45 protein-coding genes and 1 rRNA gene (1 of these 46 running past the window's edge) are annotated in these 57,671 nt (G+C 51.8%); 33 read left to right on the forward strand and 13 right to left on the reverse strand.

Translation table 11 applies throughout. The features are described from left to right. A 16S ribosomal RNA gene (locus FCL42_RS10190) occupies positions 1–115 on the reverse strand; the annotation flags it as partial. A gap of 376 nt (positions 116–491) precedes the next feature. Continuing rightward, on the reverse strand, positions 492–1,271 hold the full coding sequence (murI, locus tag FCL42_RS10195; RefSeq protein ID WP_136863315.1) for a glutamate racemase: 780 nt from the start codon (positions 1,269–1,271) through the stop codon (positions 492–494). Between the two features lie 137 nt (positions 1,272–1,408). Between murI and trmA the strand changes: the two genes are divergently transcribed. Further along, the gene (gene trmA / locus FCL42_RS10200; RefSeq protein ID WP_136863316.1) at positions 1,409–2,509 is read left to right on the forward strand and encodes a tRNA (uridine(54)-C5)-methyltransferase TrmA; all 1,101 of its coding nucleotides are present in this window, start codon (positions 1,409–1,411) and stop codon (positions 2,507–2,509) included. 210 nt (positions 2,510–2,719) lie between these two features. After that, the gene (locus FCL42_RS10205; protein ID WP_205729255.1) at positions 2,720–4,372 is read left to right on the forward strand and encodes a phosphoethanolamine transferase; all 1,653 of its coding nucleotides are present in this window, start codon (positions 2,720–2,722) and stop codon (positions 4,370–4,372) included. An 82-nt stretch (positions 4,373–4,454) separates the two neighbouring features. Here FCL42_RS10205 and fabR read toward each other — a convergent pair whose 3' ends face one another. Next, positions 4,455–5,066, reverse strand: a complete 612-nt coding sequence (fabR, locus tag FCL42_RS10210; protein ID WP_136863318.1) for an HTH-type transcriptional repressor FabR — start codon at positions 5,064–5,066, stop codon at positions 4,455–4,457. A 145-nt stretch (positions 5,067–5,211) separates the two neighbouring features. Between fabR and FCL42_RS10215 the strand changes: the two genes are divergently transcribed. The 8 genes from FCL42_RS10215 (at position 5,212) to FCL42_RS10250 (ending at position 14,580) form a co-directional block, all read left to right on the forward strand. After that, positions 5,212–6,318, forward strand: coding sequence for a fatty acid desaturase (locus tag FCL42_RS10215; RefSeq protein ID WP_136863319.1), 1,107 nt, complete (start codon positions 5,212–5,214; stop codon positions 6,316–6,318). A 262-nt stretch (positions 6,319–6,580) separates the two neighbouring features. Further along, on the forward strand, positions 6,581–7,249 hold the full coding sequence (locus tag FCL42_RS10220) for a GntR family transcriptional regulator (RefSeq protein WP_136863320.1): 669 nt from the start codon (positions 6,581–6,583) through the stop codon (positions 7,247–7,249). Beyond that, the gene (prpB, locus tag FCL42_RS10225) at positions 7,246–8,127 is read left to right on the forward strand and encodes a methylisocitrate lyase (RefSeq protein ID WP_136863321.1); all 882 of its coding nucleotides are present in this window, start codon (positions 7,246–7,248) and stop codon (positions 8,125–8,127) included. Before FCL42_RS10220 ends, prpB begins: the two co-directional genes overlap by 4 nt. Positions 8,128–8,256: 129 nt before the next feature. Then, positions 8,257–9,381, forward strand: coding sequence for a bifunctional 2-methylcitrate synthase/citrate synthase (gene prpC / locus FCL42_RS10230; RefSeq protein ID WP_136863322.1), 1,125 nt, complete (start codon positions 8,257–8,259; stop codon positions 9,379–9,381). Between the two features lie 95 nt (positions 9,382–9,476). Then, positions 9,477–12,083: a Fe/S-dependent 2-methylisocitrate dehydratase AcnD gene (acnD, locus tag FCL42_RS10235; RefSeq protein ID WP_136863323.1), complete on the forward strand. Its 2,607-nt coding sequence runs from the start codon at positions 9,477–9,479 to the stop codon at positions 12,081–12,083. Between the two features lie 11 nt (positions 12,084–12,094). Then, on the forward strand, positions 12,095–13,294 hold the full coding sequence (gene prpF, locus FCL42_RS10240) for a 2-methylaconitate cis-trans isomerase PrpF (RefSeq protein ID WP_136863324.1): 1,200 nt from the start codon (positions 12,095–12,097) through the stop codon (positions 13,292–13,294). A gap of 42 nt (positions 13,295–13,336) precedes the next feature. After that, complete coding sequence (locus tag FCL42_RS10245) at positions 13,337–14,023, forward strand: hypothetical protein (protein ID WP_136863325.1); 687 nt, start codon at positions 13,337–13,339, stop codon at positions 14,021–14,023. Between the two features lie 125 nt (positions 14,024–14,148). Further along, positions 14,149–14,580: a hypothetical protein gene (locus FCL42_RS10250; RefSeq protein ID WP_136863326.1), complete on the forward strand. Its 432-nt coding sequence runs from the start codon at positions 14,149–14,151 to the stop codon at positions 14,578–14,580. 52 nt (positions 14,581–14,632) lie between these two features. On the opposite strand, the gene FCL42_RS10255 is transcribed toward FCL42_RS10250, so the two are convergent. Continuing rightward, positions 14,633–14,827, reverse strand: a complete 195-nt coding sequence (locus FCL42_RS10255; protein WP_136863327.1) for a hypothetical protein — start codon at positions 14,825–14,827, stop codon at positions 14,633–14,635. A gap of 270 nt (positions 14,828–15,097) precedes the next feature. Here FCL42_RS10255 and FCL42_RS21995 point away from each other — a divergent pair, with 270 nt between their 5' ends. After that, positions 15,098–15,619 carry a prepilin-type N-terminal cleavage/methylation domain-containing protein gene (locus FCL42_RS21995; RefSeq protein ID WP_136863328.1) on the forward strand — a complete coding sequence of 174 codons (522 nt, stop codon included), beginning with the start codon at positions 15,098–15,100 and terminating at the stop codon, positions 15,617–15,619. A 21-nt stretch (positions 15,620–15,640) separates the two neighbouring features. Here FCL42_RS21995 and FCL42_RS10265 read toward each other — a convergent pair whose 3' ends face one another. Beyond that, the gene (locus FCL42_RS10265) at positions 15,641–16,864 is read right to left on the reverse strand and encodes a tetratricopeptide repeat protein (RefSeq protein WP_169308357.1); all 1,224 of its coding nucleotides are present in this window, start codon (positions 16,862–16,864) and stop codon (positions 15,641–15,643) included. 202 nt (positions 16,865–17,066) lie between these two features. Between FCL42_RS10265 and FCL42_RS10270 the strand changes: the two genes are divergently transcribed. Beyond that, positions 17,067–17,630: a hypothetical protein gene (locus tag FCL42_RS10270; protein WP_136863330.1), complete on the forward strand. Its 564-nt coding sequence runs from the start codon at positions 17,067–17,069 to the stop codon at positions 17,628–17,630. 119 nt (positions 17,631–17,749) lie between these two features. Here the strand turns inward: FCL42_RS10270 and FCL42_RS10275 are convergent, their stop codons facing one another. Beyond that, positions 17,750–18,082, reverse strand: coding sequence for a hypothetical protein (locus FCL42_RS10275; protein WP_136863331.1), 333 nt, complete (start codon positions 18,080–18,082; stop codon positions 17,750–17,752). 400 nt (positions 18,083–18,482) lie between these two features. Between FCL42_RS10275 and FCL42_RS10280 the strand changes: the two genes are divergently transcribed. Then, entirely contained in the window at positions 18,483–20,399 is a 1,917-nt protein-coding gene (locus FCL42_RS10280; RefSeq protein WP_136863332.1) for a methyl-accepting chemotaxis protein, read from the forward strand. A gap of 55 nt (positions 20,400–20,454) precedes the next feature. Here the strand turns inward: FCL42_RS10280 and FCL42_RS10285 are convergent, their stop codons facing one another. Further along, positions 20,455–21,753, reverse strand: a complete 1,299-nt coding sequence (locus FCL42_RS10285) for a 4Fe-4S binding protein (RefSeq protein WP_169308358.1) — start codon at positions 21,751–21,753, stop codon at positions 20,455–20,457. 197 nt (positions 21,754–21,950) lie between these two features. Here FCL42_RS10285 and FCL42_RS10290 point away from each other — a divergent pair, with 197 nt between their 5' ends. From FCL42_RS10290 to FCL42_RS10325, 8 genes are all read left to right on the forward strand, one after another. Continuing rightward, complete coding sequence (locus tag FCL42_RS10290; RefSeq protein ID WP_136863334.1) at positions 21,951–22,517, forward strand: TetR/AcrR family transcriptional regulator; 567 nt, start codon at positions 21,951–21,953, stop codon at positions 22,515–22,517. A gap of 277 nt (positions 22,518–22,794) precedes the next feature. Next, complete coding sequence (locus FCL42_RS10295) at positions 22,795–23,484, forward strand: pseudouridine synthase (RefSeq protein WP_136863335.1); 690 nt, start codon at positions 22,795–22,797, stop codon at positions 23,482–23,484. An 86-nt stretch (positions 23,485–23,570) separates the two neighbouring features. Then, positions 23,571–24,602, forward strand: a complete 1,032-nt coding sequence (locus FCL42_RS10300) for an MBL fold metallo-hydrolase (protein ID WP_136863336.1) — start codon at positions 23,571–23,573, stop codon at positions 24,600–24,602. Positions 24,603–24,868: 266 nt separating this feature from the next. Next, complete coding sequence (locus tag FCL42_RS10305; RefSeq protein WP_136863337.1) at positions 24,869–25,480, forward strand: DUF4402 domain-containing protein; 612 nt, start codon at positions 24,869–24,871, stop codon at positions 25,478–25,480. Between the two features lie 108 nt (positions 25,481–25,588). Next, entirely contained in the window at positions 25,589–25,981 is a 393-nt protein-coding gene (locus FCL42_RS10310) for a DUF4402 domain-containing protein (RefSeq protein ID WP_169308359.1), read from the forward strand. Between the two features lie 9 nt (positions 25,982–25,990). Further along, complete coding sequence (locus FCL42_RS10315; protein WP_136863339.1) at positions 25,991–26,797, forward strand: fimbrial biogenesis chaperone; 807 nt, start codon at positions 25,991–25,993, stop codon at positions 26,795–26,797. 67 nt (positions 26,798–26,864) lie between these two features. Then, positions 26,865–29,753, forward strand: a complete 2,889-nt coding sequence (locus FCL42_RS10320; RefSeq protein ID WP_136863340.1) for a carboxypeptidase-like regulatory domain-containing protein — start codon at positions 26,865–26,867, stop codon at positions 29,751–29,753. A 14-nt stretch (positions 29,754–29,767) separates the two neighbouring features. Further along, positions 29,768–30,367: an SPOR domain-containing protein gene (locus FCL42_RS10325; protein WP_136863341.1), complete on the forward strand. Its 600-nt coding sequence runs from the start codon at positions 29,768–29,770 to the stop codon at positions 30,365–30,367. Here the strand turns inward: FCL42_RS10325 and FCL42_RS10330 are convergent. After that, a complete protein-coding gene (locus FCL42_RS10330) occupies positions 30,364–30,975 on the reverse strand; it encodes a TetR/AcrR family transcriptional regulator (protein ID WP_136863342.1) in 612 nt (203 codons plus the stop codon). The two genes, FCL42_RS10325 and FCL42_RS10330, sit on opposite strands and share 4 nt — an antisense overlap. 215 nt (positions 30,976–31,190) lie before the next feature. Here FCL42_RS10330 and FCL42_RS10335 point away from each other — a divergent pair, with 215 nt between their 5' ends. The 3 genes from FCL42_RS10335 to FCL42_RS22045 all read left to right on the forward strand — a co-directional run bounded on the left by FCL42_RS10335 (position 31,191) and on the right by FCL42_RS22045 (position 37,226). Then, positions 31,191–32,165 carry an MBL fold metallo-hydrolase gene (locus FCL42_RS10335; protein ID WP_229359831.1) on the forward strand — a complete coding sequence of 325 codons (975 nt, stop codon included), beginning with the start codon at positions 31,191–31,193 and terminating at the stop codon, positions 32,163–32,165. Next, positions 32,162–33,034 (forward strand): SDR family NAD(P)-dependent oxidoreductase, encoded by an 873-nt coding sequence (locus FCL42_RS10340; RefSeq protein WP_169308360.1) that lies wholly within the window; start codon positions 32,162–32,164, stop codon positions 33,032–33,034. Before FCL42_RS10335 ends, FCL42_RS10340 begins: the two co-directional genes overlap by 4 nt. A gap of 367 nt (positions 33,035–33,401) precedes the next feature. Then, positions 33,402–37,226, forward strand: a complete 3,825-nt coding sequence (locus tag FCL42_RS22045; RefSeq protein WP_169308361.1) for a S8 family serine peptidase — start codon at positions 33,402–33,404, stop codon at positions 37,224–37,226. Between the two features lie 161 nt (positions 37,227–37,387). Here the strand turns inward: FCL42_RS22045 and FCL42_RS10350 are convergent, their stop codons facing one another. Next, positions 37,388–38,137, reverse strand: coding sequence for a TetR/AcrR family transcriptional regulator (locus tag FCL42_RS10350; protein WP_229359832.1), 750 nt, complete (start codon positions 38,135–38,137; stop codon positions 37,388–37,390). Positions 38,138–38,379: 242 nt separating this feature from the next. On the opposite strand from FCL42_RS10350, the gene FCL42_RS10355 reads away from it, so the two are divergent. The 5 genes from FCL42_RS10355 to FCL42_RS10375 are packed head-to-tail and all read left to right on the forward strand — an operon-like array spanning position 38,380 to position 42,674. Next, entirely contained in the window at positions 38,380–39,882 is a 1,503-nt protein-coding gene (locus FCL42_RS10355; protein ID WP_136863347.1) for a flavocytochrome c, read from the forward strand. Positions 39,883–39,887: 5 nt separating this feature from the next. Next, positions 39,888–40,244, forward strand: coding sequence for a cytochrome c3 family protein (locus tag FCL42_RS10360; RefSeq protein ID WP_136863348.1), 357 nt, complete (start codon positions 39,888–39,890; stop codon positions 40,242–40,244). A 39-nt stretch (positions 40,245–40,283) separates the two neighbouring features. Then, positions 40,284–41,021 (forward strand): cupin domain-containing protein, encoded by a 738-nt coding sequence (locus FCL42_RS10365; RefSeq protein ID WP_136863349.1) that lies wholly within the window; start codon positions 40,284–40,286, stop codon positions 41,019–41,021. 51 nt (positions 41,022–41,072) lie between these two features. Further along, positions 41,073–41,552 (forward strand): DUF3299 domain-containing protein, encoded by a 480-nt coding sequence (locus FCL42_RS10370; RefSeq protein WP_136863350.1) that lies wholly within the window; start codon positions 41,073–41,075, stop codon positions 41,550–41,552. A 27-nt stretch (positions 41,553–41,579) separates the two neighbouring features. Continuing rightward, positions 41,580–42,674 carry a hypothetical protein gene (locus FCL42_RS10375; protein WP_136863351.1) on the forward strand — a complete coding sequence of 365 codons (1,095 nt, stop codon included), beginning with the start codon at positions 41,580–41,582 and terminating at the stop codon, positions 42,672–42,674. Positions 42,675–42,831: 157 nt separating this feature from the next. On the opposite strand, the gene FCL42_RS10380 is transcribed toward FCL42_RS10375, so the two are convergent. From FCL42_RS10380 to FCL42_RS10390, 3 genes are all read right to left on the reverse strand, one after another. After that, the gene (locus tag FCL42_RS10380) at positions 42,832–43,443 is read right to left on the reverse strand and encodes a glutathione S-transferase family protein (protein WP_136863352.1); all 612 of its coding nucleotides are present in this window, start codon (positions 43,441–43,443) and stop codon (positions 42,832–42,834) included. A 99-nt stretch (positions 43,444–43,542) separates the two neighbouring features. After that, a complete protein-coding gene (locus FCL42_RS10385) occupies positions 43,543–44,730 on the reverse strand; it encodes a YbfB/YjiJ family MFS transporter (RefSeq protein WP_136863353.1) in 1,188 nt (395 codons plus the stop codon). Continuing rightward, on the reverse strand, positions 44,727–46,547 hold the full coding sequence (locus FCL42_RS10390; RefSeq protein ID WP_136863354.1) for an FAD/NAD(P)-binding protein: 1,821 nt from the start codon (positions 46,545–46,547) through the stop codon (positions 44,727–44,729). The genes FCL42_RS10385 and FCL42_RS10390 overlap by 4 nt, the downstream gene beginning before the upstream one ends. A gap of 669 nt (positions 46,548–47,216) precedes the next feature. Here FCL42_RS10390 and FCL42_RS10395 point away from each other — a divergent pair. Beyond that, positions 47,217–49,550: an alkaline phosphatase D family protein gene (locus tag FCL42_RS10395; RefSeq protein WP_136863355.1), complete on the forward strand. Its 2,334-nt coding sequence runs from the start codon at positions 47,217–47,219 to the stop codon at positions 49,548–49,550. A gap of 102 nt (positions 49,551–49,652) precedes the next feature. On the opposite strand, the gene FCL42_RS10400 is transcribed toward FCL42_RS10395, so the two are convergent. Then, positions 49,653–51,212 (reverse strand): sensor domain-containing diguanylate cyclase, encoded by a 1,560-nt coding sequence (locus FCL42_RS10400; protein WP_169308363.1) that lies wholly within the window; start codon positions 51,210–51,212, stop codon positions 49,653–49,655. Between the two features lie 552 nt (positions 51,213–51,764). On the opposite strand from FCL42_RS10400, the gene FCL42_RS10405 reads away from it, so the two are divergent. The 3 genes from FCL42_RS10405 to FCL42_RS10415 form a co-directional block, all read left to right on the forward strand. Next, positions 51,765–53,672: a methyl-accepting chemotaxis protein gene (locus FCL42_RS10405; protein ID WP_169308364.1), complete on the forward strand. Its 1,908-nt coding sequence runs from the start codon at positions 51,765–51,767 to the stop codon at positions 53,670–53,672. 648 nt (positions 53,673–54,320) lie between these two features. Further along, positions 54,321–57,344: a formate dehydrogenase-N subunit alpha gene (gene fdnG, locus FCL42_RS10410; RefSeq protein ID WP_136863357.1), complete on the forward strand. Its 3,024-nt coding sequence runs from the start codon at positions 54,321–54,323 to the stop codon at positions 57,342–57,344. 2 nt (positions 57,345–57,346) lie between these two features. After that, positions 57,347–57,671: the beginning of a 4Fe-4S dicluster domain-containing protein gene (locus FCL42_RS10415; protein WP_136863358.1), read on the forward strand. It continues 569 nt past the right edge of the window; the window shows 325 of its 894 coding nt (coding positions 1–325); the start codon lies at positions 57,347–57,349; its stop codon lies beyond the right edge, outside the window.

The raw sequence follows: 57,671 nt of genomic DNA on the forward strand, positions 1-57,671 counted from the left end.
CCGCTCGACGCCCAGTAAATCCACCGAAGCTTCAATACTGTCGTTTCCGCTCGACTTGCATGTGTTAGGCCTGCCGCCAGCGTTCAATCTGAGCCATGATCAAACTCTTCAATTAAAAAGTTTTTTGGAATCCGAAAATTCCGACTCAATGAATTACTGAATTAACTTGTTATAGTCACTCAGTGCAACATTGATATATGAGATATCAATCCTGCGCGAGTGCCCACACAGATTGTCTGATAAATTTTTAAAGAGCGTTGCAACTTAAACCGTGGTTCCCGTTGCTGAGGCTGCGCATTCTACGCTTTCCTCGTTTCCCGTCAACCCTTATTTTTAAAGGATTTTCCGAGTGTCGATGTTTTGCTCAACGTCCGTTTTGGTAACCGCTGTGCCCCGTCGACAGGAAGCGCATTATAGGGAGGGATTCAGATTGCACAAGGGCTTTTTCAAGAAAAACGATCGATCGATTCAGTTTTAATCAATCAGGTAATTTAAACGGCGAAAACTGCTATTTTTAAGAACCCGAGACCATTTAACCACTGAACCAGTTCTTTTGATGGCTCACTGCCCGTGTAATAAAAGCAGTGTTGTGGCGGTTTTTCAGTCACTACTCGGCCGTCTATTAATGTGCATACTCGCCGGGCAATGGCACTGCCAGAATCAACCAAGGTGACTCCAGCTCCCATAATCTGGGCGATCTCATCCGCCAATAAAGGAAAGTGAGTACAGCCAAGCACCACTACATCCACCTTAGCCGCTACCAAGGGAGCAAGTATTGTCGCTACCTGGCTTAACTCAATCCCCTGACCTGACAGCTTTGACTCCGCCAGCTTCACCAATTCACTGCTGCCGACGCGAACCACTCGAGTCTGCTGCGCAAATTCATCGATCAATGCTTGAGTGTAGGAACGGCAGATGGTGCCCGGAGTTGCCAATAAGCCGATGACACCTCGGTGACTGAGTAATGCAGCAGGCTTAATTGCTGGCACCACACCAACAACAGGAATATCCAACACCTGACGCAGTGCGGGCAAGGCCAAGGTGCTGGCGGAGTTACAGGCCACCACAACCACACTTGGCTGAATTCGCGCAACCGCCTTAGTGATTAAGCTAACGCATCCTTGTATGAGGGTCTCTGACTCTAACTCCCCATAGGGGAATCGGGCGCTATCCGCCAAGTAGTGGATAGGCCAATTAGGGAGTGCCTGCTGAATGTGCTGACACACAGAGAGCCCACCTACGCCAGAATCAAAAACTAAGATCGAACTCATACACTTATATAGAGGAGATAAACTTAACTGGAGGCCGATGATTTTCACACAGCTGGGCACATTTACCAAGGAAGCTGGACTTAGCCAGCGTCTTGGTTAGAATTCCCACTCTTTTTATTGCGCTACCGGAGATTACCATGGATCCGAAACTTCTCGATCCGACCCAATACGACGCCCAGTTGGCTGAAAAGTGCCAACGCATGACGTCGATGTTTGCCCCATTTGATGCTCCGGAGCTGGAGGTGTTCGCATCCGAACCGGCACACTATCGTATGCGCGCCGAATTTCGCGTTTGGCACGATGGTGACGACCTCTACTACATCATGTTTGATCAACAAACTCGCTCTAAAGTGAAGACTGAGCAGTTCCTGCCGGCCAGTGCGCTGATCAATCAATTTATGCCGAAACTGATCGAGGCAGTAAAGCCAAACCCGAGCTTGCGGTTTAAGTTGTTTCAGGTGGACTTTTTGTCATCACTGAGCGGTGAGCTCGTGATCTCCCTGCTCTATCACCGCCAGCTGGATGAAGCTTGGGAACGCGACATCGAAGCGCTGCGCCAACAATGGTTAGCCGAAGGCGTCACCGTTAACTTCATTGGTCGTGCTAAAAAGCAAAAGCTCTGCATCGAGCGAGATTACGTTGATGAAGTGCTAAATGTACACGGCACTCCCATGCACTACCGTCAGATCGAAAATAGCTTCACTCAACCAAACGGCAAGGTAGCCGAGAAAATGCTTGAGTGGGCGGTAGACTGCACCCGCAACAGCAGCGGCGATCTACTGGAGCTTTACTGCGGCAACGGCAACTTCTCTCTGGCGTTGGCACAGAACTTCGAAAAGGTGCTCGCCACTGAGCTGGCGAAGCCATCGGTGGAGTCTGCTCAGCACAACATTGCTAAGAACAACATCGACAACGTCACCATCATTCGTATGTCGGCGGAGGACTTCACCGACGCCATGAATGGGGTACGGGAATTTAACCGCTTGAGAGGCATCGACCTCAAAGCCTTCAACTGCAACACCATCTTCGTTGACCCACCGCGCGCCGGCTTAGATAAAGAGACTGAGAAGATGGTGCAGGGCTATGAGCGTATCCTGTACATCTCCTGTAACCCTGAGACACTGCTGGATAACCTCGGCACCTTGGGCGAAACCCATAAGATCACCCGCTTAGCGCTGTTCGATCAGTTCCCATACACCCACCATATGGAAGCGGGTGTGCTGCTGGAGCGTAAGTAACCGCACTGCATCACACCCACTTTGACGCTCTTCAACATAGAACCCGCCAATCGGCGGGTTTTTCGTATCCGCGATCACAGCCAGCCACTATCCCTCACTCTATAAGATAAGCTCGCTTACCTAATGACATTCGCTTACAGAGTGCTTACGCCCTTGTGCCTCTGGCCTTGGGACAATTCCTCTCCTAATACCCGCCATAGGAGAGCGTTCTTGAAGATCCCAACCATTTCAAAATTCAAACATCTGCATCCGTGGCAGCTTCCGATGCTTGTCGCCCTCTACATCGGCCTGTTGCTTAACTTCCCCTTCTACCGAAAGCTGGCAGAGATCTTCGATCGCCTAGGCCAAGTCGACTTAGGCTTTATGCTGTCGATTCCATTGTTTATCTGTGCCGTGCTGACGCTGCTGTTCACCCTAATCTGCTGGGGCCCCTTGAGAAAACCGCTGTTGTGTACCTTGGTCGTTCTTTCCTCACTTGCCTGTTATGCCTCGCTTACCTATGGCGTCGTCATTGATTACGGCATGATCGAAAACTTCGCCGAGACCAACAGTCATGAAGCGCTGTCTTATCTCACGCCAGGCGCCGCTCTCTGGTTCGTCGTCACCGCACTGCTGCCATCACTACTCATCTGGAAAGCGCCACTCACCCCAGCACTTAAATACCATAAAGCCGTCATCTCCTCTTGTTTGGTGATTGTGGCTTGTGTCGCAACCGTACTCTGTATTGCCACTGGGTATTATCAGAACTACACCTCCGTGGGTCGCAACAACAGTTACCTAAAGGCGATGATCATCCCAACCCATGCCATCTATAGCGGCGCCAAATATGTTTCCAATACCTATCTGGCTAAGCCTGAACCTTTCAAACACCTTGGGCTAGACGCCCAGCAAGCCAAAAGCGATCCTCAGGGCAAGCCCAATCTCTTGGTCTTGGTGGTGGGAGAAACAGCCCGAGCGAAAAACTCATCTCACTATGGCTACCAGCGCGATACCAATCCCTTTACCCGAGAGCGTGGCGTGATTCCCTTTATGGAGGTTAGCTCATGCGGCACGGCCACCGCAGTATCGGTGCCTTGTATGTTCTCTGCGTTTAACCGTGATAACTTCGACGGCAAACAAGCACGTAATCAGTCCAACCTAATGGATATGCTTAGCCATGCCGGCTTGGAAACGTTATGGCTTGAAAATGACGGCGGCAGTAAAGGGGTGGCCGACCGCATCCCGTTCCATACGATGGATCCTAAGGCCAATCCCAGTCTCTGCAAGGGCGGCGTCTGTTTTGATGAAGTGCTATTGGCGCCGCTCAAACAGCAGATTGAACAACAAACCCATGATGGCGTCATCGTACTGCACCTGATTGGCAGTCATGGTCCAACCTACTTCAAGCGCTACCCAAAATCGAAGGGGCCCTTCACCCCAGCGTGCGAAACCGCAAGCATTGAAAATTGCAGCAGCGAGGAGTTGGTCAACGTCTACGACAATACCCTCTACTACACCGACTACGTATTGGGGCAGGTGATCGATATCCTCAACAACAACGCTGGCCAGCACAATACCGCCATGCTCTATCTATCGGATCACGGTGAGTCTTTAGGAGAAAACGGCCTCTACCTTCACGGTTTTCCCTACTCCCTCGCTCCAGAGGAACAAACTCAGGTTCCCATGCTGTTTTGGAGCTCTGAGCAGTTCGCTCAGCAAGCGCAACTTAATACCGATTGCCTAACGCAAAAGGCACAGCTTGGGGGGTTCTCCCACGACAATCTGTTCCACTCGGTTCTGGGTCTAATGTCCGTTAGCACGTCGTTGTATCATCGAGATCTGGATCTGTTCGCCAGCTGCACCAATACTCCATCAAACACCTAATTCAGCCAGCGGAACCGCAATTACCCCATAAACAACAAACCCGCACCAATGGGTGCGGGTTTGAACATGAAAAAAGCACTGATTACTCGTAACCACTGCGCTGCAAACTGTCCGAGCCTTTGGCAATCATCCGCAACTGGATGATCAATCGCTCCGCCAGCGCCTTACGCTCTTTTTTATTCAGATCCAGTGCTTCGGCGCCACTGGAAAACACTAACACCACCAGCGCTTCCGCTTGGGCATAAGCCAGATCTGGGCGGCGGTTGGCTTTGGCCTGCAGATAATGATCGAGCTCATCAATAAAGTGGCGAACCTCACGGTTTACCGCGCCACGAAAAGCCGCAGAGGTTCCCGAACGCTCACGAAGAAGCAACCGGAACACATTGGGGTTGCTGTCGATAAATTCCATAAAGGTTTCAATGGAGGCTCGAATCACGCTGCCCCCCTCTTCCGCCCGCTGACGACCTTTGCGCATTAATTGGCGCAAAGTCAGGCCACCCTCGTCGACCATGGTCAGGCCCAGCTCTTCCATATCTTTAAAGTGACGGTAGAAAGAGGTTGGCGCAATACCCGCTTCGCGAGCCACTTCCCGCAAACTCAAATTAGAAATACTGCGCTCCGCACTCAATTGGTTAAAGGCGGCATCCAATAATGCTCGCCGAGTGCGCTCTTTTTGCTGTGCTCGAATCCCCATGAATTCACTATCCTTTATCAATAACGGCGCCATTCTATCGTCATTAGAGTGAAAGCTCATCTTTGAAACTTCACAATTGCCACTTGAGATCTTGAACGATGCACTCCAAAATAGCGAACAGATGTAAGCTGAAAGAGACTCACGGATGAATGAGAAACCGCCTCTGATCTGGCTCAATGCCCTGATCTTTAGCCTAACTGCACTGGTCGCTTTGACTGTTGCGCCTTTGTATGGCTTCTTTTCTGGCTACAGCCAGTCCATTGTGGCTATTGCCATTGCTTGTTGGGCCTGGAGTGGGTTATCCATTACCGCGGGCTATCACAGACTTTGGTCCCACAAATCCTTCAACGCCAGCCCATTGGTTCAGTGGTGCCTTGCCATAGGTGGTGCCATGGCGATGCAGAACAGCATCCTGCACTGGTCTTCCGATCACCGCCGTCACCATAAAAATGTGGACCACGACACCAAAGACCCCTACAGCGCCAGCCGCGGCTTTTGGTACAGCCATATCGGTTGGATGCTTAGAGACTACCAAGGAGAGCCAGACTACAGCAACGTGCGGGATCTGCAAAAGAACCCCATCGTCATGTTCCAGCACAACCATTACGCCAAACTGGTTCTACTGACCAACATCGTCTTCCCTTTGGTTATTGGCGCTCTACTGGGTGATGTCATCGGTGCCCTGCTGCTTATTGGCGTGGTTCGCTTAGTTGCCATGCACCACGGCACCTTCTTTATTAACTCATTGGCGCACATCTGGGGCAGTCAACCTTACAGTGACAAGCACTCTAGTCGAGATAACGGCATCATTGCACTGCTCACCTTCGGTGAGGGTTACCATAATTTCCACCACACCTTCGAGCTTGATTGGCGCAACGGCATCCGTTGGTTCCACTTCGATCCGACCAAGTGGTTGATTGCCTTACTCGCCAAGCTGGGGATGGCAACGAATTTAAAGCAGGTACCTCAAGAGCGAATTGAGTCCGCCAAACTGCAGATGCAGCTCAAGCAAAGCCAAACTCTGGCTGAAGCTCGAGGCCTAAGTGAAGAGTGGCTAGCCAAGTTGGACAGCCAATACCATCAGGTTCAAGAGCGGCTGAAAGCGTATTACCAGCTGCAGCAAGAGAACTTGAGGCAGAAGCGAAAAGACCTGGATAGCAGCGCCAAAGCCCAACTGGCTGAGCTGAAATCTAAACTGAAAGAGCAACAGCAGCTCTGGGGGCAATTGCGGCAACAGCTAGCTCACGCTTAATCCCTAAAAGGCGCCAGATGGCGCCTTTTTTATTACCAATGCCCAAGCCATCATTGTTGACAACCACAGTCGATGTTAACAATTAGTCTAATGCCCATTCAGCCAACCCGAAGTAAACAAACATGCAAAATCCAATAAATACAACAATTTAGAAGATAATCCATCATATTCACCACTGAATTACGCTGACGTAAAAGTTAACCCATTGTTGACAATGGGCGAATAAATACACAGACTGTGACCCATATCACAGGGAGCAGTCATGGCAGAGCGTCAACAAACATTAGCGGAACAACTGGCAGACCAACTGCAGATAGCCATCGTGCAAGGGCAGTTGTCTGCAGGCAGTAAGATCAACGAACAAGATCTTGCCGCCCAGTATGGCGTAAGCCGCGGTCCGCTCAGAGAAGCACTGCAAAAACTGGAACGTCGCCGCCTTGTCGTCAAAGCCCCTCATATTGGTGCCCGAGTCGCCAAACTCACCATCGAAGAGCTCAACGACCTGTACCAAGTTCGAGCCGAACTGGAAGCCATGGCCTGCCGTTTGGCCGCCAAGCAGATAAGTCCGGCCAAACTGGCGGAGCTGCATATGATTCTAGACCGCCAGCAGCGAGTATTTGAAACTCAGCAAGGGGACTATGCGGTCATCGATGACATCGACTTTCACCTCGGCATCATCAACGCCAGTGGCAACCAAACCCTAATTCATACGCTGACCGACGACCTCTACCACCTACTGCAGATGTACCGCAATCAATGCAGCGCAGGCCGTCGTCCACAACGCGCCCTAGAGCAGCACCGACAGATTTTAGCCGCCATTGCCGATGGTGATGGTGAACTCGCAGCCCTGCTAATGCGCCGCCACATCGAAGCGGGCCAAGCCAATACGGAAAAGGTGCTGCGAACTTACATGGAGGAAAACACCCAATGACCAAAGCGACCCCAGGCCAACGTTTTCGTGATGCCGTAGCCAATGCCAAGCCACTGCAAATTGTCGGCACCATCAATGCGTACATGGCGCTAATGGCAGAGCAAAGTGGCCATCAGGCGCTGTACCTATCTGGAGCGGGCGTTGCCAATGCCTCCTTCGGCCTGCCAGATCTCGGCATGACCTCAATGAATGACGTGGTTACCGACGCCGCTCGCATCACCGCAGCAACCGATCTGCCGCTGCTGGTCGACATCGATACTGGTTGGGGTGGCGCTTTCAACATCGCCCGCACCGTTCGCGAATTCGAGCGTGCCGGTGTGGCCGCAGTGCACATGGAAGATCAGGTTGCACAGAAGCGCTGTGGTCATCGTCCCAATAAAGCCGTCGTTAGCATTGAAGAGATGTGCGATCGCATTAAAGCCGCGGTGGATGCCCGCCAAGACGACAGCTTCGTCATCATGGCCAGAACCGATGCGGTGGCAGTTGAAGGGTTAGAGAGCGGCATCGAACGTGCCCAAGCCTACCTAGAAGCGGGCGCAGACATGATCTTCGCCGAAGCCCTGACTGAGCTGGACCACTACCGTCAATTTAAAGCCAACGTGAATGCGCCGATTCTGGCCAACATGACCGAATTTGGTAAGACCGAACTGTTCGACAAACAGGATCTGTTTGAAGCCGGAGCCGACATGGTGCTGTATCCGCTTTCCGCCTTCCGAGCTGCCAATTTGGCTGCCCTCAAGGTGTACGAGTCTCTGAAGCAGGATGGCCATCAGCGCAATCAGGTCGATAACATGCAAACCCGCATGGACCTATACAAATTCCTCGGTTACCACGATTACGAGCAGAAACTGGATCAACTGTTCGCTGAATCCAAATAACCGCCCTAAGTAGAGAACAACAAATAACGCGACAACAAGACTCAAGGCGCCAACTTCAGGCCGTGGCCGACACCACGGACGCAGTGAGCATGAGCTAGCTAGGCGCCTCACATTAAAGGAAGCATTATCATGGTAGATAAAAAACTGTCAGGCGCTGGCCTCCGTGGCCAAAGCGCTGGTGAAACCGCCCTGTGTACCGTCGGCCAATCGGGCACCGGCCTTACCTATCGCGGCTATGACATCGCCGAGTTGGCGGATAAGGTCAGCTTCGAAGAGGTGGCACACCTGCTACTCAAAGGTCACCTGCCAAACAGCGACGAGCTGACCGCCTATCGCCAAAAACTCAAAAACCTGCGCGGTCTACCTCAACCCCTGAAAACCGTACTGGAGCAGATCCCAGCCGACGCCCACCCTATGGACGTGATGCGCACCGGTTGCTCCATGTTGGGTAACCTAGAGGGCGAGCACAGCTTCGAGCAGCAGGGTGACATCGCCGATCGGCTATTGGCGGCGTTCCCCTCCATCATCTGTTACTGGTATCGCTACAGCCATGACGGCGTGCGCATCGTCACCGACACCGACGATGACCAGATCGGCGCCCACTTCCTGCGATTACTGCACGGTAAGGCACCCAGCGAGCTGCACGCGAAAGTGATGGACGTTTCACTGATCCTCTATGCTGAGCATGAGTTTAACGCCTCCACGTTCACGGCCCGTGTTTGTGCCTCGACCTTGTCAGACATGCACTCGTGCGTCACTGGCGCCATCGGCTCACTGCGCGGCCCACTGCATGGCGGTGCCAACGAAGCGGCAATGGATCTCATCCAAGATATGCAGGATGAAGCCCACGCCATCGGCACCCTGAAAGAGAAGCTAGCCAATAAAGAGAAGATCATGGGCTTTGGCCATGCCATCTACCGTGAATCTGACCCTCGTAACGCCATCATCAAAGGCTGGTCAGCCAAGCTGGCGGAAGAGTTCGGTGACGACCGCCTGTACCGAGTATCCGTTGCCTGTGAGCAGTTAATGTGGGACGAGAAGAAACTGTTCTGCAACGCTGACTTCTTCCACGCCTCGGCGTATCACTTCATGGGCATTCCAACCAAGCTGTTCACGCCTATCTTCGTTTGTTCGCGCCTGACCGGTTGGGCCGCGCACATAATGGAACAGCGCGCCAACAACCGCATCATCCGCCCAAGCGCCGACTACACCGGCGAAGCACCACGCTCGGTTCCCGAGATGAGCGCACGCTAAGCCTGTTGTGGGCAGCCACCACTTTGGTGCTGGCTGCCCGGTTGTGTTTCATGCCCAACTGAGCTGACTCACTTGGGTAGCTAGGATGCCGCACTATGAATACCGATTACCGCAAGCCCCTTGCCGACACCGGCCTAGATTACTTCGACACCAAAGCCGCCTGCGATGCCATCGCCCCCGGCAAATACGAAACCCTAACCTACACCGCTAAGGTGCTGGCCGAACAGCTGGTACGTCGCTGCGACAGTGACAGCCTGACCCAGTGCCTAAGCCAGATCGTCCACAGTAAGCAGGATTTGGATTTTCCTTGGTATCCTGCCCGAGTGGTGTGCCATGACATTCTCGGTCAAACCGCCTTAGTGGATCTGGCTGGCCTTCGAGACGCTATCGCCGACCAAGGGGGCAACCCAGCCAAGGTCAACCCTGTGGTACCAACCCAGCTGATCGTTGACCACTCACTGGCAGTGGAACACGCAGGCTTTGATCCCGATGCGTTTGAGAAAAACCGCGCCATTGAAGATCGCCGCAATGAGGATCGCTTCCACTTTATTGAGTGGACCAAGACCGCCTTTGATAACGTCGACGTTATCCCGGCGGGCAACGGCATCATGCATCAAATTAACCTAGAGAAGATGTCACCGGTTATTCAAAACCGTGGTGGCATCGCTTTCCCAGACACCTGTGTTGGCACCGACAGCCACACCCCTCACGTGGACGCCCTTGGAGTGATCGCCATCGGGGTGGGTGGACTGGAAGCGGAGAACGTCATGTTGGGGCGCCCATCAATGATGCGTCTGCCGGAGATCGTTGGCGTCAAGCTTACTGGCCAACGTCAAAGCGGCATTACCGCCACCGACATCGTCCTCGCATTGACCGAATTCTTGCGCAAAGAGCGCGTAGTGTCCGCCTATCTTGAGTTCTTCGGAGAAGGGGCTCGAGCGCTGACCATTGGCGATCGTGCCACCATCGCCAACATGACACCGGAGTTTGGTGCCACCGCAGGCATGTTCTACATCGATGAGCAGACTCTGGACTACCTCACCCTAACCGGGCGTGAACCTGAGCAGGTGCAGTTGGTGGAACAGTACGCCAAAACCACCGGCCTGTGGGCCGATGACATGAACGACGCCCACTACCAGCGAGTGTTGGAGTTTGACCTGTCCAGCGTCGGCCGCAACATGGCTGGGCCGTCTAACCCCCACCGCCGCCTGCCGACGACGGATCTTGGTGAGCGTGGCATCGCCACTAACCTCGATGCCGCCAAAGCGGAAGAAGCCGAAGGCAAGCTGCCCGATGGTGCGGTGATCATCGCCGCCATCACTAGCTGTACCAACACCTCTAACCCCAGAAACGTGGTCGCCGCCGGTCTCATCGCTAAGAAAGCCAATCAATTGGGACTGGTTCGTAAGCCATGGGTGAAATCTTCATTTGCCCCAGGCTCAAAAGTGGCGCAGCTGTACTTGGAACAAGCGGGCCTGCTGCCTGAGCTAGAGAAGCTCGGCTTTGGCATTGTTGCCTTTGCTTGCACTACCTGTAACGGCATGAGCGGCGCTCTGGATCCTAAGATTCAGCAGGAGATCATCGACCGTGACCTGTACGCCACTGCCGTGCTGTCTGGCAACCGCAACTTCGATGGTCGCATTCACCCCTACGCCAAGCAGGCGTTTTTGGCATCGCCACCTCTCGTAGTGGCCTACGCCATTGCCGGTACCATGCGCTTCGACATCGAGCAGGATGTGCTTGGACACGATCAAGATGGCAACGCCATTACTCTCAAGGAGATCTGGCCTACCGACGCCGAGATCGACGCCATTGTTGCCGAGCACGTTCAACCTGAGCAGTTCCGAAAAGTGTATGAGCCGATGTTCGATCTCAAAGTGGAGTATGGCGAGGACAACAACCCGCTCTATGACTGGCGCGAAATGAGCACCTACATCCGCCGACCTCCCTATTGGGAAGGCGCACTGGCAGCCGAACGTACCCTCAAAGGGATGCGGCCACTGGCGGTGCTGGGTGACAACATCACCACCGACCACCTGTCTCCCTCCAACGCCATTTTGGCCAGCAGCGCCGCCGGTGAATACCTCGCCAAGATGGGCTTGCCGGAGGAGGACTTTAACTCCTACGCCACCCACCGCGGCGATCACCTCACCGCTCAGCGAGCCACCTTCGCCAACCCGAAGCTGCTTAACGAGATGGTAAAAGACGACAACGGCGAGGTAGTTCAAGGCTCATTGGCACGACTCGAGCCAGAGGGCAAGCCGCTGCGTATGTGGGAAGCCATCGAAACCTATATGGATCGCAGCCAGCCGCTGTGCATCATCGCCGGTGCCGATTATGGCCAGGGCTCCTCCCGAGATTGGGCCGCCAAAGGGGTTCGCTTGGCTGGCGTGGAAGCGATCGTCGCCGAAGGTTTTGAACGCATTCATCGCACCAACCTCGTGGGCATGGGCGTGCTGCCATTGGAGTTCAAGCCGGGCACCACCCGCCTGACTCTGGGCATCGACGGCACCGAAACCTTTGACGTTATCGGGCAGCGCCAACCGGGCGCCACCCTAACGCTGGTGATCCACCGCCAGAACGGCGAAACCATCGACGTGCCGGTTACCTGTCGTCTGGACACCGCTGAAGAGATATCGGTCTACGCCGCTGGCGGAGTACTGCAGCGCTTTGCCAAAGATTTCTTGGCTCAATCGGCATAGGGGAGCAGAGCATGTCTCAACAGATAAAGGTCGCTGCCACCTACATGCGTGGCGGCACCAGCAAAGGGGTATTCTTCAAGCTGGATGACCTGCCCAAAGCCGCACAGCAACCGGGGCCGGCCCGGGATGCGCTGCTGCTGCGGGTGGTCGGCAGCCCAGACCCTTACGGTAAACAGATCGACGGCATGGGAGGCGCGACCTCCAGCACCAGCAAGACGGTGATTCTGGCCAAAAGCCAAAAGCCTGACCACGACGTTGACTACCTGTTTGGCCAAGTCGCCATCGACAAAGCCTTTGTCGATTGGAGTGGCAACTGCGGTAATCTCAGCGCCGCCGTTGGTGCCTTCGCCATCAGCAATGATCTCGTGGATGCCGATAAGCTACCGCAAAATGGCGTTGCTACCGTACGGATCTGGCAGGCCAATATCCAAAAGAGCATCATCGCCAAGGTGCCAATGACCGATGGCTTGGTGCAGGAAACAGGAGACTTCGTGCTCGATGGGGTTACCTTCCCCGCCGCCGAAGTGGAAGTCGCCTTTACTGACCCCGTTGATGGCACTCTATTCCCCACCGGCAATCTGGTGGACGATCTCGACGTACCCGATATCGGTTGCTTCAACGCCACCCTGATCAACGCCGGTATTCCAACGCTGTTTTTGAATGCCGATGAGTTGGGATTTGAAGGCACTGAACTGCAGCCGCAGATCAACGGCGATGCAGCGCTGCTGGAGAAGCTAGAAACCATCCGCGCCCATGGCGCCGTTAAGATGGGGCTGATTTCAGACATTGAGGAAGCCAAGACTCGGCAGCACACGCCCAAGATCGCCTTTGTGGCGCCGCCCAAAAGCTACACCTCATCCAGTGGCAAAACCGTAGATGCCAGTGATATCGACCTTAACGTACGGGCGCTATCCATGGGACTACTGCATCACGCCATGATGGGCACCTGCGCTGTCGCGATTTCGGCGGCAGCGGCGGTACCCGGAACCTTGGTAAACCTTGCGGCAGGAGGCGGTGCCCGTCAAAGCGTGCGCTTTGGTCACCCATCTGGAACCCTCAAGGTGGGCGCAGAGGCTAAACAAACCGATGATGGTAAATCGGGTGAATGGCAGATCGACGCCGCCATCATGAGCCGCAGCGCCCGGGTGCTGATGGAGGGCTGGGTTCGAGTGCCCGCCGATACACTGGTCGACACGCCGAAAAGCAATTAGACCACTAAGCCCCGTAAGGGGCTTTTTTATTAAGGACTATTGATGACGTTACTCGACTTGGCCGGTTCACTGCACAGCCTATTAACCCTCGTCAGCTTAGTTGGTGTGTGGGCACAGCTGCGAACTATCTATCAGCGCCGAGCGCAGGGGCAAGAAGGCAGCCAACTGCTATCGCTGAACCAGTTCAGCGTCGGCTTCTTTGGTTACTGGAGCTTCTTTGTTTATGGCTTTAGCCTCTCTCCCGCTAATCACTACCTGATTTGGCCTCGGCTAACCGCCGCCCTGTTGATGGTGGCCATCATCTTCAATATCCATCGCGATCGTCGCACCAGCGCCAGCCTTACCATGACCATCATGACTGTAGCTTGCACTCTAGCTAGCCTAGGTGCCTTTGCTTTCGGGGGCGCATACATCGAAGATGGAGGCCGCTGGATAGCCACCGGATTGCTCCTGACCATCAGTGCACTTCTGGCGCAAGGGTATTGGCACCAAATTAAGCAAGTGATTCGTCACAAACAGGTGGGTGCCATTAACCCCAGAATGAGTCAGCTGATACTTGCCATGGACGCGTCCACCTTGTTGCTGGTTTTTGCCATGGGTTGGCAGCAGGGATGGCCATTGGCAATACTGGCCAGCACCAGTGCCCTCACCAAGATTGTGTTGCTGCGTTATTATTATCGATACTCAACTGCCCCGTCACCAACGGAGAAAAACGGCATTCACCCTTGAGCCCTCTGGGTGAATGAGATTTTTATCATTGTCATTCACCCGACCAGCTTATCTCTTTGATATAAAGCACTAAGAGATTTGCTCTCACAGCCGATAACTAATTGTTACTTAGAGGTATATTAGTTATGACCGTCTCCAACAACATTGCCAGCACCCTCAGTTACACTAGCGCCACAGGGCAGACACCACTCACCGGTGAACCCGCGGCTGCCGCCATTGACGGCGAGAACGTCAGTGACAAAGGCCAAAGCAGCGCCGATAAGGTGACCATCTCCGACGCCGCCCGCGAGAAGCTCATGCAGGAACAACAGCCTGCAGAAGAGAGCAAGTCCTCGGCACGCATCGCACAGCTAGAAGCCACCATTGAGCGGATTAAAGAACAGATTCAGCAGGCTCAAGAGCAGTTGCAAGAGATTCAAGCTCAAGAGATGGATAAAGATTCCAAAGATAAGTTATTGGAAGCTAAGCGAAATGAACTAATGATGCTGCAAGCCTCTTTGACTCAAGCCACAGATGCTCTAAACGAAGCGAAGAAGAAAGAAGCGGAAGCTGGTTAGCCTATGGCATAAATTGAGAAACAGCGTAGCTCGCTGTTTCTCATAGATAAGCTTATACATCGATGACCAAACGGCATTCACGCATAACCTGAATCCAGTGACTACAAAGCGCGTCATCCATCACCACATTACAATAGTAATTTGCGTTACTTGATGCCACTCGGCACTCATTGGACGCAAACACAGTTGAGGACATCCCCAAACCAAACCCCATACCGATAACTGCCAGTGCAATCTTAGATCTCATAATTTCCCTCGTTGTTTTAATTAGTCATATTTTCATATTGGCTATAAAACCAACGCTTTAAATCATGGTCAGGAAAAGATGACGGGTATATAGCTTTTCAAACCTATTTGCGACAGCGATTACTTATCGCGCGCGTAAGCACTTAACCTTAAACACCAACTGAGATAGCCGACTAGCAAATTGTTTGAAAAACGGCTATCAGCTTGAAACCAAAGTCAAACTGCCACAAAATCGACAGTGGATGTTGTTACACCTACTCTGAGGGCTACTGTGTCTCACCCTAATTCCAACAACGGCTTTACTTTGATTGAACTGGTGGTCGTCATTCTGCTGCTTGCCGTATTGGCTGTTGTTGCCGCCCCACGCCTGCTGAATATCAGTGCTGATGCCAAAGGCGCAGTATTAACCCAATTTAGCTCTGCAGTGAAGGAAGCCAATCACCAAATGTTCCTGCTCTCTAAGCTAGAAAGTTATCGCACTCAAGCGGTATCGGGTCGAGGTGATCTGTTGGACGTCGACGTCGATGGTGATGGCACCTACGAAACTCGGCTTAAATGCGGTTACCTAGACAACACTGATGTTGCCAAACGACTCGACTACAGCGATGAGAGCTTAGGGTTTGAGTATGAAGATGTAGATAAGGTCTACTTTGGCTTTGGTAACAGCAACATAAAAGCCAGCCAATGCTACTTCATGTATCAACAGGCCTATGGCAAAACCTCACCCAATACCTGCGATCGCAGTGATCCCGATGCCACTCCAAAATATGAACTGGAGCTCAGTGGCTGTTAACCTGACCACATATGGGCGAGATCACAACTTGGGACGCTCTTCCGAACGCTTTACTGAGGAGAAGTAACTTCGATAAGGCTCAAAATCCCGATACGCCTTGATGTCGAAGCCTTTTGCCTCAGCCAACCTCAATTGAGATAACGCCCGATTGGGCTGTCGCACCACCCAATAATGTTCAGCCAACGTAGCGTTAAGCAAGCCCGAATGAGGATTGGCTGCGATCGCTTGCTGCTGCTGATTGTTCGACATCAACAGATAGCTCAATTCATTAAACGCCTCTGGACGATGAGGGTCGATCTCAATGGCCTTTTGCAAACGAACCATGGCCAATTCGACGGCACCAGCACGGGATAACGCCCTACCCCAGGAGTACCATGCGTCCCACAGTTCAGGATCCTGCTCCAAGGCAGTGGCAAAAGCTTCACTCGCTTCCTGCGACCTCTCCAAAGCCAGATGGGCTCGCCCAACACCATAATGTGCAATGGCCAACTCAGCGTCGTATTCAACCGCTAGCATAAACTTGGTTTGCGCCTGATGAAAATGCCGTTGCTGATAAAGAATTTCCCCCCAAATCACATAAGCTTGGGCAACCAAGTCACGCTCAAGGTGGGGTAACATGGTGCGGATTTCATCAATACAGGCTTGATATTCCTGCTTGGCCCACAGGTAACTCACCAATCCAAAAGGATCCAGCTGCCGCATTATATCGCCGGTAATATCGCCGATAACGCGCTGATAACTCTCCCAATCGAAGCCCGATTCAGAAATAGGATAACGCCGATGAATCAGAGCTTTACCAGATATTGAAAACCGATACAGCGCATGCCCTTCCGCAATGACCAACCGGCCGGTAATCTGCTTTTTATCCATCCCAAACAGCTCCCGAACGAAGAAGCGGATTGCATTGAGTGACACCCCAAACACCTCAACACCATCAAGCACCGCTTCCTCTTGATCGGCATTGATGCTTAACCCTTGCTGACTCCAACCTATCCGCCGCATCTCCGCCAGATGTTGTCGAATATCCCAGGTCATCTCCTCCTCCGTCGTCCAAGGAGTCGGTGTTTCTACAATCACTTTTATCTGACTAAATGCGTAGTAATCGCTGCCAAAACTCTTCACCAAAGACACCAGTACGGCTCCCAAAAACAACCAATAGGACAACCGTAGCCATGACCATTTGGCGCTCTCTGAGCCATCACCCTGACCAAACCAGTTTTGTACCCTTCGCAATAATGCCCGCATTGATTTCCAGAAATCACTGATATTCCTATCCATACCCTAGGAATATGGCATTGGATTCGCCACCAACAAGAGAGAAAAACAACGTTGTCCTACAGGAATGCACTTCGTTTACTTACAGCAGTGGCAGCCAACATTGCCACGGCGCTATCTACACTGAAACTCACCTCTGCAGCGAAATCCCCTTTTAATCTAGGAGTCCGTTATGACCATCATGGAAGATGCCTCTAAAGTCGAGGCAAGCACCCGAACTCAAGTATTCTTTGCCACTTTGTTTCCCTCAACCGCGATCAATGGGCCATTTAAAGTGCAGTGGGAAAATGGCATGGGGCCAACGGAAGATAACCCGCTGTCGGTAAACGACATTGTTATCGTAGAAGCGGAGTTTGGTACCTACAATGAAAATGGCACTCCGGTAGCACCAAAGAACTACTTCGGCCTATCTATTGGTGCTTGCGTCGATACAAGCAATGCCATAGACACCATGAAGGCTGAGTTATATCAGCAAGGTTATCTGGGGCTGCTTAAAAACATCACCACCGAAAACAGCCCTCAAGCAAGTGACTTTTTCGATTGCGCGATCCAATACTCGCGAAATATGGATCGAGACAATCAGGAGATAGCAAACATCACTTACAAGGTAGTGATGACTTTTAACCCCGGTAGCAAAGCATCAGCACAGATCAAAGACAACAACTGCAACATTGCCATCGTCGCCGACTATGGCGATCCTCATGTAAACTCGATTCCTATCCCGGTTCGAATTTGAGACAAAAGAACCAGCCCCAAACCGGCTAATTCCAAGAGCGGTTTGGGGCCTCTTACCGCTCAGCTTATCGCCTTCCGCGATAACGCCTGCACCGTCCTACGTGAATAATCCCTTTACGGCTAACTCAACAGGTAAGCCGTGGCCAACAATGCTCGTTTTGAGCTGTTAAATAGAAACGAAAATAGAGTGTATCGATGTAGCTTGGAAAACAGACTTTCGCATATCACGCAATCTCCCTGTCTCAAGCCAATCTTAGTGATGGGTAGCAGCATGGCACGAAGCTGATAAGCTTCATCAAACAGCTCCAATTCATAGGTTTTTAACGGCAGCCAAAACAGTTGCTTAAACAGCAGATGCTCCCCGTGATGAATGCGAATCTCGCCAGTCAAAATCCGATAGCTGAAATGCAATTCTCGGCCACTCAGCATCAGCGATTTTCTGTGGGTTAACATGTCGCCCCTCCTTGGCGTGATATCAGGTAACTATCTCAATTCCTGTACTGAAACCACAAGCGCAGTTTGTATCGACACGTAAATCCCCCCAACTCCTCACTTCCGTAATTAAATTACAAATACGTCCATTTCACCCAAAGCACTGATTGGAAATAGCGCTCTACTTCAATGGGGCATTTTTGTTTGCCCACACTTAAAACCAAAACTTAGCCGCACTTCCAAGCCAACATTGTGAATATATTTCAATCAATTAGATCGAGATCACACTTCAGTCGGGTGATTTTTGAACTAAAACAAGAAAGATTTACTGAAAGAAAATTACACTATGCCGATATATTGTCATCGGCTGCTGTTTGGGCCATTGAATCTTGAATCCGTTTTTAGTTCCTGAGGTAAACCTGTGCAGAGTTTGAATAATTGGAGCATCAACACCAAATTGGTAACCGGCACCACTTTTGCCGTGTTGCTGTCGACAATTCTTATCGGCCTAATCGCCCAATGGCAGATTAAGACGGTGCTGACTCATCGTCATGTGGATGTTGAGATGCCAACCATGCTGACCAAAATCAGCAATCAGATCGACTACGAAGTCCACACTCTGCTAGAGGCCGCCGAACAGGTTGCCAACAGCCCCTTTGTGCGCGAAGAGATTCAGCCACAAAACATCAATGAAAACACCGAATCTCGTTTGGTTGCTCACCTTAATGCCATTCGCGATCAATATGATCTCAATGACGCTTCCGTCGCCAATCGAGACACCGCCTACTATTGGAACCAGAACGGCTTCTTGCGCGAACTCAACCATAGCCAAGACAGCTGGTTCTTCAATTTTATCGGCTCAAACCAGCCAACCATGGTGAGCATGTTCCAGGAAGCCAATGGCGAAGTGAAAATGTTTGCCAACTTCCAGTCCACCAGCAAAGGCACCTTATCTGGCTTATCCAAGTCCATGGACGATATGGTCAGCCTGCTGAACGGCTTCAAAATTGAAGAGACCGGCTACGTGTTTTTGGCGGACGCTCAAGGCATCATCAAGATCCACAAACACACCGACAAAAACGGCTCGAGCCTGCAAAACCTATATGGTAACGACGTAAACCAGCTGCTGAACAAAAGCAGCTTCAATCTGATTCGCACTCAGGTGAACGGTGAAGAGGTGTTTGTTTCCAGCAGCTACATCAAGTCGATGGATTGGTTCCTGATCGGCGTAGCTCCAGTAGATGAAGTGTTTGCCGAGCTCAACTCCATCATGCAGAAGATCATGATAACAACGCTGATCATCGCCGCGGTCTTTATTCTGGTGAGCATGGGATTTGCAAAAACCATCTCCCAGCCAATCCGAGCCATCGCTGAACGCTTCCAAAACCTAGGAGAAGCCAATGGCGATCTGGCGCAGCGAATCGACGTTAACGGCAATGATGAAATCGCCCAGCTTGCTCGAGGCTTTAACAACTTCATCGCTAAAATCCATCAGTCGATGATTGAAGTTGCCGCAGCGAGTCAAGAGCTACACAACGCCGCCGAAGGAGTGTCGACTAAAGCCAACACCACTCACTCTAATAGCCAAATTCAGCGCGACCAGACCGTGCAAGTGGTGGCATCCATCAATGAGATGGGGCAAACCATCTCCGAGATCGCGTCCAACGCTGCAACGGCAGCCGATACCGCCAACCAAGCATCCATGGAGTCTGGCAATGGCCAAACGGTCGTGACTCAGTCTAAAGAGGCGATTACTCGTCTGGCGATGGATCTGGAAAACACCACGGCAGTGGTAGAACAACTGGCCAGTGGCACACAAGAGATTGGCTCCATTCTTGAGGTGATCCGCAGTATCTCCGAGCAAACCAATTTATTGGCACTCAACGCCGCCATCGAAGCAGCTCGAGCGGGAGAGCAGGGCCGAGGTTTTGCGGTGGTCGCTGACGAAGTTCGAAGTTTGGCAAGCCGCACCGCTGGCTCGACGGAAGAGATTCAGAAGATGATCAACCGTCTTCAAGATGACGCTCAGCAAGCGGTTGCCGCCATGGATGCAGGCAAAACGATTAGCCAAGAGGGCGTTACCCGCTCTGATGAAGCCGTGGAAGTATTGGCACAGATCTCTCAGCACATTGTGGAGATCACCGATCGCAACAATCACGTAGCCACCGCCACTGAGGAGCAATCCACCGTGGTCTACACCATCAATCAGAACATCGAAGAGATCAACAGCGTCAACACTCAAACCACGGAGACCGCCTCTGAGCTGGCCACAGCAAGCCAAGAGCTGCAATCCCTGTCGGTACGACTAGGTCATTTGGTGGGCGGCTTTAAGCTCTAACCATTCAACAGGGCGCACGGTGATCACTTTGCGCCCTTTTTTTCCCTTACGGCCATTAAAACATGGGTAATTTATCGATGTTTTGCCACAACATCACCCGAATCTGATCGGTCACATCACTGTTCCATAGGCCTAACCCAGCTCCCATCAGTGGAATGACAAACAGAGTAACCACAATAATTACCACCATCGCCAAGGGCGTCAGTTTGATCCTGTTCATTGGCAGCGCACTCGCCAATGCCCCTCGGCTCGGACACGCCGATACGCAGCGCTGACAGCTATTGCACTCATCACTATGCACTGTGTTAACCAAGTGCACGTTAATCCGTGAAGGGCACGCCCGCTGGCACTTGTCGCAGTCCATGCCTTTGGTATTACGGAGGCAGCGGTCGGTATCACGGCGAATCTTCAGAGGACTGAATGCGCCAACAATGGCCATCAAGGCACCATAGGGGCAGAGGTATCGACAAAAGCCATTTCGACGCACCGCCGCCAACGCAACAATGGAGACGATGCCCACTAGCGTCGGAGCGGAAGGGGAACTGAACATCACCCACATTTTCATGTCCGCCGCTTGATGATAAGCCCCATTGAGATAGCGCATCACCATCATCCCTGGCATCCCCAAAAACACCAAGTTGATCATCGCTGCCAACAAGGCATATTTTACCGCCCGCAATAGCCAGTCAACGGCCGTAGTCAACCAAAGCACTGCCTTACTCCAACGGCGGTCACTGAGTTGCAGGCGTTCTATCGCATTCACAGGCAGCACTCGGCGCCGAAGCTGATAGAGCTGCTCACCCAGCCAACCGATAGGGCAAGCCCAACCACAAAAGCCACGCTTGACCACCACACTGAGCAGCAGTGCCACCAGCAGCATCATCAGCCCTGCTGGATGAGCGCTATCCCAAAGGCCGTAACTAAACAGCGCCTTTAATTGAATGGCCGCTGCCACAGGCAAGAACGCATCGACGATGTTTGGACGAGCAACATCAGGAACACCATCGCCAAGCTGCCACATATAGACTGCGTACTGAAGCGCCGCAATGGCCATGGCAGCCACCAGCAACCACTGAGTTGCCGTGCGCCAGCGGTTCCAATGTCGCTGTTTGTGATCCGGTGGCATCAACCGAGCCAGAACCGGAAAACGCACCGACAAATTGGGTAGCTTCTCCGCCGCCAGCAGCAACAGCGTCACGCCAGCCAATACAGCCCAAACCCAGGGTGCAAGGGTTAACCCCCAAGCCACCAACAACAAACCCAACGTTAACAGCGCTCCCCACACCCTCTGGCCCACAACGAGAGCCCATAAACCAACAGGTAACGCAATACCGATGGCTAACCACTCACTCATAGTCATGTTATCTGTTCTCTTAATCACTCGACTTAGTCAGCGTAAGAGCAAATTTATTCGCTGCTAAGAGACAACCTCAGCATTCTGTTTCATCGCCACATCCTTTGTTCTGAATCTGTGATCTGCGCAATCTCTTATGATGAACCGCAGGCAAACGCTGAGCTCTAACCCATTAAGCAAACAGCCGAACTCACAGCATGAGCACCAGCGAAACTAAGATTATTCAGGCATTCAAGCGCCAGCTTGGCATCAACCATTACAGCCAAATCACGGCGAGCGAGCTGATGTCCCAAGCAAAAGTAAGTCGCAGCACCTTCTATCGTCACTTCGGAGCAAAATTGGATGTGTTGTTGCGCCTGCATGAATTGGCCTTTCACGGCTTGCTGAAAGAGTTAAAGCAACCACAAGATTGGCACGCCATTACGCCCCCTGAGTCACTGGTGACGCTGCTAAAGCGCTTCGAAGGGCAGCGAATTCTTCATGGTTCCATGACCTCGCAGATGGGCGCCGATGGTGATTTGGCTCATCGGCGAATTCAATCCAGTTTGGAGCACGTTCTCCAACATCGGTTAGAGCAGTGTTTTGAGCATCATCAATGGGCTGTGTCACTGGAGCTGCTGGTGCACTCCATCGGTGGGCTCTATATGACTCATCTCAGCCTCCTCAGGCAAAAAAAGCCTCACCAAAGCGCCGAACACGCCGCCCAGATCATTCATCGCCATACACGGGCACTAGTACTGGATGCGGCTTTAGCTTCAAAGTAACGATTTGGATATGCAGAGAAGTTAAGGGTTGTCCCCATTCTGATCGCGACGTTCTGGCTGCAGAATCTAAAAAAACCACTTCACACCATGACTAAATTGCCAATAACACCCATCCATTAAGCAATGCGGTTTCCTTCAACAACGCTCCCCCCCTTCTGGGTATTGGTAAGGCGGTCTCCATAGGGGTGGAATCGCCATTTCGATTCAACCTTTTCAGTCTCACTGACTCACCCTAGCCTGAGGTATACTGAAGCGTCATTTTTTACTCAAGATTATTATGCGACTGGATAAATATCTCTGCGGCGCCACCGAACTGACCCGTTCTCAAGCGAAAAGACTGCTAAAACAGGGTGAAGTCACGGTCAACGAACAGATCATCAAAGACGCCGCCTTTAAGGTACAGCCTCAAGACCAAGTCTGCATTGAAGGCGAAACCATCAGTGTTCGAGGGCAGCGTTACATCATGGTGCATAAGCCCGAAGGCATGGTGTGCTCACACATCGACGACGGTGGCTATCCTTCGGTGTTTAATCTGTTGGATGAGCCTAAGTTGGATGAACTCAAGATTGTTGGTCGCCTTGACGCCGATACCACCGGCCTAGTGCTACTGACCTCAGATGGCCAGTGGTCGCACCGAATCACCTCACCTAACAGCCAATGCCCGAAACGCTATCGAGTCACCTTGGTTCACCCCATCGATGACGATGCCATCGACCAGCTCAAACAAGGGGTGATGCTCAACGGGGAAACCGATCCCGTTTCCGGTGACGTTGAACGAATTAGCGATAACGAAATCTGGCTGACCATCTCGGAAGGAAAATACCATCAGGTGAAGCGAATGTGCGCTGCCGTCAGTAATCGCGTCGAGTCTCTGCACCGCCAGCAGATTGGCAATTTGGAACTGGATCCCATCCTTGAAGAGGGCGAGTGGCGATTCCTTCGCGACCATGAAGTGTCACAGTTCTGACCCCAATTATTCCGATTTCTGACTCAGTCGTGTCATAAGCCAAGCTCCACAATCTCTGTGAATCTATGCAGAGATTGGGAGCGATAATGGCACCTGTTAAGCACCATACCAAGACCGGCTTTTGCAATACGGAAACTCTCTATAAACCCAACTTTAAAAGCCACTTACTTACTCTCAAACGCTATCTAACCACCCCTAGAATTCACGCTCGCCCACAAGGTAGCCTGCCTCAAATTTCGCTCAGTGCCGATACATTAAACCAGCAGCGACAAGGCGCACTTTACCGACTAGGTCATTCCACGGTACTTATTCATCTGGATGGCAAGTGGTTACTGACAGATCCTGTATTCAGCGACCGAGCTTCGCCGGTGACTTGGGCCGGTCCCAAGCGGTTTCAGCCAGCCCCCATTCAAATCAAGGAACTGCCTTTTATTGATGCCATCATCATCAGTCACGATCACTACGACCATCTCGATAAAGCCAGCGTTATCGCCCTCGCGCCCAAGGCAGGGCGATTCATCTGCCCGCTGCGCGTCGGCAACCACCTGCGCCGTTGGGGCATCAGTTCACAACAGATCATCGAGCTGGACTGGTGGCAACACCACAATATGAACGGCATAGAACTTACCGCTTGCCCCAGTCAACACTATTCAGGCAGGACTTTAAGGGATAAAGACCAAACCCTGTGGGCCAGCTGGAGCATCAAAGGCGTGGAGGCAAGCCTCTATTTCAGTGGCGATTCTGGCTACTTTGGCGGTTTTAAGGAGATAGGGAGTCGCCTTGGGCCATTCGACTTTACCCTAATGGAAACCGGGGCCTATGATGAGGCTTGGGCGGATGTGCATATGCAGCCAGAGCAAAGTCTTCAGGCTCACCGGGATCTTCGCGGCAAGGTAATGGTGCCAATTCATAACGCCACTTTCGATTTGGCGCTGCACCCTTGGTTTGATCCTCTACAGCGGATCGATGCCCTTGCGAAATCACACCATGTCCCTTTAATGACCCCGATGCTTGGCGAGCCATTGTTGTTCACTCAAACACCGAGTCAGGTCAATTGGTGGTACCCACAGTCACCAAAACCAGCCCATTCAGTTCAAGCGCTCAAAACCGGCACCTAAACAGCAGTGGTTTAAAGCCAACCTTTTTAAAGGCGACAAATTAGGCCTATTCAGTTAACACAGATTGCGGCATCAAGGTTGATCTAGCTCACAAATATGGCAAGCCACCCTTTAGAAAAAGTCCAGCTTATCACTCAACAACCGATAAGCTAGATAGCCGGGAAAAGATGCGCTCGAGCGATGACGCACCCGCTTTTATAAAAAAACGCCGCATTCTCCTGAACTCCAAGGAGAATTTGCAGTAGCTGTAATAATAAGGAGCTTCCATGACAATGATGCCAAAGCCGCTCGCTCTGGCCCTTGCCGTATCCACCTTGGCACTAAGCCAGGTTGCGGTAGCCGAGACCGTATCTGCCACCGCCACCGTGACGGTACGCAACGCTTTCACCTTAACCGAAGACAGCGCATTAAACTTTGGTGAAATTCGAGCCACCCCAGACCCAACCGCCGGTACCACCCCTGCTAATGTTGCTACCATCGCCTTGAACTCTAATGGTTCTTGGGGAGCACCATCATTAGGTGGTGTAGCCAACATTCAAGTTCTTTCCGGTGGTGCGCCAGCAACCTTCACCGTCTCCGGTGTGGCGCCGTTCTCGAACCTGACTCTCACACTGCCAACAACTCCAGTTAACCTCACCACAGGCTCCGCTCCTCCGGGAGCATCTAAGCTGATCGTTAATGCTTTCGAAGCCACCATTACCAGCGGCGCCAACTCAGGCACGCGCTATGCTTCTGCAGGCGATCTGCAAGCAGACGTGAGTGGTGAAGTTACCTTTGCCGTTGGAGCAACGCTTTCAACCGACAATGTCGATAATGTGGGCGCCAGCTACATGGATACCGCATACAGCGGCACCTATACCGTTGAAGTAACCTACTAAGCGTCTACATTGCGTGTCTTCACGCCGCACTTGCCTTCCCTAAAGCAGGTGGCCAAGTGTCTGACTCTTTTTTGGTTTAGCACCCCCTGTTTGGGGGTGCACTTTATCGTGGAACAACCTTTAAATTTTGGTGTGGTCAGCATTAGTGACAACAGCGTAAAAAGCTCACTCACTATTACCGAACTGGGCAATGTTTCCTCCACACACGCCCTATGGCGCATCACCCCAGGAGAGCCCGGACGTTATCGCTTTAGCGGTTTTGCCCCCTTCACTCGAGTCAATTTTAGCCACCTAATTAGTCAACCTTTGGTTCATATGGGTAACGGCAGAGGGGAGACGTTTGAACTCAAAACCCTGTTGATGGGAAGCACTCAGGTCGCGGATCAATACGGCGAATTGGTTGTACCGGTAGGGGGAGTCATCGAATCGACAGGAAACAACAACCCCAACTATCAAGACGGCGATTATCAAACTCGATTTAGCATCACCATTAGCTATTAACAGGCAAATATGAGCACCTTTAGCACTCGACTTTTCTCTGGCATTGCACTTTTTCTCCTTAGCCTAAAGATGGCCTATGGGAACTTACTGATTTCACCCACCCATCTAGTATTGGAGGATCGGCAGCGCAGCAACAAAATTACCCTGATTAATAGTGGCCAACATACTCAAACCTATCGATTGGTTTGGAAGACAAAACAAGCCCAACCTCAGGGTGGCTACCAAGATATTGATCCAAACAGCGCTCCCTTGACGCTGCGAGCCGACACCATGATTCGCTTTAGCCCTCGGCAAGTCACACTGGCTCCAGGGCAACGACAGACCATTCGAGTTTCTGCAAGACGCCCCAAGGATCTCATCGACGGTGAATACCGCTCTCACCTGTCCTTCATTGCGCTACCGGCTGAAACAAGAAGTCACAATTCCGGCATCAGCCTGGATGTGGTCATGAACTACACCATGCCTGTAATGGTGCGTCATGGCGCATCAAAACAAAACACGCAACTGATCACCGCCAGCAATGAATTCATTGGTAAAGACAAGGCAAAATTTAACCTAGAGTTGGCTCATCAAGGCCACACCTCAACCTGCGGCAACTTAGTGATTTTGTGGCGAGACAACACCAGCGATACCCCAAGAGAGGTGGCCCGAATTAACCAGTTTCGCATCTACCCTGAGCTCACTCAACTCAATGTCAGCCTAACCAGTTACCAGCAGGTACCCAACTACGGACAATATCAAGTGACATTTACGGGCTTGAACTCACTGGAAGGGCAGCAACTTTTCCAAAGCCCTTGGATTAACATCAAACCCTAACTGATCATTCTCCGTGCGCCGATTTCCATTCGCTTTCATTTGGTTGTCTTGGATGTTGGCTGTGCCCATGGCACAGGCCAGCGCCGATGCATCCGGCAATCAGCGTTTGTTGGATGCCATTAAACGCATTTCGCAAAGTTACCAATCTCAAGCGTCTCCACTACCGGTTCAGGCTCAAATTCCAAATGGCGAAGAGCTACTGCTTGAACTCAGTGTTGAGGGATATTCCATTGCAGATATTCTTGCGATTAAATCCACTGGCTCAGCAATGATCAACCTAGAAGAGTTGGCGCTCCTTTTGGGATTCAACATTCAGTATCAGGCTGATAGCAACCGTTATGAGGGCTGGTTTCTTACTCCCGAGAATCGCTTTGCTCTGCCTCTGACTGTGAATGATGAGAACTTCGTTGTCCAACTTGGCGAGCAACACTACCGGTTAGATACACAACAGATAACACAGAAGCAGGATCAACTGTACGTTGAAGCGGGTCTCCTCGAACGCTGGTTCGGGCTTCAGATCAAATTTCAATTTGACGATCTGCATGTCGCTATCAGCAGCCAGCAACCATTGCCAGTCATTACCCAGATAAAACGAACCGAAAAACCTCTTACGGTACGCAAACAGGTTGGCAAAGCCAGCTTGCCAGAGCAGGAAACCGACTATAAATGGCTCGCGCCACCTTCGGTGGATCTGCAGTTGCAGTACAGTGGCGATGGCGATCGAAACTTCGCCAACTACTCTCTGTTAGGAAGTCAGGATCTACTGCGCGGTAATGCGCAGTTCTATCTCAGTGGCACCCAAGATCAGCATTTGGATCAAGCTCGAATTACCCTATCGAAACAATCAGCCCAACCGGAGTTGCTCGGCGCACTCAAGGCCACCAATGTTGAAGTCGGAGACATCACCCCTATCGTTCATGGAACAGGCAACACCACAGGACTCAGTCGAGGCGTTCGCTTTGATAACAAGGGGCCCAATAGCATCAACAGCAACCGAACCCTGACTCTCGAAGGAGACATTCAACCAGGCTGGGACATCGAGTTGTTCCACAATCAGTTACTGATCGCCAAACAAAGCAGCGACCAGCAGGGTCGCTACCAGTTCAACGACGTAAAACTGGTTTACGGCGACAACCGCTTTGAAGTGGTGATGTATGGCCCCTATGGCGAAGTAGAACGCCGAGTAGAGTCGGTCTATCTCGACAGTCGAAGCCTAGAGTCGGACTCTACCCACTACGCTTTTTCTATCGCTGAGCTCAACACAGGCGTGTTCTCACACTACGACCGCTATGAGTCCAGCGAAGGCTGGCAAGCCAGCGGCACCATCAGCCGAAATTTCACTCCGTGGCTTGGACTGGAGCTGGGTTCGAGCCTGATCGAGGGCAAGCAAGGTCGGCGACATGACCTCTCCCTATCCTCTAACCTCGCTTTGGGGGATTTCTGGTTGATGGACAGCCAGTATCAGTATGGCAGTTTGGGGGATCACTCCTATCAATTGGGTTTACGCGGTGGCCTAGGTGATCACAACCTATATGGCTATTTTGAGCGCCAGCAATTACGTAATCCCGAAGACTGGAGTCAGGGAAATGAGCTGACTGAATACGGCATTGAACTTGGTGGTCAACCGCAATTTGGCGCTCGATATCGTCTAAATTATCGCGTTGGTGGAGAAGTCTGGGAAAGCCACTCTAGAGACCAACAACAATGGTACGCGGCGGCCAACTGGCAGGCATGGGGCCTCGGTTTCGAGCACGGACAATATTGGTTAGATACCAGCGACAGTGATGCTCAACTCTCTGGAAACCTCCGCATCTCCAGTAATCACATGGGCCACTACCTCAAGTTTGATACTGAGTTCCAGTCACTTCCCGATTGGCAGCTCAACTTGGTCGGTCTTGAGTGGTCTATGCCAATAGCCCCTGTGGTATCCGGTGAGTTGGATCTGGAATATCGCCCTCAAATTGAGGAACTCAACACCAGAGCTAGCTTTACTTGGCACCTAGAGCAGTTGTATCTGAACACCTATAGCAACTGGAGCAGTAATGACAAATGGAGCTTTGGGCTACTCGCCAAGGTCAGCATTGGCTATCAAACTCAAGCCGACAGCTTACTGGTGAGCCGTGCCTCTTTAGCGAACCAAGGCACCCTACTGGTCACCGTATTTCATGATCTGAATGGCAACGGCATTCACGAGGTCAATGAGCCCGTTCTACCTGGAGTGAAAATTCGCGCCCCTCAGAGCTATCGCCAAGCTCACACCGACCGCGATGGCATTGCTACCTTGTACAACATGCCGGCTCTGCGAAGCTCCGACATCATTGTCGATCGCGACAGCATCCCTGAACCATTCTTAATTCCGGCAACCCCTGGCGTATCCTTACAGCCCAAACGTGGCCTGATTAGCGCATTATCAGTACCTTTAGTTGAAGCAACCGAAGTGGATGGCACCCTCTATCAACAAGACTCTGAACAGCCAGCGGCCTACGTAAACCTCATGCTGGTCGATGCACAGCAGCAAGTAGTAGCAAGAACCCGCAGTGAGTTTGATGGCTATTATCTATTTACCGACCTATTACCTGGGCAATACCAGCTCCGGCTTGATGCCGATGCTAGCCCTAATCTGGCCACTAAAAAACTCTCCCAACACCAACTGGATCTGACTCAACCCGGAACCGTGGTGGCCGGTTTGGATCTCAACCTGATAAATCCAAAGTCAAGATTCACCCTCAATTTAGGAGAGTTTCACTCACAGCAAATCATGACGCTGTTCGTACAACTCCTCAATCGCCAGCATTTCGCAATTCAGCAGGCAAACGCACAGTTGTGGTCCCAACAACAGAACAGCAAGTTCCAGCTTAATTTCAATCTGTACGAAACTCGATCTGCCGCAAACAACGGCTGTCGAACCTTGATGGAATACGGCGTACAATGCAGCGTTAAACAGATGTCACTGTAATCAAGGAATCGTCGGTGCAGAGCGTAAACCATAAGCAAAAATTTGGACTGGGGCTAATCAGCCTGTGGATCCTGCTTACCTCAGGTTGCGCCAACACCCCCTCTGCAGAGCAGCAACTGGCTCTGCGCTTAGATAAGTTGGAGCAGCGAGTCGAACGCTTAGATCAGCAGCAGCAACAACTGATTAAGATGGCACCTCAACTGCAGCATCTTATCGACATCGAACAAGATTTACGGATCATCACCACCGAACTGGCGAAATTGGATGATGATCTCAGCACCAACCCAATAGCCACTCAACAGCCACAAGCTGCCATCGTCCAAATTCCTGCAGCTCCGATGCCGGTACCGGCGGCACCTTCAGCTAACTCAGGGCCCTACACCCTACAGTTGATCTCCACCCAGAAGCAGCCACTCACCCGAAGCCATTGGCAATCCGTGGCCGCAGCAAATCTACCGGAATTAGCAGGGCTGTCCCCAAAATTTGAACGGGTGGTTTTGAAACAGGGAACCTTTTTTCGCCTGAAGATCGGTGCTTTCGATAGTAGGCAAGCGTCCCAAACCTGCGACGCATTAAAGCGAGCCAATTTCGATTGCGTGGTCGTGCCTCGTTAACTCTGATAGTGACTCAAAAACATCGCTGCTGACTGCTCGGCAACCTGCAACTGTTTCTGCTTGGGCAGCGGATCAGCTGCTTTCATCATCTGCGGCCAAAACCCACAACCTTTAATCAAGCCGTGCAACTGCTCATGAGCCATTTGGATATCCATTGGCTTTAAGCGCTTATCGGCAATCGCCGCTTCCAACCAACGAATCAATGCCGTCTCCTGCACCGCATACTTCTCCATCTCAGTCCTAAGCAGTTCGGGGTGATAGAAGAAATGGCCAAAGGCCACACGAACCAGATCCAGATAAGCCTGATCATTAAAGATGGCGAGTTCATGAGCCAGCAGTTGCTGGAGCTGGGATTGCAGCGTTTGCTCACTATCATAGGTCAGCGGCACATTGGCCACCGACTGATGCCACATCTCATTAATCAGATGCATCACCAACGCCTCTTTGGTGTCAAAGTGATTATATACAGTACGTTTCGACACTTGAGCGGTGGCGGCGATGTTGTCCATGCTGGTGCCTTGAACACCGAGCTCGGTAAACAGCGCTTTCGCGGCATCCACAATGGCTTGACGTTTTAGTTGGCTACGGGTGGGTTTTACTGGTTGCATGGACGGACTCGGCGAATTAAAGATGCGCTGATTTTACACTTTGCAGTTTACTTTTACATCCCAATTAGTAAACTACACCGACTAGTTTACTAACTATTTAATCTATGACTCGTTTGACTATCGCCATCGTCGTTATCGTAGGAGTACTTATGACCAGTTCATATATCGTGGCAAGTGACTCAAATACAAAAAAGTTTGCGAATGCTGAAGCTTCTATGACCACCACTCCAGCCAAAGTATGGCAACTGTTTAAGGCCTATTGGCAGGATAACCGAAACGCCGCCACTCCAAATCAACCGATTCCCGTTCGCACTCTGTCCCCAGCAGAACTGCAACATAAATCAGAAGCAGGACTATATCGATTGGGGCATTCAACGGTGTTGATTCGTGTTGATGGTGAGTACCTACTCACCGATCCGGTTTTCAGTGACCGCGCTTCTCCAGTGCAGTGGGCTGGGCCCAAACGATTTCACGATGCCCCCATCAGCATGGCGCAACTGCCAAAGCTAAAAGCGGTGATCATCAGCCATGACCACTATGACCACCTGGACAAACACAGTATGGTTAGCCTAGCCGACAAAGTTGAGCAGTTCGTCGTCCCTCTCAAGGTGGGTAACCATCTGCGCCGTTGGGGCATTAACCCCGATAAAATTGTGGAACTTAACTGGTGGCAGAGCATTGAATTGGGAAGCATACGTTTAACCGCCACCCCCACTCAGCACTTCTCTGGTCGAGGGCTGCTGGACAGGGATCGTACCCTGTGGGCAAGCTGGGTAGTTGAATCCCAGCAAGCAAAAATCTTCTTCTCCGGGGACTCCGGTTACTTCGGCGGCTTCAAAGAGATTGGCGATCGCTTTGGCCCCTTTGATCTCACACTGATAGAAACCGGTGCTTACAACGAATTGTGGTCTGAGATACACATGCTGCCGGAACAGAGCCTGCAAGCTCATCTCGATCTTCAAGGTAAAGCCATGCTGCCCATTCACAATGGCACCTTTGACTTGGCCCTCCACGAGTGGTTTGAGCCCCTAGAGCGGATCCAGCAACTGGCTCGTCAACATCAAGTCACCTTGGTCACCCCAATCTTTGGTGAAGAGGTCTCAATCAATCAACCTAGAATCAATCCAACTTGGTGGCAATCCGTAGAACCGGCGTTACAAACATGGGATCTGGCGGAAGCCAAACAATGAAAACCGCAGTCGTTACCGGCGGCAATCAAGGGCTAGGGTTTGAGTCTTGCCGCCAATTGGCACGGTTAGGTTTTCGCATCATTGTCGCCAGTCGCAACCTAAAGCGTGGCCAGCAAGCCGTGGCACAGATAAAAAGTCACTGCCCAGCGGCACAGATACAAACCTTAACGCTCGATCTTGCCAATTACGACTCCATCGACAGGTTTAGCGATCGGCTTCAACGCACTGTAGATCGCGTTGACCTGCTGCTAAACAACGCTGGCGTGGTGAATTTGGAATACTTGGCCCGAAACCATCAAGGTATTGAGTTGCAAATGGCCACCAACCATCTTGGCCACTTTGCCCTGACAGCTTCCCTGCTGCCACTGCTGCTGCAGTCCAATCAACCACGGGTCGTCACTCTAACCAGCGGCGGCTACAAGTGGGGCGACATTCGATTTGACGATCTCGGTTGGCAGCAACGCCCATATCACAGAGTCAAATCCTACGGCGACAGTAAACTGGCTAACCTACTCTTCAGTTACCAACTGCAGCAGGTATTCGACCAACACCAGATTAATGGAATTTCCCTAGCGGCCCACCCTGGACTCACCGGCACTGAGCGGCAACAATCCGTGGGCGTTGGAGGCTGGCTGAGCCGATTTCTTGCCTCGCCAGTGTCCCAAGGCGTGCAATCACAAATGCACGCTGCGACTGCCACTGCGGTTACAGGAGGGACACTTTGGGGGCCTCAGTTTGGTCTTAGGGGAAAACCCAAGTCCACGCCAATAACTGCCTTAATAACCAACCCCCAAATCGCCGAGCAACTTTGGCAGATCTCTGAACAGCTAACCGGTAGTGCTTGGCATCTGCCAACGCCATCACCCTAACATTCAATGAATTGGATGTATTTTCCACAAAGGCTCGTTTAAATCCAGCAATAATTAACAATAATTTCACATTGAAATATTGTTATTTGCCAGAAAGTTCACCAACTCTAGCAAATCACCGCAGAAAAACTGCACTCAACCCAGAGTATGGCGCTGCTTCAGGAGTATAAAAAGGAGAAAAATAAACCACTTTAGAGAAATTCTAATGAGTGATAGTGTTTTAACAATGTCGCAACAGCGACATTCAAGGATAAATAAAACACAACAAAAAGGACTTCTCTCGCAAATGAAGACACCAATCGCATTGGGGATAACGCTGGCACTCACCGCGCCTTCGCTTCTCGCATCGGATTTGGTTCCAATTTCAATGAAATTGGAAACTGACATTAGCCAACATCATGCCCCGCAGAACCGTGATCACCATATCGATCAAACTCCTCGTTTCTTGGTTCAACTTGAGGGTGAACCAATCTCAACTCACTCTGGCCTAGAGAGCATTAAAGGCTCGCGTACCGCAGACAACAAACTGAACTTCAGCAACGGTGCCGTGCGCTCCTATGCGGCGCAACTGAAGGCGCAGCGAGACTCTTTTGCTTCACAGGCCCAAGCGGTAGGCGCCAAAGTAGAAGTCGAATTCGATACCCTATTTAACGGCATCAGTGTTAAAGGCAAAGGGCTGACTAAAGAAAAGCTGCTGTCCATGCCTGGCGTAAAAGCCGTCTTTGATCATGCGCTCTATCACGTCAATATGGACGCCTCTCGTGCCCTGATTCACGCTCCTGAAGCTTGGGAGCTAGTAGGTGGCATGAGCCAAGCAGGTAAAGGCATTCGCGTTGCGATCATCGACTCAGGCATTCGCCCCGAGCACCCAATGTTCTCTGGAGAGGGCTTTACCGCTCCTGATGCTGCCTCCCTGCCTAATGACGATTATTGCGCAACCGTGGATGAGAGCTTCTGTAACGACAAGTTGATTGTGGCCCGTTACTCAACTCCGACCTTCGCTGTTGCCCCAGATGAGCACCTCAGCCCTCTAGGCTATGGTGGTCACGGCACTCACGTCGCAGGCACCGCCGTAGGTAACCTGATCAACGCCACCTACAACGGCGTAGATACCGAAATTTCCGGTGTCGCGCCGGGTGCGTACCTGATGTCTTACAAAGCGCTATACGCCCCTGCCGATGACATCTATGGCGGCTCTGGCTCCAACATCATGCTAATGGAAGCCCTGGAGATGGCGGTAAAAGATGGCGCAGACGTCATCAACAACTCTTGGGGTGGTGGTGCCGGTTCAAACCCCGCCTTTAGCCCATACCTAGAAGCTTTTGAAAATGCCGAAGGGGCAGGAATTGTCATCGTCTCAGCCGCTGGCAATGATGGCGGTTATGGTGCTAACACCATCGGCTGCCCGGGCTGCATAGAGGCGGGGATCACCGTCGCCAACACCACCCATGGACGCTTTTTTGCTAATGGACTGTCCATTGGCGACCTAAGCGATCTGGTAGCCATCGAAGGTAATGGTGAAGCGCGTTTGGGCGATCTGGAAACTGACTTTGTCGGCATGCCACTGAGCTCCATCACCGTTGATCCAGACAACTACGAAGGTTGTGCTCCCTTCCCTGCTGACAGCTTTAAAGACAAAGTGGCAGTCATCAGTCGCGGCAGTTGCGCTTTCTCCGACAAAGCGGCGAATGCCACTGAGGCTGGTGCCACTGCGCTGGTGGTATACAACAACCGTCCAGGCCAACCGTTCACCATGTCGATCAGTGCTACCATTCCAGCGGTGATGATCGACCAAGCCGACGGTGAAGCCGTGTTGACGCAGATCAGTGCCGCCGGCGAGCAAGGCGTTGAACTCACCCTAGGTAAAGAGACAAAGGCCTTGGTCAATCCGACCTATGCCGATAACGTCGCAGCCACCTCTTCTCGAGGGCCTAATGGCGATTCCAGCTTCCTAAAACCTGACATGGCCGCTCCGGGCACCAATATCTTATCGGCCTGGTCGATGGATGACCCTGGTTCCAACGGTGCCACCTTTGCCGCAATCAGCGGCACCTCCATGGCCAGTCCTCACGTTGCCGGAGCAGCCGCTCTGATGAAGCAGCAGCACCCAGAGTGGTCAGCCATTGACATCAAAACTGCCCTGACCTCGTCAACCAAGGCTAGTGGCTTAGTTAAAGAAGACTCCATCACTCCCGCAGACGCGTTCGACATCGGTGCCGGCCGCCTAGAAGTTGCAGATGCGCTCAACGCCACCGTCAGCTTCGATAAAGCTTCTCTGGTCAACTCCGCCTGTCTGAAGAGCTGTGATTTTACCTTCACGATCAACGATAAGCGTGATTCCAGCGATGAGACCGCCGTGGAATACAACGTCGCAGCAATACTCAGCGGTGCTGCCATTGAGTTCAGCAAGGACAACGTCAGCCTAGCTGGTGGAGAGTCCGCTGAAATTCAATTCAAAGTTGATAGTTCATTGATGCCCCAAGAAACCTGGCAGTTTGGTCACATCAGCATTAATGAAACCCAAGCACACCTGCCGCTCGTAGTCTTCGCCAATAGCGCCTCAGGTAACCACATCAACGTGGCTACCACCACAGCGACAGTGGCGGATCCAGTGAACACCCAGCTCTACTTTGAAAACTTGGGTTTTGGCAGTAACGATCTTCTGACCCTACGTACCATGCTGCCAGCAAACACCGAACTGGATGCCGACTCCGTAAAACTGTCTGTTTCCGGTGGCATTCAAACTGGCTTTAAAGTGGATGCGGAGCGAAACTCCATCGCCTGGACCGGTCGCCTAGCGGCATTTAATGCCGACCTGAAACTGAGTGCTGGCGGCTTCGGTTACGGCTTGAAGGCAAATGGCTCTGCACCAAGGTGTAACGACGGCTGTGATGAGACCAGCATCACCCTTGATCTTACCGCTTCGGGTTTACCTGGCTTCAAATACATTGGCCGTGAGTACACCACCATCACCATGTCCGACAACGGTCTGGCCATTGTTGGTGGCGGTAACCCAAGTGGGACTTTCACCAACCGTCAACTTCCCGATTCCAGTTCACCAAATAACATCTTGGCACCGTTTTGGACCGACTTTGATCTGTACGACGGCACCGATTCAGATACCGGTGGTGGCAACATGTACTACGGAGTCGTTGGTGACGGTGTAAATCAATGGTTGGTTCTCGAGTGGGCCGATGCCCAAGAGTACGACAGTGACACTGGCAACAAATACACCTTCCAGATCTGGCTGCAGCTGGGTGAGAAAGAAGGCGTACACTTCGAGTATCACAGCCTAGACGCACTGCCAAGCAACGTGACTGTCGGTTTCGAAGACATCAGCGGTGCTAACGGCGTAACTCTGTATCACAACGGTGAGGGCACCCCAGTTGCTGGCGGTGATATGGCCACAGTGAGCGGTTCAGAACCAGGCTTAGTTGAGATCGGTTTTGACTTCATGGTCACCTCTACCGATGCGGCAACTGACGACAGCATTACTGCTACCGAAGACATGGCCGTCGAGTTTGATCCAACAGAAAATGATCTCAAGGGCGCCACCCAAGCGCTGGAGTTTAGTGCCTCCACGGTCAACAAAACTCAACGCGCGATCAATCAGTTTAACTTAGCTAGCAGTGATAAGCTGGAGGCCAGCATCACCTCCGAACCCGCCAACGGCTCGGTTGTGAAAAATGATGACGGCAGCTTTAGCTACACACCAAACGCTAACTTCGCAGGTAAGGACAGCTTCAACTACAGCCTGAAGGATGACGAACTGGCAGCCGGTGACGCCACGGTTTCAATCACCGTTGAAAACGTCAATGACGCTCCAGTTGTGGCTGAAAGCACCACGCTGTCTGCCACTGAAGGTCAGCAAGCCGAGTTCGACCTGTCTGGTTATGTGACCGACGTTGATCAAGATGCACTGACTTGGAACATCGAGCAAACCTCAGGTACCGAAGTCAGTTTCAGCGTTGAAGGCAACACGTTGGCGCTCTCCGTGCCAGCGAACTCAGTGGGTTCCTCTCTGGTATTCACCATCACCGCCAACGACGGTACGGTCGACTCCAACACCGGTACCCTGACCATCGCCATCAGCGAAAGTGCCAGCGCTCAGTCTAACTCCACCAGCTCAGGTGGCCTAGGATACCTGCTACTGGCAATGGCCGGATTAGTATTGCGTCGCCGCTTACACTAAACTCCAGCCTAAAGAAAAATGCCGCTATTCTTAGCGGCATTTTTTCAAATTAAGTGAGGCCACCGACATAAATTTAATACAAACCTGATGAGTAAGACGGCCATTGAAATAGTAAATAAAGAAAATACCATTTATCACAAAATGTTATTTACCAATGCCATTTAAATATTAGGAAGCGACTCACACTCACTAAAACCATCAAACTTGTGACAATGTTCACAGTTGCGATTCTTATCGTATGACCGATCTAAGAAATCAAAAATCCGGTCGGACAGAGTTCTAAACTTGCCTTCAGTGGCAATTTCATTCCACTCATATCGGTTGAAGATCTCAGCCAAGTGTCGACAGAAAACTGAACTTTTATCACCTAGGTATTTATCGTCCATCAACTTACTTTCGTAACTTGATAAAATACCAGCCAAAAAGAAATAAACCGCTTGAGTAAACTCTTTCAGTTTCATCTCATCCGCCGTCAATGCGCCATGTTTTTGCGCTTCGCGAATGTGCAGTTCCAATCGACTCCAGAACAGATTAACTCGGTTCTTAAGCAGGCTAACCTTCTCGTCACTGGCCATCTGCCAGAACATGCTGTTAATAGATACTACCCGTAACGTATTGAAAGTCGGACTGCGCTTGACTGCTGCGAGAGAAAACAAGGCCGGAAGCGCCGCCTTTTCCATGGGCGTTAGATCGCCATTTTCTTTGAGGAAAACCGGCATATGGTTGGAAGTACAGTTGCGCAGAAAAAGGCAAACCAGCACATCCTCTTTGGAGCGGAAAAATTTATACAGAGTATGGTTAGAGCATTGGGCTTCCTTGGCTATTTGCGCGAACCGAAACGAAACAACGCCATTCTGGTCAATCAAATCTTCTGCCACATCTAACAATTGATTGCAGCGCAGCATATCCATTTTACTCTTAGGGCAATGCATCTTTAACCTCTCTCAAACTTCTGACAGAAGTTTGCCATGAGACGAAAAAAGATTTCGTTATTTAGGCCACAGAATTATTTTTCTTATTAGGTCAAAAAAATATTTTTGATATAGAGTCACGAAAAAGTTTTTCATCGGTATTTGGGTGTGATCCGCGTCAGATTTATCCGCATAGCAAAAGGCCAAAGTAGAGCCATCCCCACTATGTGAGAAGAAAACAAATGCAAAACAGACGTTCATTCTTAAAATTTGGTGCCAGTGCGGCCGCAGCAGGTGTCATGCTGCCGATGACCGCATCCGCCAAAGCTGAAGAGATCAAATGGGACGATGAGCATGAAGTCGTCATCATTGGCTCTGGCTTTGCTGGTCTGGCTGCAGCCATCGAGTCCACTCGTCAAGGAGCCAAAGACGTTGCCATTTTCGAAAAGATGGCCATGTTTGGAGGCAACTCTACGCTGAACGCCGGTCAAGCTTGCTTTACTGGTACTGCTCTGCAGAAAAAGCACAACATCCAAGACAGCCCAGAGATGATGGTTGCCGACCAGCTGAAATCCGGCCGCGGTTATGCCAGCAAAGAACTGCTTACTGTAAGCGCAGAACTAGGCGATTACTGTTACCAGCTGACCAAGGATTGCGGCAGTGTTTATCGCGATCACATCATCACCACAGGTGGCCACAGTGCGACTCGTGCACACCAAGTAGTTGAACGTTCTGGCGCCGGCATTATCCAGCCAATGCTGAAAACCGCACGCAAACTAGGCGTTAAGACCGTGACTCGTCACAAGTTTGAACACCTGATTCGCGACAAAAAAGGCCGCGTAATCGGCGTACAAATTCGCAAGGGATACCACTTCGGTCACGAGGACAGCGGCGAAATCATCAATGTTAAAGCTCAGCGCGGCGTGATCATCGCCACCGGTGGTTTTGGTTACAACATCGCCCTTCGCCAAGCTCAGGATCCAACCCTGACCGCAGAAGTTGGTTGCACCAACGCTAAAGGCGCAACCGGTGATGGCCTCATCGAAATGATGGCTGCAGGCGCAACTCCACTGCACCTCGCCTTCATTCAATCCGGCCCTTGGGCGTCTCCAGATGAAGGTGGATTTGGTTACGGTGCAGGCTTCTCCCTGTACAACTTCCCACATTCCATCGCCATTGATCGAAACACTGGCCAACGCTTCATGAATGAGATCGCCGACCGTAAGACTCGTGCGGATCTGGAAATTCAGCGTCGCGATAAAGATGGCAACCCGAACCCAGCCCTGCTGATTGCCCCTAAGCATGAAGCGAAGAATGACCCATCCATGGAACACGTTCTGGAGTACAACGTGGCCTGGGAATTTGAATCAGTGGAAGCCATTGCTAAGCACTTCGACGTGCCTCTGAAGCCGCTGAAACAACAAATTGCCGATTGGAACGGCTACATCGATACCGGTGTGGATCCTCAATTTGGCAAGCGTATGGATGCCGCTCGTGGCGTCAAACTTACCCCTCCATTTATCGTTCAGCGTCTGTGGCCAAAGGTGCACTACTGTCAGGGCGGCATTCAAATTAACCGCAAAGCAGAAGTACTGGCCGCCAAGACTGGCAAGCCAATCCCTGGCCTGTTTGCTGCTGGTGAAGTAACCGGTGGTATCCACGGAGTCAGCCGCCTGGGAGCCTGTGCTACCCCAGAATGTTTGGCCTTTGGCGTTGTTGCCGCTCGATCAGTTATGGAGGCGTAATCGCCATGAAGACCACTTTTTCTCTAGTTTCTTCAGCGCTGCTGGCGCTGGCTATCAGCCTACCAGCAACCGCTTTAGACAAGCGCGAACATCACGAAGCCGTTTATGAAATGGGCTGTGATACTTGCCACGACCAAGGTGTTGGCAAGTTCCCTTCGGATGAAGCGTGTTACCAGTGCCACGATGCAGACAAAACCGCTGAGATGACCAAACGCGAAGGCAAGTATGCCAAGCAGAATCCTCACGACAGCATGCACTATGGCAAAGATGTACCGTGTCAGGAATGTCACAGTGAGCACTCGCATAAGCAAGCGCTGTGTCAGGACTGCCACACCTTTAAATACCCAAGATTTACCAAGTAACAAACCAATTAAATAACAATCCTTTCCGAGGAAATAATGATGAAAAAAGTAACAGTATTAGCTGCACTGGTTATGGTTTCTACCACCGCTTGCGCCGCTGGCAAACCAGCTGACAAGCCATGGCACAACGAGAAGCCATTGCCGTACACTCCTTACGCACCAACTAAGTTGATGCCACAGGTTTGTAAGCAAGAACAAGCTCTGGCTTATCTGGAAGAACTGCGTTCCGGTGAGAAAGACATCTACACCGTTAAATCTAACGACCACGGCGGTAAAGGCGCGAACGACTCTGGTTGGTTGACCTGGCGCATTGCGGATCCAGAGAACCTAATCCCTTGCCCAGAAGGTGGCGCTGCTGCAACTGAAGTGGGCATGTGCTGGAAAGAGCTGAATGACGAACCTACCGTTATCGGTCTGGTACGTGTTGCCCCAGGTACTGCAATTCCTCACTACCACCGTGAAATGGAGTGTTACTACGGTCTGACTGGTGAAGGTCTGACTTGGTCTCAAGGCCGCATGCAAGCGTTCCAGCCTGGTGATTTCATCGAAATTCCTTCTAAGGCAATGCACTACACTCCAAACACCTATGATGATCAGGATCTGATCTACATGTACTGGTTCCCACAGGATGGCAAGTTCTCCACCTTTAAGTACCAGTGGCCACAAGATGTGGGCCCAGGTGAAACTCTGATGTTTGACTTTATCCCTTACGTTGATTCTCACGCAGTACGTGAAGGTAAAGGCGGTTACGGCTTCGACGCTAAGCGTCCTCAGTAAGCTCACCCAAAGGGGCTCTTAACGAGCCCCTTGCTATAAAGGCAATTCCCTATGAAGTCTTTCTACATTGGCATGGTTAGCATGCTGTTCTCCTCACTGACATTTGCCAGCGAGCCAAATTCAATTATCTGGCGCGATTTGGTAAATACAGAGTCTACGGCTAGCTCAGTATTTGAAAAAACCAACCCTGACCTAGATGGAAAACAGGTGGTTATTCCCGGATTTGTGATTGTGAATAACGTCGCCAACGAACTGGGCGAAGGCCACAGCGTTGAGGCTGGTACTTTAAATCCCGACCTACCCGTGATCACGGTATTAAGCCCCCAAAGAGATATCTGCTTTCACACGCCACCACCACCTGCCAACCAACTGATTCAGCTAAAGATGGATCCAGGCGTTAACGTAGAAGACAGCAAGGGTAAGCCCGTTTACTTAGTAGGCACACTAAAAGTTGAAAAGCACCTCTCCGGCTTATTCAGCACCGCCTATACCTTGCAAGTAAGCGAAACCCTGCCCTACCCAACTCAGTAGGGCAGAGACCACATAAAGGAACGAATGATGAAAACAATGAAACTGGCCACCCTGGCAGCCCTTTGCCAAATGGCGCTGGTACCAGTAACCCATGCTGCGGTTAACGGCGACCTATCTCTGGGTGGTTTTGTGCGCGCCAACTACAGCTTGGTCGACTACAGCGACTCCTCCAAAGACAAAGGCGGTGACGCTTCCTTCGATGCCATGAGCATCACCTTCGATGGCAAAATTGACGACATCGGCATCAGCGTCGATTACCGTTTCGCCAGTGGCTTCAATTACATCAAACGCGGTTACGGCTACTACGACTTCAACGACAACACCCAACTGCAACTGGGTATCGTTAAAGTCCCCTTCGGTAAGGAAGGCTTCCTCTCCAACAGCTACTGGTTCAGTACCAACTACTACCTAGGCTTCGAAGATAACTACGATACCGGTGCCAAGCTGGTATGGAACAAAGACAACTGGCATCTGGATTTCGCCTTCATCAAAGGCGCCGAGTACGGCAGTGACACCACCGAGCGTTACGGCGCTGACATCATCGGGGCTCACGAAGAGATGAATCAGGTTAACGCCCGTGCCGTCTACACCATCCCGATGAACGATGGCCACCTAAAACTGGGTGCCTCCGTTGAAGCCGGTCAACTCTACTTTAGCGAAGCGGGCTCCGAGTTTGATGGCAAAGACGACAGCCGTTACGCCTACGCCGCCCACGCCGACCTGCAACTGGGTGCGTGGAACTTCCAGGCTCAGGTAACCAACTACAAGTACAACACCGTCGACGGTGCTGACACCCTAACCGTAGGTGTGGTTGGCGCCGCTTACGACATCGCCGCTGAAGCCTACGGCTACAACTTCAACGTCGCCCGCGCCTTCGACATGGGCTGGGGCACCATCACCGTATATAACGACTACGGCTTGGTGGCACCTGAGGGTAAGGGTCAGGATGACTCCATGCAGAACGTCACCGGCGTTAGCATCTCTCGTGGTCCTATCTACACCTACATCGACTACATCATCGGCGACAACATGACCTTTGCCGGCGGTCCTGGCGTTGGTCTGGATAACGACAACACCGACAACGAAAGCCGTCTGAACATCAACTTCGGTTTCTATTTCTAAGTCGATGACGCGCTCCTGACTCAGGCGGGAGGTCAGTTCGGGTTACCTCAACATTGGTGCAATCCCTGACAACTGCACTCTTCATCAGCCATTGGCTTGAGGTAACCCAAAATCCCGCCACTTAGTTCCCACCATAAAAGCACCCTCTGGGTGCTTTTTAACTTATGACAGCAGGCTGAGTCGCCAGCCACTCCAAGCTAACGTGTTGCAGTGCAGGTTGCAGAGGATGCTCGGCGCACCAACTTGTCAGTTCTGGAGTCACTTGCTGATGCTGTTCCGGCAACCGCAGTTGCAGATAGTCCAGCGCCACCAACAGCACCAATTGACTCAAACTGGTTTGTGGCGGCCAAGGCTGTTGATGCCAATCTTGATTTAACCGTACCACTGCGCGGCTAACGCCATCCAGGCTGCGTTGATGCAAGGTGCCAGCCTGAGGGTGAAAACGGCTCAAGGCCACAAAACGAAAACTCAGCTCCATCAGCCCCTTGGCCAACCCCAGCTGGGTAAATTCCTGAGACGATTGAGGCAAACTCAACCGTTGTTCTTGTCCCGCCATCTGGAAATACTGACAGATAGCCAAACTTTCGCTAATGGCACCTTCATCTAACTCCAGTGCGGGGATCTGCCCTAACGGATTCACCGCTAGCAGCGAATCAGGGTTTTCCCACGGCTCAACCCAGGTCAGAGACAGCGGCAAATTTTCAGTCAGTTTTGCAGCCACTACCGCCAGCCGAGAAAACGGTGACGTGGCATTTAAATACAGTTTCATGTCAACTCCCTATGGTCTGTATTGCTTTGGCGATGACGTCGGAGGCTAGGAGCTTGCGTTCAAAGACCGTTAGTCTTGCCCATACCGCCTCAAACACCTCTAATGATTTACCGCAAGGGGCTGCGGCTGAGTTTGGGTGGCTAAAATGGCGATGATTGACAGCCCCAGCGCCGCCGCACTCACCATAAACAGAGGCTGATAACTGCTAAGACCATCGGCCCAGTAGGCCATCACATAGCCAACGACACCCTGAGCGAGAGCAAATGCCAATGTCATCATGCTCCACGCCTTGGTATGGCGAGCCAGCCCGACGCATTCAAGGGTGTAAGTTGAAACCAATGTCACGGTGCCCGGAGTAAAGGCGCCAACCAGAATGGAGGAAAGCAGCAACGAGCCAGAGCTGGTACTGATCAGGGGCAGCGCCACCCCGAAGGCTTTTAAGGTAAACGCCATCACCAAGGCTCGCTTTACCCCCAGTCGGTCACCAAGTTGACCGGTTATCAACGGACCAATGGCTGCGCCCAAACCAAACATAGCCCAGAAAAAGCCGCCATGGAACTGGCTCATCTGCAGCTCTCGCACCACAAAGTCCACCCAAAACAGCGTATGGGGCAGGTAACCAATGGCGTTAAAACTGTAAGCGAACAGAATTAAGCTTAAGGTCACCCACTGACCTTGAGACAGATCCCGCAGCCCGGCAGTCGCCGCCATGGTGGAACCATTTGGATCACTGCGCCACATGGGCCAACTGAGCACGGTAGCCACCAATGAGATCGCCCCCATCCCCAACCAAGCACTGGGCAAGCTCAATAGCAGCAACAACGGAATCAGGGTGCCCGATAACATCGCCCCCATGCCGATGCCCGCAAACACCACGCCACTGACACGGGCTTTAAGCTGAGGTTGGTGTAGCCGCACAATCATCGGTGGTGCCAACACCATCAACATGGCTCCAGCCACGCCGGCTAAGGTTCGCCAGCCATAAAACCACCATAATGGCCCATGTTGCCACGCGCAGCAGAGGTAACTCAGGGTACAAGCGATCATCGCCCAACGAACCAGATTGCCACGCTCAAAATACTTCACCAACGCGTTGGCCGCTGGCGCTCCGAAGATGTACCCCAGCAGCGTTGCAACCCCGAGGTAGGACGCTTGGGCCTCACTGAACCACTGCTGTTGAATCAGCGCCGGAATCAAAGCGATGTAAGCAAACCGACCGATGCCGTTACCGACTAGGGTTGCCGCCAGCCCCGACAAGGACTGGCGATTAACCACTTGCGCCCTCATGCCATCGCCTCTTCAGGCTGAGACGACTTAAGGGCCATCATCTGCGCGACGACTCGGCCAGCATCCACAATTGCGGTGGAATTCACCCCAGGCCGAGGTACGATAAAGGTGTAGAATTTACTGCCCTCGGTGGGCATTCCCAGCGCCCACATATCCGGAACCGGCCGACCATTGCCATCAACCAGTTGCAGATCGCAGGTCACCTCAATGCCTCCTGGGTGGTAGTCGCGGTTATAGAATGGCCGAGCGTAACCACGGCGAATCAAATTTCGCCACAACGGCGGCTGGTCCTGCCCCGGAGTTGGCATGGCGATCTTAGCCTTCACCAGCCGATCCGCTTGATGGCGAGCCTCTGGCCAACGAGCGCTGTGTAAGCTGAGTTTTGCGCCATCGCTGGAGGTTTCAAATAACACATCTGGACCTAAGTTGATGCGAAGAATGCCCGCATCGATCAGCGCCAACATCTGCTCAATTCGTTCTTTCGGTGGCCCCACGGCGATGCGATTCATCACCGGCACAAAGCTTAAGTTAAACCACCGCTGAGATTCCGGAGTGAGGCCAGCAAAGTCGATGGCATTTCGAATCGGGTCGCGAAGATCTCGCAATACGTCGCAGGCGGCCTTAAACGCACTATCGACATTGCCTTTATTGGCCTGATGCAGATCTTCTCGCAGGTACGCCATCAACCAGTGATCAAACTGTTGTGGTGAAGCCAGAACCGACTGAGGTATGGGGCTTACCATATCTTGCCAGCTCAATTGGTCAGTGGCAGGAATACGGCTGCTGATCAGCGCCTGGCGGCCGCTGGCATCACTAAACAGGAATTCATTGGCAAAACGCTGCGCGGCAATCACCCCCTGCTTCTCTTTTAGGTAGGCGTGATAATAGGCGTATTCCATGTCTAACCACAGCAGCGGGAATAGCTCGTTAACGAAATCGATCTGCCCTTGCTGGCGCAGTTGTTCCACCGCTTCAAAGGTCAAGAAACGCCCCTGATACTGTTGGTTCTCATGCTTTTGATTGGCTGCGCGGCCGGTCAGGGGCAAACCAGAACGGGAAAATGCCATCAGCTTAGGTTCTTGTCCCGACGCCAGATAACGCAAGCTCTTATCCACCGGGGAGCGCACAAACTGCCCGCCACGACCTTCGGTGAGTTCCGCGACCACATCACACATGGTTAGTCCCATTCCCTGAATCGCCACCGTCATATCTGGAGTGATTCCCTGCAGCTGAGTGTCTACCGGGTAGGGATCTTCAATCACCAAGTCATGTTGAGGCTGCTCCGCCTTGGGCTTGGTGTGCCCAGTGGCCAATACCAATCGGTCTTGATGATGGCGCTCTCCAAGCTCATCCATCACTACCCAAGCATCTTGATGGCGCTCAATGTCCACCACCTCACACTGCTGATGCACAATTTGAACGTTAGCTGGAGCCAGATCCTGAAGATAGAGAAATACCCAGTTGAGGTAACGTCCAAACAAACGTCTTGAGTAGTAACCGTCAACTCTCAAATTCTCAGGTCGCCCCTCTTCCGGAGTCAGGCTCGATAACCACTGATAAAAGTTGGGTCCTTGAATCACCGCTCCCGCCTGCTTCACCGATTCATCGGCAAACATGGTGATTTGCTCGGCAATGGTGTTAACCAATAGGTAATCGGGTTGATGGATATGGTGACAGCCTGGGCCAGCCATGGAGGGGTCAAACAGGGTAATCTTTAAGGCTCGTTCTGGGTGATTCAGGCCAAAAGCCAACACACGTTCAAGTGCACTCAGACCACGGGGGCCGGCCCCAACAATGCCAATTTTTACTACTGTCATGGAACATCCTTTCTCGTGACAACAACATCAGGTTACGGCGCCGCACTTCACAACATCCTGTTCAGATTCACCGTATAAGCGCCGTCAAGATAACAAGATTAGCCCTTGTAACAAGTAGGGGGTTTTCACTCAGCGGCGTACGAACTTCAACGTCCACCTCCCGTATTTCAAAGCCAAAAAGTCCGACTTACTAGCGTTCCCAGCTTTTAACCTTGGAGAACGCCACAGATAGTTCCCAAGTTTGCTGTCACACCAGCATAACGCCTTGTTCATGAGCCAGACTGAGTTTGATTCAAAGGGGCTAAGTTTCGATTTCTCGCTCAACACCAATGGCGAATAACTCACTTAATTAGGGTATTTACTCTGAACTAATGCTCTCTAGCAGCAGGCTCACGGGCAAGCCCCTCAAGCAGCAATTTTTTTCTCTGATAATCTCTAAGCCCATCCAAGTCTTATTGACGCTGTAACCCTCATTAGCTCTCAATTCCTACACTAAAAAGTAAGAAAAACAGGCTGATTACTGCGTTTTCCTACGAGGTCATACCTGTTCACATAACGGTAATAATCTGATATCAAACTACTCAGGCTTACTCTGAGCCTACAGCCAAGGATGTCATACCATTACGGTATTGGAGGCTTAAAAACTATAACGAAGAACAAGGAAGACTCATGAGCTATACCCGTCGCCGTTTCCTGCAGACTCTTGTGGTTTCTGCCGGTGCTGTAACCCTGTCCAGCCTGACTGGCTGTTCTAATGATGACAATACCGACAGCCAACCTTCGGACTCATTGCCCACCATTGCACCAGAGTACTTTCCACAATCCGTGATGTCCGGCGATCCCCGCCCAGACTCCGTAATTCTGTGGACCCGAGCCATCGATGGTGATGCCGATCTCAGTGTGACATTACAGGTCGCCAAAGACGCCGAATTTACCGAGCTACTGGTCGATGAAGCCTTCACCACCAGTGCCGACAACGGCCGCTGCCTCAAAGTGAGAGTCATCGATCTTGACGCTCATCAGCACTACTACTACCGCTTCATGTTCCAAAAAGAGGGTAAGTGGATGAGTAGCCGCATCGGCCGCACCAAAACCGCAGCCATGGCCGATGCCGATGTGCCGGTGAAGTTTGGCTTTGCTTCCTGCCAAGACTATGGCGGTCGCTACTACAACACCTACCTATCTTTGCTGGCCCAAGACGATCTAGACTTCGTCCTGCATCTGGGTGACTACATCTACGAGACGGTAGGCGACAGTGGCTTTCAAGATGCCACCGAAGAGCGCAGCATCGAATTCCGCGATCCAGAGGGTGCCATTCAGATGGGCACCGAAGACGCACCATTGGCAGCCGCAGCCAGCGTAGACAACTATCGCCAACTGTATGAAACCTACCGCAGCGATCCGATTCTGCAACAGGTGCACGAGCGCTTCCCACTGGTCGCCATCTGGGACGACCACGAATTCTCCGACGACAGCTGGCAGGACGTCGCCACCTACTACGATGGCGCCAAAGACGAACAACACAGTCAGCGTAAACGCAACGCTGAGCAGGTCTACTTTGAGTTCATGCCCATTGACCATACCTCAGCCCACGGTGATGACGGCGCTGGCTTGATGGCTGTAGATGAATCTCAGCTGTTTCCCAACACCAAGATCTATCGCGAATTGCGCTTCGGTCAGCACCTGCACCTCGCGCTCACCGATTACCGGACTTTCCGTCCAGATCACCTGATTCCTGAAGATGCCTTCCCCGGCACCGTGGTCATGGATGCGGCCACACTCACCGCATTTCTCACCGCCACAGGCATGCCGCAGCCGGTTGTAGACGCCACCGTCGCCGCCATGAGCCCGGTCATCGACATAGACGCACCGGAAATGGCGGTATACAAAGCCAGCTTCATCGACCTGTTCACCGGTCTCTATACCCAAGAGCTGGCCACCCGATTGCAGATAGACCCCGCCACAGCGGCGGTAGAAGCGGCCACTCGAGCCCAGAATGCCATCCAAGGTAAGCTGACCAGCAGCTATCTGAACTTGGCCCTCGCTGGTGCTCAGACCAGCCTGCCGGCAGACCACCCTCTGCAGGCGTTGCCACCACTACCAGAAACCGGAATCGAAACCGGTCTTGGCTTTTACACCTTGGGCAAGACCAGCCTGTTTGCCGATTTAGGCGCTCGCTATCTGGTGATCAAAGACACCTTTGACCTCTATGCTGGCTACCTAGAGTGGTTGGCCCAGCAGGAAGGAAAGAGCGTGCAAAGCCCCTATGATGCTGAGCAGCTTGCGTGGCTCAGCGGCGTACTGACCCAAAGCGATGCCACCCACAAGATGATGGCAACCTCGGTGTCTTTTGCGCCACTACTGGCGGATCTGTCTGATAGCCGTCCCGATAGCGGCGTGCCGGATCTGGAGGCGGTACTTAACTCCGATCTGGTGCCGTCGTCTCTGAAACAGCGTCTTTACCTCAACGTGGATCACTGGGATGGCTTCCCACAGTACAAAACCAATCTGGTTAAAGATCTGCTCAGCCCTACCGGCACCATCACCTTTGCTGGCGACATCCACGCCACCTTCGTAACTCAGCACCCAACGGATGCAGCCACTGGCAATACCGCCATCGATTTCACCACCAGTTCGGTCAGCTCTGGCACCTTTGGCTCATTTTTGGATGAGGGCCTTCAAGGTCTGTTGTCTCAGCTGGGGCCGGTACCGGAGGAGATTGATCAGCTCAAATATTTCTTCGATACCATCGCTTTGACTGCCAGTAAGCGTGACGACGTCACCTCAAAGCTGAAGTTCTCAAAGATGTGGGAACACGGCGTTGGCGTGGCAACCGCCACCTCAGACGGTGTGCAGGTGGCCTTCCACAACATCCCTACTTTCTGGGATGGCACCGACTGGGTTCGCACTTCGTTCTACGACAACCCACAAGCCTTCTTGGCCCAGGTGCGCACGCACTTGGTTAACTGGAAAGATGGCGAGCTAACTATCCTGCCCGCCTAAGCCCAGATAAGCCAAACTCTAACTAAGCCAAAACAAAGGCCAGCGTTCAAGCTGGCCTTTCTTGTTATTGCGGCAAAGAAAATTTAGCTCGGAATAACCGCTCTACCCCTTGCTCAGATATTCAACGCGATTTCGCCCCAGTTCTTTAGCCTGATACAAACAGTCGTCTGCTCGTTTTAGGACATGGGACTGAGTCTCGTTGGGCTGACACTGGCTAACCCCCAAACTGATGGTCAGGCTCCCAATGTATTGAAACTGGTGGGCTTCTACTTTGAGCAGCAACTTCTCAGCCAACACTAAGGCTTGCTTGAGGTTGGTTTCTGGGCAAACAATGAGGAACTCCTCCCCGCCCCAGCGACCAAAAATGTCAGCGCGTCTCAGCCCTTGTTGAATCAACCCCACCAGCTCTTGAAGCACTTTATCCCCGACCATATGACCGAAATCGTCGTTGATCCGCTTAAAGTAGTCGACATCAAACAAAATCACTGAGTAGACGCGCTCATAGCGCTCAGCTCTAACGTGCTCTTTCTGCAGAGACTCATCCAGCTTGTATCGATTGTAGATCCCTGTCAGTTGATCCGAGGTCGCCATCTCTGACAATAACTGGTTCTGCTTCTCAAGCTTAAGGTGGGACGCATTGATCTCCTTATAAGCCTGCTCAAGCTGCTGGGAGCGGCGATACAACTCATTTTCTGTCAATTGCACCACTTCTCGAGCAATGTAACCGATCTCATTATCGGGAAACTCGTAGTGACGTCCCCGCTCAGTATCCTTACGAATCAATTGCTTAACATGAACGAACAGTTCCTGCATTGGCTGAGCAATTTTCCGACTAAATACCGAACTGAATAGGAATATCAGCAATAGCGCCACGAAAGCCAAGATAACGATATTCCCCAGTACCTTATATAAAATAGGCTCAAGGGCTTCCCAAAGATCAATTACCGTAAACAACCGCCATCCAGTTTCGTCGATAGTAGAATAGAAAGCTAACTTGTAGTGACCCGCATAGCGATAATTCGTAAAGCCTTGCGTCGTTTCTAAAATCACATTGGCGTCCATGACACTATCAATATTGTGATTAATTAGATCAGGGTTTCCATGAATGATAACTTTCCCCGTAGAGTCCGTAATGAAACTGTAAAAAGACTGATACTCTGTCGCTCGCTCATTTAGTAGATCAGTGATCACCCCAAGCGCACTGTCGATGGCCACCACCCCTTGACTGCCATCAATTGGATTGGTGAATGCCTTGCAGGTAGTAAACAGCCAATCGTTGTACACGACGTCACGGTAGGGCAACCCGGTAACCCGATTTGGCGAACGTTCAATGGCTTGCAGATACCAAGGGCGGGTAGAAGGCTGATAACCATCGGGAACATTCCAAGTATCGATCAGCATTAGGTCGTTCTGATAACCGGCATAAACGTGAGTGATCCGAGTACTAGTCGTAGTAACAATGCCGAACTTTTTCGTTAATTGCTGGTGTTCAACCTCAGACAGACTGGCGGCTTCACGGACGATATCGGTAGTCGCGAACTCCTCCACCATCGTGGAAATATCATTAAAATGTGCGTCGATACTGTAGTTGATGGATTGGTTTTTCTGCTTAACCAGTTCGTGGGCTTTACTGCGCTCAGAGTCATACAACAGCGCAATCATAAGAATCACATAAAAGAAAAATATGATGCCTAGATAGAAGCAGCTCTCTTTAAAAATCTCTCTTCGAATACTCGAAGCTGGCTTTTTCATAAACGACTAAACCCATCACAATCACTTTCTCTCGCTAAGCGAGGCCGGATTAAATTTATCAGTAAGAATAGAAAAGGATAACCAAACCCACTCACACATACTAATAAATTGAATAAAATCCTCTCAAAAGCGTCAAATAGCACTCGCTTTTATCTTTCTAAATAGATATAAAATCACCGGAATTTAATTCAAGACTAAGGCGTAATAAAATCGCCTAGACACACTCACTTTTTTTACAGCAAAACCACAAAAAATCAGCAACCCAATTCAGAACAGCCCCGATGACAACAAAGCAGCTACAATCATGGTGATAAATTGATCAGAATTTATTTTTAAATATTATTCATTAATTAATGTGTAAATTTTGCTTATCGCGCATCAGCATTGTGATTAACCGGTCGCTTATCTGAATAACCCCATAAACAAACCACTCTTTTCAAAATTCCTGCGATGGAGTATCCCGTGCTATCCAGTTTCAAAGGCCGACTGATCGGCATGATGATGTTGTTACTCACTCTAGCTTTGGCCATCAGTAACATCATTGCCTATAACCGTCTCAGTCACACCATCAGTAGCGACGCTGATCGTTTCTCTATGAGCAATGCAACCGAAGCATCCACTCAAGTGGAAAATTGGTTTCACACTATCCGCGATGGTTTAATTGAAGCCGCCCCCAGTTTTACCTCCCTGTATGACGACCAGCTGATCGTCGCGATGCTGCGTCAACATGCCTCAGCGTCTCAAGCCACCAACATTCTAGTGGGTTATGAAGATGGTCGCTCTTACGGAGCCATCGGCGGAAAACGCGATCTCGCAAACTACGACCCAAGACAGCGAGACTGGTATCGCTTGGCAAAAAACGCTGGCCGAACTGTGGTCACCGAGGTGTATAACGACGCCATCACCAACGCCATGATGATCAGCATCTCCACCCCGTTCTACGACGACGGCCGTCTCAATGGTGTGATGTTGGCAGACATCGAACTCCATGAACTGGATGAAATCATCGAGCGAGCCAGCTTTGCAGGTGCCACCATCATGGTGATGGATCACAGCAGCCTGATGTTGGCGGTCAACACCAATAAATACACAGCCGGCAAATCCAAACTGGCGGAAGTTTCCGGCCTCAGACCACTGACAGAAAAAGTGATGACTGAAGGCAAAGGTGCTCACCACTATGAACTCTTCGGCGTTAATAAAGTTGCCTATTTCCAGAACATCAAACTGGATGACAACAACCAATGGCACTTCTTTATTGGCCTCGATACCTCAGTCGCCTATGCAGAGCTGAAACAGGCCACCACTCAAACCCTGCTTTGGAGTGCGGTGATGCTGATCGCCTCAATGCTGGCAATGCTGGCCTCACTGTCGGTGCTCTACCGTCCCATTCTTGAACTCAAAGATACCGTCAACGATCTGGCCAGCGGTCAAGGCGACCTAACTCAGCGCCTAGCCATTCGCAACCAAGATGATCTGGGTCAGATTGCAGGCAGCATCAACCGCTTTATCGAAACCTTGCAACAGCTGATGCTCGACGTGTCTCACTCCAGCTCCGATTCCGAACAGGGCACCCAACGTTTGGTAGCCCAGAATCAACAAAGCTACCAATTGCTGCAAAAGCATACCGGCGAAACCGAGCAGGTGGTCACCGCCATCAGCCAGATGAGCGAAGCGGCCCACAGCATTGCTAGAGATGCGGTACAAACCGCTGAGCTGACTCAATCCGCCGCCCAAGAAGCCAACCAATCGAAAGAGGTTGTTAAAGACGCCGTTGCCAGCTCTTCAGAGTTGATCAACCAGGTAGAGACCATGGAACAACGTATCCAGGCGATGACCAGCGACACCAAGCGCATCGAATCGGTTCTCGATGTGATTGGCAGCATTGCTGAGCAGACCAACTTACTGGCACTGAATGCCGCCATTGAGGCTGCCCGTGCCGGTGAGCAGGGCCGAGGATTTGCCGTGGTTGCCGACGAAGTGCGAGCCCTCGCAGCCCGCACCCAAGAGAGCACCTCTGAGATCAACACCATGCTCAACAGCCTCAGCCACGCCAGTCAGGAAGTGGTTGCCGCCATGGATGAGACCAAGCAGGTGTGTGAGCACAGTGCCCACAATACCGCCAGCGTCAGCCAATCTCTGGACACCATGACCAACTCCATCGTGGCCATTGATGAGCTCAGCGCCCAGATCTCCGCCGCCGCCGAGGAACAGAGTACGGTGACCAAAGAGATCAACCTGAACATGTCCCAAATTCAGGAGCTAGTCGGTGAGCTGGGTGATACCGGCAGACAACTATTGGGTGAAACGGAACAACTGCAAAGCAGCAATCAGCAGCTGGGCAGTGTGGTCTCTCGCTTTAAACTGCAGTAACACCTAAGACACTAAGGGCGCTCCATTGAGCGCCCTTTTTTGCCTGAATGACCTCATTCCAATAACTCGGATGCAGCTATCCCATGGCTTGCTCTCCTAAAAAGCAACGCTTCAAAAACCGGGTGGCCCAAACCAGAGCCGATACCCTCACCTCGCTAATAACCCACCCCGTCTTTCTAGTAATAGTCATAGCAAATTGGCTCTGTGCAACCGGAGTTCGCATTTAGGTTCGCTGCAGTCGTTTTTCCCTCTTGCTTAACAAAGCAGATCAAAAAGCCAACACTGCCATCAATTTATTACTCAGCTCCGCTTAACAGACCGAGACTGACTTGCCAATTTTGCCATTTTGGACAAAAAGACCCAAAAACATGCCCTTTTATGTCCCACCCATTCAAATCACCCATAATCGAAACAAAAAACCACAAATAGCAATCAAACCAGAATTTAATAAAGCCAAGGCAACCATACAGCGAACGATGAACCAATGAATAGAAAGTGTGATTTTGATCCAGTGTTATTATTTGAGACTTACACGGTGTTACCAAGATAATCCTCGACGAACTAAAGTGGCAAAGGTCACTTTACGCAGGGCAAGTGCGACGCACCTGCCCTTTCACACTCATCACCAATAATGATCGAGATAACACCATGGATAGACGTCAGTTTTTTAAACTGTGTGCGGCTGGGGCGACCACCTCAGCCATATCCGCTCTGGGGTTAATGTCCGAAAAGGCGTATGCCGCCGTTCGGGAATTTAAACTGCTCAGAGCGAAAGAGACGCGCAACAACTGCTGCTACTGCTCAGTTGGTTGCGGCCTGTTGATGTACAGTCACGGCAGTGGCGGTAAAAACGTTGAACAGAGCATCTTCCACATCGAAGGTGACGCGGATCACCCAGTAAACCGCGGCGCACTTTGCCCTAAGGGTGCTGGCTTGGTGGACTACGTAAACAGCCCCAACCGCAATCACTACCCAGAATACCGTGCTCCAGGTAGCAACAAATGGACTCGCCTCAGTTGGGAAGATGCTCTAGAGCGCATCGCCAAACTGATGAAAGCGGACCGAGATGCCAACCTGATTCAGCAGAATGATCAAGGCACCACGGTAAACCGCTGGCTCACTACCGGCATGATGACTTCATCGGCTCAGCCCAATGAAGGCGCCTTCATCACTCACAAATTTGCCCGGGCACTGGGCCTGGTTGCCATCGACACCATTGCGCGTAACTGACACTCCCCAACGGTAGCAAGTCTTGCTCCAACATTTGGGCGTGGTGCCATGACCAACCACTGGATCGATATCAAGAACTCAAACGTTATCATCATCATGGGCGGCAACGCTGCCGAGGCTCACCCTGTCGGTTTTGGCTGGGTAACCGAAGCGATGGAACACAACAACGCCAAATTGTTGGTTGTGGATCCCCGTTTCACTCGAAGCGCCTCGCTGGCGGATCACTATGCGCCGATTCGCTCAGGTACTGACATCGCCTTCCTATTGGGCGTCATTCGCTACCTGATGGACACCAACCAGGTCAACTTCGACTACGTTAAGTCCTACACCAATGCCAGCTACATCGTTCGTGAAGACTTCGACTTCCACGATGGTCTATTCAGCGGCTTTGATGAGCAAAACGGCAGCTACAACAAAGAATCCTGGTTCTATGAGCTGGACGACCAAGGCTACGCCAAAACCGATCCAAGCTTCTCCCACCCTCGCTGTGTGTGGAACCTGCTGAAACAGCACGTCGAACGCTATGACTTCAAAACAGTCAGCAACATCACTGGTACCCCAGTAGACGACTACGAAGTGATCTGTCAGAACATCGCCAGCACCCACACCCACGATCGCGCGGCGACCTTCATGTACGCGTTGGGCTGGACTCACCACAGTAAGGGTGCCCAGAACATCCGTACCATGGCCATGGTGCAACTGCTGCTGGGTAACATTGGTGTACTAGGTGGCGGTGTAAACGCGCTGCGTGGTCACTCCAACGTTCAGGGCGCCACTGACATGGGTCTACTGGCACAAGCGCTGCCCGGTTACCTGAAACTGCCTAACGACAAAGACACCGATCTGGCCACCTACTTAGAGAACCACACTCCGGTTCCTCTGCGTCCAGGACAGACCAACTACTGGCACCACTATCCGAAATTCTTCGTGTCACAAATGAAGAGCTTCTGGGGTGACCGCGCCCACGCCGGCAACAACTTCGGTTACGACTGGCTGCCAAAATGGGATCTGCAGTACGACTTCACCAAACACACCGACATGATGTATCGCGGTGAAGTGAACGGTTACATCGTTCAGGGCGTCAACGCCATCAACTCAATGCCAAACCGCAACAAGATGCTGACTGGCCTGAGTAAGCTGAAGTATCTGGTGGTGCTGGACCCATTGGCCACTGACACCTCCAACTTCTGGCAGAAAGACGGCGACTTCAACGACGTTGAACCGTCGGAAATCATGACCGAGGTGTTCCGCCTACCAACCACCTGTTTTGCCGAAGAAGAGGGCTGCATCGTCAACTCCGGTCGCTGGATGCAGTGGCACTGGAAGGGCGCCAACCCACCGGGCGAATCCAAGTCAGATTCTGAGATCCTCTCTGAGCTGATGATGACTCTGAAATCCCTATACGCCAAAGAGGGCGGGGTATTGCCAGAGCCGATTGAAGCGGTGAAATGGGATTATGCAAATCCTCACGCTCCTAGCCCGGAAGAGGTGGCGAAGGAACTGAGCGGCAGCGATCTGACCACAGGTAAGCAGGTCAACAGCTTCAGCCAACTGAAAGATGACGGCTCCACCGCGTGTGGCTGCTGGATCTACTCAGGCTCTTGGACCGAACAAGGCAACCTGATGGCCCGTCGTGACAACCACGATCCATCGGGCAAAGGCATCACCCCAGGCTGGTCATTCTCCTGGCCGGTGAACCGCCGCGTGCTCTACAACCGCGCCTCCTGTGACGTGAACGGCAAACCTTGGGATCCAGAACGTACCATCGTTGAGTGGAAAGACGACAAGTGGCAAGGCATCGACGTGGGTGACTTCAACATGAAGCTTAACCCTCAAGATTCCGCCCACCCGTTCATCATGCAGCCAGAGGGCGTCGGTCGCCTATTCGCACTGCGCAAGATGGCAGAGGGTCCGTTCCCTGAGCACTACGAGCCGGTGGAATCGCCAATTAATGGCAACCCTCTGCACCCGAAAGTCAGCCGCAGCCCAGTGCTTCGGATGCTGGAGGGAGTCGAAGAGACGCTAGGCAACAACAGTGAGTTTCCGTATGCGGCGACCACTTACTCGTTAACCGAGCACTTCAACTTCTGGTCTGCACACTGCAAGTTGGCCGCCATCTCCATGCCGGAAACCTTCGTTGAGATCGACGAAGTGATGGCCAAAGACAAAGGCATCAACAATGGCGACTGGGTTACCGTCAGCTCCAAGCGCGGCCAGATCGAGACCAAAGCGTTGGTGACCAAACGTCTGCAGCCACTGAAGGTGAATGGCCAATGGGTTCACACCGTCGGCTTGCCTCGTCACGGTACCCACGGCGGTCTAACGCGCAAAAGCTACAGCTGTAACGTGCTGACCACCGAAATGGGTGACGCAAACACCCAGGTACCAGAGTACAAAGCGTTCCTGGTCAACGTCACCAAGTCTGAAGCGAAGGAGAAATAACCATGTCATCACTAGACGTTATTCAAATCTCCGGAACCTCTGAGGACGCCAAAAAAGGCAACCCCCTTAACGACGTGCAGAAGGTGGCCAAGCTGTTTGATGCCACCAAATGCAACGGCTGCAAAGCCTGTCAGGTGGCCTGCTCCGAATGGAACGACCTGCGTGCTGACGTTGGCAGTTTCCAAGGCAGCTACCAGAACCCTGCGTCGCTTTCGGATCAGTGCTGGACACTGATGCAATACAACGAGGTGATGGACAACAACAAACTCCGTTGGCAGTTCACCCACACCGCTTGTATGCATTGCGAAGATCCCGCGTGCTTGAAGG

The sequence above is a fragment of the Ferrimonas aestuarii genome, from assembly GCF_005116665.1.
GTDB classification, from domain to species: domain Bacteria; phylum Pseudomonadota; class Gammaproteobacteria; order Enterobacterales; family Shewanellaceae; genus Ferrimonas; species Ferrimonas aestuarii.

Coding starts and splice junctions, on each gene's coding strand:
- murI (WP_136863315.1), bottom strand. CDS start 1,271: ATGAGTTCGATCTTAGTTTTTGATTCTGGCGTAGGTGGGCTCTCTGTG.
- trmA (WP_136863316.1), top strand. CDS start 1,409: ATGGATCCGAAACTTCTCGATCCGACCCAATACGACGCCCAGTTGGCT.
- fabR (WP_136863318.1), bottom strand. CDS start 5,066: ATGGGGATTCGAGCACAGCAAAAAGAGCGCACTCGGCGAGCATTATTG.
- FCL42_RS10215 (WP_136863319.1), top strand. CDS start 5,212: ATGAATGAGAAACCGCCTCTGATCTGGCTCAATGCCCTGATCTTTAGC.
- FCL42_RS10220 (WP_136863320.1), top strand. CDS start 6,581: ATGGCAGAGCGTCAACAAACATTAGCGGAACAACTGGCAGACCAACTG.
- prpB (WP_136863321.1), top strand. CDS start 7,246: ATGACCAAAGCGACCCCAGGCCAACGTTTTCGTGATGCCGTAGCCAAT.
- prpC (WP_136863322.1), top strand. CDS start 8,257: ATGGTAGATAAAAAACTGTCAGGCGCTGGCCTCCGTGGCCAAAGCGCT.
- acnD (WP_136863323.1), top strand. CDS start 9,477: ATGAATACCGATTACCGCAAGCCCCTTGCCGACACCGGCCTAGATTAC.
- prpF (WP_136863324.1), top strand. CDS start 12,095: ATGTCTCAACAGATAAAGGTCGCTGCCACCTACATGCGTGGCGGCACC.
- FCL42_RS10245 (WP_136863325.1), top strand. CDS start 13,337: ATGACGTTACTCGACTTGGCCGGTTCACTGCACAGCCTATTAACCCTC.
- FCL42_RS10250 (WP_136863326.1), top strand. CDS start 14,149: ATGACCGTCTCCAACAACATTGCCAGCACCCTCAGTTACACTAGCGCC.
- FCL42_RS10255 (WP_136863327.1), bottom strand. CDS start 14,827: ATGAGATCTAAGATTGCACTGGCAGTTATCGGTATGGGGTTTGGTTTG.
- FCL42_RS10265 (WP_169308357.1), bottom strand. CDS start 16,864: ATGCGGGCATTATTGCGAAGGGTACAAAACTGGTTTGGTCAGGGTGAT.
- FCL42_RS10270 (WP_136863330.1), top strand. CDS start 17,067: ATGACCATCATGGAAGATGCCTCTAAAGTCGAGGCAAGCACCCGAACT.
- FCL42_RS10275 (WP_136863331.1), bottom strand. CDS start 18,082: ATGTTAACCCACAGAAAATCGCTGATGCTGAGTGGCCGAGAATTGCAT.
- FCL42_RS10285 (WP_169308358.1), bottom strand. CDS start 21,753: ATGAGTGAGTGGTTAGCCATCGGTATTGCGTTACCTGTTGGTTTATGG.
- FCL42_RS10290 (WP_136863334.1), top strand. CDS start 21,951: ATGAGCACCAGCGAAACTAAGATTATTCAGGCATTCAAGCGCCAGCTT.
- FCL42_RS10295 (WP_136863335.1), top strand. CDS start 22,795: ATGCGACTGGATAAATATCTCTGCGGCGCCACCGAACTGACCCGTTCT.
- FCL42_RS10300 (WP_136863336.1), top strand. CDS start 23,571: ATGGCACCTGTTAAGCACCATACCAAGACCGGCTTTTGCAATACGGAA.
- FCL42_RS10305 (WP_136863337.1), top strand. CDS start 24,869: ATGACAATGATGCCAAAGCCGCTCGCTCTGGCCCTTGCCGTATCCACC.
- FCL42_RS10315 (WP_136863339.1), top strand. CDS start 25,991: ATGAGCACCTTTAGCACTCGACTTTTCTCTGGCATTGCACTTTTTCTC.
- FCL42_RS10320 (WP_136863340.1), top strand. CDS start 26,865: ATGGCACAGGCCAGCGCCGATGCATCCGGCAATCAGCGTTTGTTGGAT.
- FCL42_RS10330 (WP_136863342.1), bottom strand. CDS start 30,975: ATGCAACCAGTAAAACCCACCCGTAGCCAACTAAAACGTCAAGCCATT.
- FCL42_RS10335 (WP_229359831.1), top strand. CDS start 31,191: ATGACCACCACTCCAGCCAAAGTATGGCAACTGTTTAAGGCCTATTGG.
- FCL42_RS10340 (WP_169308360.1), top strand. CDS start 32,162: ATGAAAACCGCAGTCGTTACCGGCGGCAATCAAGGGCTAGGGTTTGAG.
- FCL42_RS22045 (WP_169308361.1), top strand. CDS start 33,402: ATGAAATTGGAAACTGACATTAGCCAACATCATGCCCCGCAGAACCGT.
- FCL42_RS10350 (WP_229359832.1), bottom strand. CDS start 38,137: ATGGATATGCTGCGCTGCAATCAATTGTTAGATGTGGCAGAAGATTTG.
- FCL42_RS10355 (WP_136863347.1), top strand. CDS start 38,380: ATGCAAAACAGACGTTCATTCTTAAAATTTGGTGCCAGTGCGGCCGCA.
- FCL42_RS10360 (WP_136863348.1), top strand. CDS start 39,888: ATGAAGACCACTTTTTCTCTAGTTTCTTCAGCGCTGCTGGCGCTGGCT.
- FCL42_RS10365 (WP_136863349.1), top strand. CDS start 40,284: ATGAAAAAAGTAACAGTATTAGCTGCACTGGTTATGGTTTCTACCACC.
- FCL42_RS10370 (WP_136863350.1), top strand. CDS start 41,073: ATGAAGTCTTTCTACATTGGCATGGTTAGCATGCTGTTCTCCTCACTG.
- FCL42_RS10375 (WP_136863351.1), top strand. CDS start 41,580: ATGAAAACAATGAAACTGGCCACCCTGGCAGCCCTTTGCCAAATGGCG.
- FCL42_RS10380 (WP_136863352.1), bottom strand. CDS start 43,443: ATGAAACTGTATTTAAATGCCACGTCACCGTTTTCTCGGCTGGCGGTA.
- FCL42_RS10385 (WP_136863353.1), bottom strand. CDS start 44,730: ATGAGGGCGCAAGTGGTTAATCGCCAGTCCTTGTCGGGGCTGGCGGCA.
- FCL42_RS10390 (WP_136863354.1), bottom strand. CDS start 46,547: ATGACAGTAGTAAAAATTGGCATTGTTGGGGCCGGCCCCCGTGGTCTG.
- FCL42_RS10395 (WP_136863355.1), top strand. CDS start 47,217: ATGAGCTATACCCGTCGCCGTTTCCTGCAGACTCTTGTGGTTTCTGCC.
- FCL42_RS10400 (WP_169308363.1), bottom strand. CDS start 51,212: ATGATTGCGCTGTTGTATGACTCTGAGCGCAGTAAAGCCCACGAACTG.